This is a genomic window from Streptomyces hiroshimensis (assembly GCF_014650335.1).
Taxonomy (GTDB): Bacteria; Actinomycetota; Actinomycetes; order Streptomycetales; family Streptomycetaceae; genus Streptomyces; species Streptomyces hiroshimensis.
Map to the genome: position 1 here is coordinate 146,299 of NZ_BMUT01000008.1, position 56,864 is coordinate 203,162.

Annotated in this window: 51 protein-coding genes (2 of these 51 only partly in view); 32 read left to right on the forward strand and 19 right to left on the reverse strand. The window is 71.9% G+C overall.

Annotated elements, in window-relative coordinates; all coding sequences use genetic code 11:
- The 6 genes from IE241_RS19345 to IE241_RS19370 all read right to left on the reverse strand — a co-directional run.
- A protein-coding gene (locus tag IE241_RS19345; RefSeq protein ID WP_190023044.1) for an FkbO/Hyg5 family chorismatase crosses the window boundary here: on the reverse strand, positions 1–147 show its 5' end (the start). 885 nt of this gene lie to the left of the window's left edge; 147 of the gene's 1,032 nt are visible here — the first part of the coding sequence; the start codon lies at positions 145–147; its stop codon lies beyond the left edge, outside the window.
- Positions 148–654: 507 nt separating this feature from the next.
- A complete protein-coding gene (locus IE241_RS19350; protein ID WP_308433722.1) occupies positions 655–2,610 on the reverse strand; it encodes a TPM domain-containing protein in 1,956 nt (651 codons plus the stop codon).
- Between the two features lie 90 nt (positions 2,611–2,700).
- A complete protein-coding gene (locus tag IE241_RS19355) occupies positions 2,701–3,465 on the reverse strand; it encodes a succinate dehydrogenase/fumarate reductase iron-sulfur subunit (RefSeq protein ID WP_190023045.1) in 765 nt (254 codons plus the stop codon).
- Complete coding sequence (locus tag IE241_RS19360) at positions 3,462–5,402, reverse strand: fumarate reductase/succinate dehydrogenase flavoprotein subunit (RefSeq protein WP_190023046.1); 1,941 nt, start codon at positions 5,400–5,402, stop codon at positions 3,462–3,464. The genes IE241_RS19355 and IE241_RS19360 overlap by 4 nt, the downstream gene beginning before the upstream one ends.
- A gap of 74 nt (positions 5,403–5,476) precedes the next feature.
- Positions 5,477–6,319 carry a succinate dehydrogenase subunit SdhC gene (sdhC, locus tag IE241_RS19365; protein ID WP_190023047.1) on the reverse strand — a complete coding sequence of 281 codons (843 nt, stop codon included), beginning with the start codon at positions 6,317–6,319 and terminating at the stop codon, positions 5,477–5,479.
- Positions 6,320–6,383: 64 nt separating this feature from the next.
- Positions 6,384–6,668 carry an Rv0250c family protein gene (locus IE241_RS19370; protein ID WP_190023048.1) on the reverse strand — a complete coding sequence of 95 codons (285 nt, stop codon included), beginning with the start codon at positions 6,666–6,668 and terminating at the stop codon, positions 6,384–6,386.
- 341 nt (positions 6,669–7,009) lie between these two features.
- On the opposite strand from IE241_RS19370, the gene IE241_RS19375 reads away from it, so the two are divergent.
- The 12 genes from IE241_RS19375 to IE241_RS19430 all read left to right on the forward strand — a co-directional run bounded on the left by IE241_RS19375 (position 7,010) and on the right by IE241_RS19430 (position 23,315).
- Positions 7,010–9,064, forward strand: a complete 2,055-nt coding sequence (locus tag IE241_RS19375) for an ABC transporter family substrate-binding protein (RefSeq protein WP_229899505.1) — start codon at positions 7,010–7,012, stop codon at positions 9,062–9,064.
- Positions 9,065–9,323: 259 nt separating this feature from the next.
- Entirely contained in the window at positions 9,324–11,228 is a 1,905-nt protein-coding gene (typA, locus tag IE241_RS19380) for a translational GTPase TypA (protein ID WP_190023049.1), read from the forward strand.
- 467 nt (positions 11,229–11,695) lie between these two features.
- Positions 11,696–13,333 (forward strand): peptide ABC transporter substrate-binding protein, encoded by a 1,638-nt coding sequence (locus tag IE241_RS19385; RefSeq protein WP_190023050.1) that lies wholly within the window; start codon positions 11,696–11,698, stop codon positions 13,331–13,333.
- A 177-nt stretch (positions 13,334–13,510) separates the two neighbouring features.
- Positions 13,511–14,434 (forward strand): ABC transporter permease, encoded by a 924-nt coding sequence (locus IE241_RS19390; RefSeq protein WP_229899507.1) that lies wholly within the window; start codon positions 13,511–13,513, stop codon positions 14,432–14,434.
- A 33-nt stretch (positions 14,435–14,467) separates the two neighbouring features.
- Positions 14,468–15,397 carry an ABC transporter permease gene (locus IE241_RS19395; RefSeq protein ID WP_190023051.1) on the forward strand — a complete coding sequence of 310 codons (930 nt, stop codon included), beginning with the start codon at positions 14,468–14,470 and terminating at the stop codon, positions 15,395–15,397.
- 13 nt (positions 15,398–15,410) lie between these two features.
- Positions 15,411–16,472 carry an ABC transporter ATP-binding protein gene (locus IE241_RS19400; RefSeq protein WP_190023052.1) on the forward strand — a complete coding sequence of 354 codons (1,062 nt, stop codon included), beginning with the start codon at positions 15,411–15,413 and terminating at the stop codon, positions 16,470–16,472.
- Positions 16,465–17,547, forward strand: a complete 1,083-nt coding sequence (locus IE241_RS19405) for an ABC transporter ATP-binding protein (RefSeq protein ID WP_190023053.1) — start codon at positions 16,465–16,467, stop codon at positions 17,545–17,547. The genes IE241_RS19400 and IE241_RS19405 overlap by 8 nt, the downstream gene beginning before the upstream one ends.
- A gap of 177 nt (positions 17,548–17,724) precedes the next feature.
- Positions 17,725–19,347, forward strand: coding sequence for a peptide ABC transporter substrate-binding protein (locus tag IE241_RS19410; protein ID WP_190023054.1), 1,623 nt, complete (start codon positions 17,725–17,727; stop codon positions 19,345–19,347).
- 7 nt (positions 19,348–19,354) lie between these two features.
- Positions 19,355–20,278 carry an ABC transporter permease gene (locus tag IE241_RS19415; RefSeq protein ID WP_190023055.1) on the forward strand — a complete coding sequence of 308 codons (924 nt, stop codon included), beginning with the start codon at positions 19,355–19,357 and terminating at the stop codon, positions 20,276–20,278.
- Positions 20,271–21,245, forward strand: coding sequence for an ABC transporter permease (locus IE241_RS19420; protein ID WP_190023056.1), 975 nt, complete (start codon positions 20,271–20,273; stop codon positions 21,243–21,245). The genes IE241_RS19415 and IE241_RS19420 overlap by 8 nt, the downstream gene beginning before the upstream one ends.
- A gap of 11 nt (positions 21,246–21,256) precedes the next feature.
- Positions 21,257–22,273, forward strand: coding sequence for an ABC transporter ATP-binding protein (locus IE241_RS19425; RefSeq protein ID WP_190023057.1), 1,017 nt, complete (start codon positions 21,257–21,259; stop codon positions 22,271–22,273).
- On the forward strand, positions 22,263–23,315 hold the full coding sequence (locus IE241_RS19430) for an ABC transporter ATP-binding protein (protein ID WP_190023058.1): 1,053 nt from the start codon (positions 22,263–22,265) through the stop codon (positions 23,313–23,315). Before IE241_RS19425 ends, IE241_RS19430 begins: the two co-directional genes overlap by 11 nt.
- 166 nt (positions 23,316–23,481) lie before the next feature.
- Here IE241_RS19430 and IE241_RS19435 read toward each other — a convergent pair whose 3' ends face one another.
- The 6 genes from IE241_RS19435 to IE241_RS19460 all read right to left on the reverse strand — a co-directional run bounded on the left by IE241_RS19435 (position 23,482) and on the right by IE241_RS19460 (position 31,816).
- Positions 23,482–24,522, reverse strand: a complete 1,041-nt coding sequence (locus IE241_RS19435; RefSeq protein WP_190023059.1) for an ABC transporter ATP-binding protein — start codon at positions 24,520–24,522, stop codon at positions 23,482–23,484.
- Between the two features lie 12 nt (positions 24,523–24,534).
- Complete coding sequence (locus IE241_RS19440) at positions 24,535–25,551, reverse strand: ABC transporter ATP-binding protein (protein WP_190023060.1); 1,017 nt, start codon at positions 25,549–25,551, stop codon at positions 24,535–24,537.
- A gap of 17 nt (positions 25,552–25,568) precedes the next feature.
- Positions 25,569–26,546: an ABC transporter permease gene (locus tag IE241_RS19445; RefSeq protein WP_190023061.1), complete on the reverse strand. Its 978-nt coding sequence runs from the start codon at positions 26,544–26,546 to the stop codon at positions 25,569–25,571.
- A gap of 21 nt (positions 26,547–26,567) precedes the next feature.
- Complete coding sequence (locus IE241_RS19450; protein ID WP_190023062.1) at positions 26,568–28,400, reverse strand: ABC transporter substrate-binding protein; 1,833 nt, start codon at positions 28,398–28,400, stop codon at positions 26,568–26,570.
- A 50-nt stretch (positions 28,401–28,450) separates the two neighbouring features.
- The gene (locus IE241_RS19455; RefSeq protein ID WP_190023063.1) at positions 28,451–29,428 is read right to left on the reverse strand and encodes an ABC transporter permease; all 978 of its coding nucleotides are present in this window, start codon (positions 29,426–29,428) and stop codon (positions 28,451–28,453) included.
- Between the two features lie 243 nt (positions 29,429–29,671).
- Complete coding sequence (locus IE241_RS19460; RefSeq protein ID WP_190023064.1) at positions 29,672–31,816, reverse strand: S9 family peptidase; 2,145 nt, start codon at positions 31,814–31,816, stop codon at positions 29,672–29,674.
- Between the two features lie 259 nt (positions 31,817–32,075).
- Between IE241_RS19460 and IE241_RS19465 the strand changes: the two genes are divergently transcribed.
- From IE241_RS19465 to IE241_RS19500, 8 genes are all read left to right on the forward strand, one after another.
- Entirely contained in the window at positions 32,076–32,270 is a 195-nt protein-coding gene (locus tag IE241_RS19465; protein ID WP_030366139.1) for a hypothetical protein, read from the forward strand.
- A 64-nt stretch (positions 32,271–32,334) separates the two neighbouring features.
- Positions 32,335–33,228, forward strand: coding sequence for an N-acetyl-1-D-myo-inositol-2-amino-2-deoxy-alpha-D-glucopyranoside deacetylase (gene mshB, locus IE241_RS19470; RefSeq protein WP_190023065.1), 894 nt, complete (start codon positions 32,335–32,337; stop codon positions 33,226–33,228).
- Positions 33,225–33,614 (forward strand): DUF6113 family protein, encoded by a 390-nt coding sequence (locus tag IE241_RS19475; RefSeq protein ID WP_190023066.1) that lies wholly within the window; start codon positions 33,225–33,227, stop codon positions 33,612–33,614. The genes mshB and IE241_RS19475 overlap by 4 nt, the downstream gene beginning before the upstream one ends.
- Positions 33,615–33,845: 231 nt before the next feature.
- Positions 33,846–36,503: a hypothetical protein gene (locus IE241_RS19480; RefSeq protein WP_190023067.1), complete on the forward strand. Its 2,658-nt coding sequence runs from the start codon at positions 33,846–33,848 to the stop codon at positions 36,501–36,503.
- A gap of 105 nt (positions 36,504–36,608) precedes the next feature.
- Positions 36,609–37,562 carry an ABC transporter ATP-binding protein gene (locus IE241_RS19485; protein WP_190023068.1) on the forward strand — a complete coding sequence of 318 codons (954 nt, stop codon included), beginning with the start codon at positions 36,609–36,611 and terminating at the stop codon, positions 37,560–37,562.
- Between the two features lie 88 nt (positions 37,563–37,650).
- The gene (locus IE241_RS19490) at positions 37,651–38,394 is read left to right on the forward strand and encodes an ABC transporter permease (protein ID WP_190023069.1); all 744 of its coding nucleotides are present in this window, start codon (positions 37,651–37,653) and stop codon (positions 38,392–38,394) included.
- A gap of 78 nt (positions 38,395–38,472) precedes the next feature.
- Positions 38,473–39,660, forward strand: coding sequence for a sensor histidine kinase (locus IE241_RS19495; RefSeq protein WP_190023220.1), 1,188 nt, complete (start codon positions 38,473–38,475; stop codon positions 39,658–39,660).
- A gap of 38 nt (positions 39,661–39,698) precedes the next feature.
- Entirely contained in the window at positions 39,699–40,304 is a 606-nt protein-coding gene (locus tag IE241_RS19500) for a response regulator transcription factor (protein WP_190023221.1), read from the forward strand.
- Positions 40,305–40,332: 28 nt separating this feature from the next.
- On the opposite strand, the gene IE241_RS19505 is transcribed toward IE241_RS19500, so the two are convergent.
- Entirely contained in the window at positions 40,333–41,166 is an 834-nt protein-coding gene (locus IE241_RS19505) for a transglutaminase-like and tetratricopeptide repeat-containing protein (RefSeq protein WP_190023070.1), read from the reverse strand.
- Between the two features lie 185 nt (positions 41,167–41,351).
- A complete protein-coding gene (locus tag IE241_RS19510; RefSeq protein ID WP_190023071.1) occupies positions 41,352–42,368 on the reverse strand; it encodes a GNAT family N-acetyltransferase in 1,017 nt (338 codons plus the stop codon).
- Positions 42,369–42,482: 114 nt separating this feature from the next.
- Here IE241_RS19510 and fdxA point away from each other — a divergent pair, with 114 nt between their 5' ends.
- Together fdxA and dapC are read left to right on the forward strand one after the other, a co-directional pair.
- Entirely contained in the window at positions 42,483–42,812 is a 330-nt protein-coding gene (gene fdxA / locus IE241_RS19515) for a ferredoxin (RefSeq protein WP_030366150.1), read from the forward strand.
- A gap of 89 nt (positions 42,813–42,901) precedes the next feature.
- Complete coding sequence (gene dapC / locus IE241_RS19520) at positions 42,902–43,999, forward strand: succinyldiaminopimelate transaminase (RefSeq protein WP_190023072.1); 1,098 nt, start codon at positions 42,902–42,904, stop codon at positions 43,997–43,999.
- Between the two features lie 79 nt (positions 44,000–44,078).
- Here dapC and IE241_RS19525 read toward each other — a convergent pair whose 3' ends face one another.
- Together IE241_RS19525 and IE241_RS19530 are read right to left on the reverse strand one after the other, a co-directional pair.
- Entirely contained in the window at positions 44,079–44,492 is a 414-nt protein-coding gene (locus tag IE241_RS19525; protein ID WP_190023073.1) for an ATP-binding protein, read from the reverse strand.
- Between the two features lie 287 nt (positions 44,493–44,779).
- Positions 44,780–45,760: a VldE C-terminal domain-containing protein gene (locus tag IE241_RS19530; protein WP_190023074.1), complete on the reverse strand. Its 981-nt coding sequence runs from the start codon at positions 45,758–45,760 to the stop codon at positions 44,780–44,782.
- A 90-nt stretch (positions 45,761–45,850) separates the two neighbouring features.
- Between IE241_RS19530 and dapE the strand changes: the two genes are divergently transcribed.
- Both dapE and IE241_RS19540 read left to right on the forward strand, forming a co-directional pair.
- Positions 45,851–46,930, forward strand: a complete 1,080-nt coding sequence (dapE, locus tag IE241_RS19535) for a succinyl-diaminopimelate desuccinylase (protein ID WP_190023075.1) — start codon at positions 45,851–45,853, stop codon at positions 46,928–46,930.
- 77 nt (positions 46,931–47,007) lie between these two features.
- Complete coding sequence (locus IE241_RS19540; protein ID WP_190023076.1) at positions 47,008–47,757, forward strand: LOG family protein; 750 nt, start codon at positions 47,008–47,010, stop codon at positions 47,755–47,757.
- 186 nt (positions 47,758–47,943) lie between these two features.
- Here IE241_RS19540 and folP read toward each other — a convergent pair whose 3' ends face one another.
- A complete protein-coding gene (folP, locus tag IE241_RS19545) occupies positions 47,944–48,804 on the reverse strand; it encodes a dihydropteroate synthase (protein ID WP_190023077.1) in 861 nt (286 codons plus the stop codon).
- 96 nt (positions 48,805–48,900) lie between these two features.
- Here folP and IE241_RS19550 point away from each other — a divergent pair, with 96 nt between their 5' ends.
- The gene (locus tag IE241_RS19550; protein ID WP_229899509.1) at positions 48,901–49,284 is read left to right on the forward strand and encodes a DivIVA domain-containing protein; all 384 of its coding nucleotides are present in this window, start codon (positions 48,901–48,903) and stop codon (positions 49,282–49,284) included.
- Positions 49,281–49,862, forward strand: a complete 582-nt coding sequence (locus tag IE241_RS19555) for a DNA-3-methyladenine glycosylase I (protein WP_190023078.1) — start codon at positions 49,281–49,283, stop codon at positions 49,860–49,862. Before IE241_RS19550 ends, IE241_RS19555 begins: the two co-directional genes overlap by 4 nt.
- A 9-nt stretch (positions 49,863–49,871) precedes the next feature.
- Here IE241_RS19555 and chcB read toward each other — a convergent pair whose 3' ends face one another.
- Positions 49,872–50,672 carry a 2-cyclohexenylcarbonyl CoA isomerase gene (gene chcB, locus IE241_RS19560; protein ID WP_190023079.1) on the reverse strand — a complete coding sequence of 267 codons (801 nt, stop codon included), beginning with the start codon at positions 50,670–50,672 and terminating at the stop codon, positions 49,872–49,874.
- 320 nt (positions 50,673–50,992) lie between these two features.
- On the opposite strand from chcB, the gene IE241_RS19565 reads away from it, so the two are divergent.
- Positions 50,993–51,160, forward strand: coding sequence for a DUF3117 domain-containing protein (locus tag IE241_RS19565; protein WP_009997451.1), 168 nt, complete (start codon positions 50,993–50,995; stop codon positions 51,158–51,160).
- A 210-nt stretch (positions 51,161–51,370) separates the two neighbouring features.
- On the opposite strand, the gene IE241_RS19570 is transcribed toward IE241_RS19565, so the two are convergent.
- Entirely contained in the window at positions 51,371–52,036 is a 666-nt protein-coding gene (locus tag IE241_RS19570) for an O-methyltransferase (RefSeq protein WP_058046100.1), read from the reverse strand.
- Positions 52,037–52,201: 165 nt separating this feature from the next.
- Between IE241_RS19570 and sigE the strand changes: the two genes are divergently transcribed.
- The 5 genes from sigE to IE241_RS19595 all read left to right on the forward strand — a co-directional run.
- A complete protein-coding gene (gene sigE / locus IE241_RS19575; RefSeq protein WP_190023222.1) occupies positions 52,202–52,975 on the forward strand; it encodes an RNA polymerase sigma factor SigE in 774 nt (257 codons plus the stop codon).
- Positions 52,972–53,796, forward strand: a complete 825-nt coding sequence (locus IE241_RS35130) for an anti-sigma factor family protein (RefSeq protein ID WP_190023080.1) — start codon at positions 52,972–52,974, stop codon at positions 53,794–53,796. Before sigE ends, IE241_RS35130 begins: the two co-directional genes overlap by 4 nt.
- A 108-nt stretch (positions 53,797–53,904) precedes the next feature.
- On the forward strand, positions 53,905–55,935 hold the full coding sequence (locus IE241_RS19585; protein WP_190023081.1) for a S1C family serine protease: 2,031 nt from the start codon (positions 53,905–53,907) through the stop codon (positions 55,933–55,935).
- A gap of 163 nt (positions 55,936–56,098) precedes the next feature.
- Positions 56,099–56,566 (forward strand): sec-independent translocase, encoded by a 468-nt coding sequence (locus IE241_RS19590; protein ID WP_190023082.1) that lies wholly within the window; start codon positions 56,099–56,101, stop codon positions 56,564–56,566.
- Between the two features lie 118 nt (positions 56,567–56,684).
- Positions 56,685–56,864, forward strand: the 5' portion of a protein-coding gene (locus IE241_RS19595; RefSeq protein WP_190023083.1) for a hypothetical protein. Its footprint extends 516 nt past the window's final position; 180 of the gene's 696 nt are visible here — the first part of the coding sequence; its start codon is at positions 56,685–56,687; its stop codon lies off the right edge, out of view.

The following is a 56,864-nucleotide window of genomic DNA, read 5'->3' on the forward strand; positions in this document are numbered from 1 at the left end:
GAGTTCCGGGTATCCCTGCCCGGTGAGGGAGAGGGCGGTGCGCTCGCCGAACGCGACCGTACCGAGGACGTGGCGCCCGGGAGCGGGCTGTGGCGCCGTGCCGTCGAGTGGCGTGAAATGGGCTTGCAGAGCGGCGTGTTGAGACATGTCAGCACCCTTCAGTGGGCCGTTGCTCAGACAATGGAGACGAGACGTCATGGCACTGCAGGGGGCAGACGAGTGAGCCCTGCGGTGGCTGTGCGTAAAGGTTCGGTCCTCGGTCGCGCGGAATCGGTCCGGCGCGTCGACAAGGCGCGTTGAAGGCACAGTTGGGCACAGCGCAGCAGAAAGCTGGCGGCCCCGGCTCACTCCCCCCGTGATCGTTTGCCGCTACGACGGTACCCAGAAATGCACGTGTACGGTCAACTTTTATCGGGAGCCTGTATGGGTGAGTTGAGCCACACGGGGAGTGAGGGAGGGGGGGCGAGGGATTCCGAAGTGGCCAGGTAGCACAGGTGAGTTGAAGGGTGCGCGTTAGAGCGGGCTCAATTCGCTCGGATGCGCCTCACCGGGCTCAGCCGCGTCGCGGCAGCGGCCGGCTCCCCCTCGGCGCCCCCGTCCCCGTCCCCCCAACCCCGTTTCCCCCGTAGGCCGTTTCCCCCGTCCCCGTTCCCCTCACCCCGCCGCCAGCCGCCCCCGCGTCGCCCCGCCGCCGAACGTTGCCGGGAGCAGGCCCGCCAGGATGATGCCGCCCAGCAGGGCGCCGCCCAGGGCGCGGGCGGGAGGCGGGGTGCCGGGGTCGTAGCGGGTGCCGTAGGTGCCCACGTCGTGCTCGGCCAGGGCGCGGGCCTGGCGGGCGAGGGAGTCGGCGTGGCCCGTCTCCGAGCGGACGGCGCGCAGGTCGCCGGCGGTGCGGGCGAGGGCCAGGTGGCGCTCGGCCTCGGCGAGGCGGGTACGGGCCCGGCAGCCGACCGCCCCGCGGTGGGTCGTGACGAAGTCCCGGGCGGCCGCCACCTCGCCCCGCACCCGGCGCAGGGCCCGCTCGGCCCGCGCCCGGGCCCGGTCCTCGTGCTCGGCGTCCAGCGCGGCCGCCGTCTCCTCCACGTGCCGCAGCACGGCGCGCGGGTCGTACCGCCCGCTCTCGGCTTCGCGGCGGGCGCAGGCGAGCGCGCGGGCCTGGGGGCTGCCGCGCGGGGCGCGCGCCTCGGCCTCCGCGAGGGCGGCCGGCAGCCGCGCGGTGGCGCCGGTCAGCTCGTGGGCGCGGCGCAGGGCGGCGAGGGTCAGGACGCGCGCCTGGGACAGGGCGGCCTCGCCCGCGCGCAGCGAGATCGCGGCGCCGTCGGTGTCGTCGGCCGCGAGGGCGCGCCGGGCCTCGGTGAGGGCGGTCGTGGCGAAGGACAGCCGGTCGCGGGCCTCTCCGGGGTGGCGGGCCACGGCGGCGAGGGCGGCCTGGGTGCAGTGCCCGGCGAGGGCGGCGAGGGCGGCCTCGGCGGTGGCGACGCGGGGGACGAGGGACTGCGCGGCGGCCTCGGCCCGGTCCAGGATGCCGGCCGCGTTGGCTTTCAGGCCGCGCAGCCGGTCGAAGGACTCGGACTCGGCGTCCAGGCGCCGGTTCGCGCTGGTGCAGTGCGAGCAGATCTCGTCCAAGGTCCGGCGGCGGATCTCCTCGTCCTCGTAGGGGGCGTCGTCCAGGGCCTGCCGCAGCCGGAAGGCCTCGGCGAGCTCCTCCTTGGCGTAGGTCACGGCCTCGGCGAACGGGCGGGCGGCCTCCTCGCCCAACTGGGCGGCGGCGAAGAGGAGTTCCTCGGCACTGGTACGGACCGCGTCGTCCGTCTCGACGAGGGCGCGGGCGGCTTCCGCGTCGAGCTCGGGCAGCGGCGTCAGCGGCTGGGCCATGCGGGCGAGACCGGGCGGGGTGGCCGTCGCGGGGGCGTGCTCCGGCCCCTGCGCCCGCCCCTGCGCCGCGCGCCGTGTGCGGGAGGCGCGCCGGGCGCACAGGTACAGCCCCAGGAGGCACAGCCCGGCGCCCATGGCGACCGGGAGCCAGACCCTGCGGTGGCCGGGGACGAGGCCCTCGCCGCCGGGGTCGCTGTCGCCGGGCGAGATCGCGGGCGGCCGCACCGGCTCGCCCTGGAGGACGGCCCGGTAGCCGTCGGCGGCGCCGATGGCCGCCCCGGCCCAGTCGTGCTGGGCGACGGCGGGTGCGATGGCGGTGTCGGCGACGGCCTTGAGCTGGTCGGCGCGGAAGCCGGAGCGCTTGTCGGCGGAGACGGCGTACTGCTGGCCGTGGGTGGCGACGGCGAGCAGGACCTCGTGCTCGCCGAGGCCGTTGCGATCGGCGGTGGCGTCCGCCCAGGCGCGCGCCGAGCGGCCGGAGAAGTCACGGACGTAGGTGACGTAGAGCTGGACGCGGTGGGTGGTGCGCAGCCGTTCGAGCGCGGTGGTCACCTGTGCGCGGCGCCGGCCGAGCGCGTCGACGGTGTCGGTGATGCGGCCGCCGGCGTCCAGGTCGAGGGGGGTGTCGGCGCGGGTGGCGGGGGCCGGGAGCAGCAGGGCGCACAGCGCGAGGAGGGCGCCGGCGATGGCCCAGCCCGGCGCCCCCGTCCCGTACCGCCTTGAAAGCCGCGTCACACTTGGGAGCGTATGGCGCTAATGCCCGTTCCGCTACTGGGAGCAAGGGGCTGAATACGGAGCGTGTGCACACTCCCGCGTGCGCCCGGCTCACACCCGGCGGCGGATCTTGCTCCCGAGCCAGACCAGCGGATCGTATTTCCGGTCCACGGCCCGCTCCTTCAGCGGGATCAGCGCATTGTCAGTGATCTTGATGTGCTCGGGGCAGACCTCCGTGCAGCACTTGGTGATGTTGCAGTAGCCGAGCCCGTGCTCCTCCTGCGCGGAGCGCTTGCGGTCCAGGCCCGCCTCGGCGGCCCCGTCCAGCGGGTGCATGTCCAGCTCGGCGACGCGCATCAGGAAGCGGGGGCCGGCGAAGACCGGCTTGTTCTCCTCGTGGTCACGCACCACGTGGCAGGTGTTCTGGCACAGGAAGCACTCGATGCACTTGCGGAACTCCTGGGAGCGCTCCACGTCCTCCTGCTGCATCCGGTACTCCCCGGGCCCGAGCCCGTCCGGCGGGACGAAGGAGGGGACCTCGCGCGCCTTGGCGTAGTTGAACGACACGTCCGTCACCAGGTCCCGCACCACGGGGAACGCCCGCATCGGGGTGACCACGACGGGCTCGTCCGGGTCGAGCAGCGACATCCGCGTCATGCACATCAGCCGCGGGCGTCCGTTGATCTCCGCGCTGCACGAACCGCACTTGCCCGCCTTGCAGTTCCAGCGCACGGCGAGATCGGCGGCCTCGGTGGCCTGGAGCCGGTGGATGATGTCGAGGACGACCTCGCCCTCGTTGACGGTCACGGTGTAGTCGACGAGGGAACCGCCGTCCGCGTCGCCCCGCCACACCTTGAAGTGGGCCTCGTAACTCAAGAGGTCAGCTCCTCGTCCGTCAGGTACTTCACCAGCTCCTCCTTGTCGAAGAGCGCGAGCAGGTCGTCACGGATCGGCGGCATGGCGCGCCGCTCCAGGCGCACCCGGCCCAGCAGCGGGTCCGCGCCCGGCTCCGTGCTGTCCCCGTTCAGCCGGCACACGAGGTTCAGCCGGCGCCACCGCCGGTCCATCGCCGGGTGGTCGTCGCGGGTGTGGCCGCCGCGGCTCTCGGTGCGCTCCAGCGCCGCCCGGGCCACGCACTCGCTGACCAGCAGCATGTTCCGCAGGTCGAGCGCGAGGTGCCAGCCGGGGTTGAACTGCCGGTGGCCCTCCACGCCGGCCCGCCGGGAGCGGGCCCGCAGCTCGGTCAGCCGGTGCAGCGCCTCCTCCATCTCGGGGCCCTTGCGGATGATGCCGACCAGGTCGTTCATGGTCTGCTGGAGCTCCTGGTGCAGGGCGTAGGGGTTCTCGGCCGGGCCCTCGGAGACCGCCGGGTCGCCGCCCTCCGCGCTGAACGGGCGCAGGGCCTCCGCCTCGGCCGCCTCGATGTCGGCGTCGGAGACCACGGGCCGGCCGGCGCCGGGGAAGGCGGCGGCGTGCTCGGCCGCGTACAGGCCCGCCCGCCGGCCGAAGACCAGCAGGTCGGACAGCGAGTTGCCGCCCAGCCGGTTGGAGCCGTGCATACCGCCCGCGACCTCGCCCGCGGCGAACAGGCCGGGCACGCCCACCGCCGCCGCCGTGTCGGGGTCGACGTCCACGCCGCCCATCACGTAGTGACAGGTGGGGCCGACCTCCATCGGCTCGGCCGTGATGTCGACGTCCGCCAGCTCCTTGAACTGGTGGTGCATCGAGGGCAGTTTGCGCTTGATGTCCTCGGCGGGGAGGCGCGTCGAGACGTCGAGGAACACCCCGCCGTGCGGGGAGCCGCGGCCGGCCTTGACCTCGGAGTTGATGGCGCGCGCGACCTCGTCGCGCGGGAGCAGCTCGGGCGGGCGGCGGTTGTTGTCCGGGTCCTTGTACCAGCGGTCGCCCTCGGCCTCGGACTCCGCGTACTTCTCCCGGAAGACGTCCGGGATGTAGTCGAACATGAACCGCTTGCCGTCGCTGTTGCGCAGCACCCCGCCGTCGCCGCGGACGGACTCGGTGACGAGGATGCCCTTGACCGACGGCGGCCAGACCATGCCGGTCGGGTGGAACTGCACGAACTCCATGTTGATCAGGGACGCGCCGGCGAGCAGCGCGAGCGCGTGCCCGTCCCCGGTGTACTCCCAGGAGTTGGACGTCACCTTGAAGGACTTGCCGATCCCGCCGGTGGCCAGCACGACCGCCGGGGACTCGATGGCGAAGAAGCGGCCGGACTCGCGGTCGTAGCCGAAGACGCCCGCGACGCGGTCACCGTCTTTGAGGAGGCGGGTGACCGTGCACTCCTGGAAGACCTTCAGCCGGGCCTCGTAGTCGCCGAACTCGCGGTGGTCCTCCTGCTGCAGCGAGACGATCTTCTGCTGGAGGGTGCGGATCAGCTCCAGGCCCGTGCGGTCGCCGACGTGCGCCAGTCGGGGGTACTCGTGGCCGCCGAAGTTGCGCTGCGAGATCTTCCCGTCGCGGGTGCGGTCGAAGACGGCTCCCCAGGTCTCCAGCTCCCAGACCCGGTCGGGGGCCTCGCGGGCGTGCAGCTCGGCCATCCGCCAGTGGTTGAGGAACTTGCCGCCGCGCAGGGTGTCGCGGAAGTGGACCTGCCAGTTGTCGCCCTCGTTGACGTTGCCCATGCTGGCGGCGATGCCGCCCTCCGCCATCACGGTGTGGGCCTTGCCGAAGAGTGACTTGCAGATCACGGCACAGCGCATGCCCCGCTCACGGGCCTCGATGGCGGCGCGCAGCCCGGCGCCCCCCGCACCGACCACGACCACGTCCCAGGCTTGTCGGGCCGTACGCGACATCAGAAAGCACCTCTCCTTTTGACCATGAAGGGCTGGGGTGGGGCCGGGGTGGGACGGACCTGCTCGCCGTCCTGCTAGAACAGGCGCGGGTCGTCGAAGACGCCACTGGCCACCAGGTAGACGTAGAAGTCGGCGACCGCCACGCTGACCAGCGAGGCCCAGGCGAGCTGCATGTGGCGGGCGTTGAGCGCGCTGACCCAGCCCCACATGCGGTAGCGCACGGGGTGCTTGGAGAAGGTGCGGATCCGGCCGCCGACGATGTGCCGGCACGAGTGGCAGGAGAGGGTGTACGCCCAGATCAGGGCGATGTTGGCGAGGAGGACGAGGGTGCCCAGGCCCATGTGGCCCCACTCGCCGCGCGCATTGCGGAAGCCGAGCGCCGCGTCGTAGGTGAGGATGCCCGCGACGATCACCGCGAAGTAGAAGAAGTAGCGGTGGATGTTCTGCAGGACCAGCGGGAAGCGCGTCTCGCCGGTGTACGTGCGGTGCGGCTCGGCGACGGCGCAGGCCGGGGGCGAGGCCCAGAAGCCGCGGTAGTACGCCTTGCGGTAGTAGTAGCAGGTCAGCCGGAAGCCCAGCGGGAAGATCAGGATCAGCAGGGCCGGCGACAGGCTCCACCAGGAGCCGAAGACCTCCCAGTCCGCGCCGCTCTTCATCGGGACGCAGTTCTCCGCGATGCAGGGCGAGTAGAACGGGGAGACGTAGGGCGCCGCGTAGTAGTCGTCGCCCGCGAAGGCCCGCCAGGTCGAGTAGACGACGAAGGCGAACAGCCCGGCGGCGGTGGCGGCGGGCTGCAGCCACCAGCGGTCGGCGCGCAGGTGGCGGGCGGGGATCGTGGCGCGCGAGGGGTGATGGACCCCGCCTTGGGCGGGCACCCCGGCGGAGGTCGCGGATCGGGGGTCGGTACCAGTGGCCAAGAGGGACTCCGGGGAGGAGCGGAAGGGGGTGGGTCGGTCGGAGCTGCCGCGCTGCCCGGCCCGCTCAGGGGGCGTGCCGGTCCCGGGCGCCGAGCCCCTCCTCGTCCGCGTCCTTCCACAGGGAGGCGTCGTACGGGGCGTCGGGGACCGGCACCGTCTCGGGGGGCAGCCGGTCCGCGGGGTGGACGGCGCGCAGGAGGGTGACGCTCTCGCGCAGGTGGGCGGCGTCGGTGCGCACCCGGCGCAGTTCGAGATCCTGGCTGCCCAGGTGCTTCTCCAGCCGCGCGAGCGCCCGGCCGAGATCGTCCAGGCAGCGCTGGACCGCGGTCACTTCGTCTTGCAGGGACATGTCTGACCCTCACTTCCGCTGTCGGCGGTTGCGGGTGGCGACGGTGATGCGACTGAGAGTGTCGCGCGTCACACCCCTCCGGGGGAAGATAGCGATCGCGCCTTCGCCGGAACGGGTGCGGCGCGCGCCGGAGTGCTGCAGAAACGTTCGTCCTCGGTAGGCCGACCGGTGGGCGGGGGTCGCAGAATCGTTCGTCCACGCGGGTGGCGTACACCCGGGCGGCGCCGTGTCGGCGCGCGACCGGACCGACTGTCGCATTCAGTGGTGAGCAGTAGATGCGATCAGCGGCGCATTACGCCGATGGAGTCCGGCGCACGAGTCCGGCGGAGGTGGCACCACCCATGGCCCTTGACCGATCTCTCCGCCCCCTCAGGGCTCGCGGGTCCGGTACGCGCCGCCGCCGGGCCGCCCTGCTCGCCGCCGGGCTGATGCTCCCGCTCCCCCTGCTCGCCGGCTGCGGCCTCGACCAGGACGGCGACGGGGTCGTCACCCCGCAGGACATCGGGGCCGCCCCCCGGGCCAAGGTCGCCGACGGCGGCACCCTCACCTGGGCGGTCGACACCCTGCCCAGCACCCTCAACACCTTCCAGACGGACGCCGACGCCACCACGCAGCGCGTCGCCGGGGCCGTGCTGCCCGCCCTCTTCACCACCGACGGGCGCGGCCGCCCGCAGCGCAACGCCGACTACCTGCGCTCGGCCGAGGTCGTCCAGCGCGAGCCGCACCAGGTCGTCGTCTACAAGCTCAACCCGAAGGCCGTCTGGAGCGACGGCAAGGCGGTCTCCGCCGCCGACTTCGAGGCCCAGTGGAAGGCCCTGCGCGGCAAGGACAGCGCCTACTGGACGGCCCGCAACGCCGGCTACGACCGCATCGACCGGGTCGAGCGGGGCGCCGACGCGCAGGAGGTCAAGGTCACCTTCGCCCGCAGCTGCGCCGACTGGCCCGCCCTGTTCACCCCGCTCTACCCGAAGTCCGTGATGAGCAGCGCGGACGGCTTCAACGACGACGCCCGCAGCGAACTGAAGCTCTCCGCGGGCCCCTTCCGGATCGCCGGGCGCGACGACAAGCAGGGCACCCTCACCCTCGCCCGCGACCCCAGGTGGTGGGGCGAGCCCGCCAAGCTGGACCGGCTCGTGCTGCGGGCGGTGCCGCGCGCGGAGCGGGCCGAGGCGCTGGGGGCCGGCAAGCTTGACCTCGCCGACGTGAGCCCGGCCGACGCCGGCCGCATCAAGGCCGCGAACAAGCCGGCGAAGCAGGACAAGGGCGACAAGCCGCCGGCCGCCGCGGCCCAGCGCTCGCCCGCCCTGCGCGGCGTCGTCGTCCGCAAGTCCCTGGAGCCCGCGTACACCCAGCTCGCCCTCAACGGCGCGAGCGGGCCGCTCGCCGACGAGCGCGTGCGCCGGGCCGTCGCCCGCGCCATCGACCGCCGGGCCCTCGCCAAGTCCGTCCTGGGCCCCCTCGGCCTGCCCGCCGAGCCGCTGGGCAGCCACCTCTTCCTCGCCGGCCAGGAGGGCTACGAGGACAACAGCGACGCCGTCGGCGGCCCCGACCCCAAGGCCGCCCAGGCCCTGCTCGCGGACGCCGGCTGGGAGCAGGGCCGGGCCGAGGGCGGCAACCACAGGACGGCGGCGGGCGCGGACGGGGCCGACGGTCGCTCCGGCACACCCGGCCGCACCACCCTGCTGCGGCCCGGGCTCCCGGCCGGACCCGACCCCTCCGGCGAGGACGACACGGACGACCCGGAGGGCGCCGCCGACGACTCCGCGGACCCGGGCGGCTCCGAGGACGGCGCGGACGATGCCGGCCTGCCCGACGGCAAGCGCACCGCCCGCGACGGCGGGGGCAGGGCGGCCGCCGCCCCGGTCCGCATGAAGAACGGCAAGAAGCTCACCCTCCGCTTCGTCGTCCCGGTGAGCTCCGGGGCCGAGTCCCTGCGGTCCGTCGCCGACCGCATCGCCCGCCGGCTCGACGCGGTCGGCATCGGCACCGAGATGACCAAGGTCGGGGACGCCGGCTTCTTCAAGGACCACGTCGCCGCGGGCAGCTACGACCTGGCCCTGTACTCCTGGCCCGCCACCGCCTACCCCGCGACCGACGCCCGCCCCCTCTTCGCCAAGCCGCAGCCCGCCGCGGACGGCTCCCTGCTGGTGGAGCAGAACTACACCCGGGTCGGCACGGACCGCATCGACCAGCTCTTCGACCAGGCCTCCACCGAGCTCGACGCGGAGGCTTCCCGTGACCTGGCCGGCCGTGCGGACGCCCGCATCTGGGCACTGGCGGGCTCGATCCCCCTCTATCAGCGCCCCCAGCTGGTGGCCGCGCGGAAGACGGTCGTCAACGCGGGCGCCTTCGGCCTGGGCACGCCGCGCTACCAGGACATCGGCTTCCGGCGCTGAGCCCGGGCGCCCAGCCGGGGCGCTCGCTCCGGCACCGGGTCCGGCACCGGCTCCGGCGCCGAAGCAGCCCCCGGAGGCTGTGGCCAAGGGGTTCCGGAAAGGTAAAGTCGCAGGTCGGGGTAGGTGTGAGCGGCCCTGGGGAGCCGAAGTCGGCGCGGGCCCGTACCATGGAAGTGGCCGCGGCGTGATTCTGCCCGGCGGGCGCGCGTGCCGGACCGTACGCGCCGCCATCCACGATTCCGGGAGAAGCGCCGCAAGTATGCCCACCCGCCACGACATTCGTAACGTCGCCATCGTCGCCCACGTCGACCACGGCAAGACGACCATCGTCGACGCCATGCTCAAGCAGGCCGGCGCCTTCGCCGCGCACCAGCTCGAGTCCGTCGACGACCGAGTCATGGACTCGAACGACCTGGAGCGTGAGAAGGGCATCACGATCCTCGCCAAGAACACGGCGGTGAAGTACCACCCCAAGGACGGCGGCGAGCCGATCACCATCAACATCATCGACACCCCCGGCCACGCCGACTTCGGTGGCGAGGTCGAGCGCGGCCTGTCGATGGTGGACGCTGTCGTGCTGCTGGTGGACGCCTCCGAGGGCCCGCTGCCGCAGACCCGCTTCGTGCTCCGCAAGGCGCTCCAGCAGCGGAAGCCGGTCATCCTCTGCATCAACAAGACGGACCGCCCGGACTCCCGCATCGACGAGGTCGTCAACGAGACGTACGACCTCTTCCTGGACCTGGACGCGGACGAGGACCAGATCGAGTTCCCGATCGTCTACGCCTGCGGCCGTGACGGCATCGCGTCGCTGACCAAGCCGGAGGACGGCACCGTCCCCGCGGACAGCACCAACCTGGAGCCGTTCTTCTCCACGATCCTGGAGCACGTCCCGGCTCCGGCGTACGAGGAGGACGCGCCGCTCCAGGCCCACGTCACCAACCTCGACGCCGACAACTTCCTCGGCCGTATCGCGCTGCTCCGCGTCGAGCAGGGCGAGCTGCGCAAGGGCCAGACCGTCGCGTGGATCAAGCGTGACGGCTCGATCTCCAGCGTCCGCATCACCGAGCTGATGATGACCGAGGCGCTCACCCGCAAGCCCGCCGAGGTCGCCGGCCCCGGTGACATCTGCGCGGTCGCCGGTATCCCCGACATCATGATCGGCGAGACCCTGGCCGACCCGGAGAACCCGGTCGCGCTGCCCCTGATCACGGTCGACGAGCCCGCGATCTCCATGACCATCGGCACCAACACCTCGCCGCTGGTCGGCCGCGGCGGCACGGGCAAGGGCGCGGACGCCAAGTCCGCGGTCAAGGACCGCAAGGTCACCGCCCGCCAGGTCAAGGACCGCCTGGACCGCGAGCTGGTCGGTAACGTCTCGCTGCGCGTCCTGGACACCGAGCGCCCCGACGCCTGGGAGGTGCAGGGCCGCGGTGAGCTGGCGCTGGCCATCCTGGTCGAGCAGATGCGCCGCGAGGGCTTCGAGATGACCATCGGCAAGCCCCAGGTCGTCACCAAGGAGGTCGACGGCAAGGTCCACGAGCCCGTCGAGCGCCTCACGGTCGACGTGCCCGAGGAGCACATGGGCGCCGTCACCCAGCTCATGGGCACCCGCAAGGGCCGCATGGACAACATGTCCAACCACGGCTCCGGCTGGGTCCGCATGGAGTTCGTCGTCCCGTCCCGCGGTCTGATCGGCTTCCGCACGGAGTTCCTGACGAACACCCGCGGCACCGGTATCGCCCACTCGATCCACGAGGGCCACGAGCCGTGGTTCGGCGAGCTGAAGACCCGTAACAACGGTTCCCTGGTCGCCGACCGCTCCGGTGCCGTCACCGCCTTCGCGATGACGAACCTCCAGGAGCGCGGCGTGCTCTTCACCGACCCGGGCACCGAGGTGTACGAGGGCATGATCGTCGGCGAGAACTCCCGCGCCGACGACATGGACGTCAACATCACCAAGGAGAAGAAGCTCACCAACATGCGCTCCTCCTCCGCCGACTCCTTCGAGGCGATCGTCCCGCCGCGCAAGCTGTCGCTGGAGCAGTCCCTGGAGTTCTGCCGCGACGACGAGTGCGTCGAGGTGACCCCGGAGGCCGTGCGCATCCGCAAGGTCGTCCTGGACCAGAAGGAGCGCGGCCGCACGGCTTCGCGCGCCAAGCGCTGAGCGTCAAGCGCCAAGGCTGACGCTCCGCTAGGAGCAAGGCCCTGTACGGAGGCCCGGACCCCGCTTTCCCGAGCGGTGGTTCCGGGCCTCCGGCATATCCGGACGTGCCGGAATGAGACAGTCCGCATTGATGCCGGGATGTAGAAGTTGTCCGAATACCGGCCAGCAGGCGCCGGAAGTTGTGTTAACAGTCCGTTTCGCGGTGTCTGTCTGTGCTGACTTTGTCCGCTTTTCGAACCTCGCGGGGCGCTCGATGTGACCAAAGCGAGACCCTTTAAGTGTGGTTTACAAGGCGGACGTACTTAATAGTTGGGTTCATTGAGCTCGGGTCAATGGGTCACGCGCTGTGGGGAGCGCCGACTCACGAGCACACTCGAGGTGCCGGTTCCGTCTCCGCTGTCAGGGGTGTCAGCGTGGGGCCGGCGCCTCTCTCGTAGTGAAAAGTGGACTCTTGAGGAGGCATACCCATGCGCGGTGCCAAGAGCGCCAAGTGGGTCGTGGGCGCGATAGTCGTGGCGATGGCCGCGACCGCCTGTGGCGGCGGCAGCAATGACAGCGGTAAGGGGGGCGGCGCGGTCTTCCGGCTCGGTATCACCGAGCCCACCGCGATCGACCCCGTGAACGCCCAGGAATCCGAGGGCACGCTGGTCGCCCGTCAGCTCTTCACGGGCCTGTACGGCGTGAACGACGACGGCACCCTGAAGCCGCTGCTCGCCACCTCGTCCAAGGCGAACGACAAGGGCGACGAGTGGGAGTTCCAGGTCAAGCCGGGCACCAAGTTCAGCAACGGTGAGCCCGTCAACGCCGAGGCGTTCATCCGCGGTTGGACCCGTGGCGGGGCCAAGGCCTCCGCCTCCGACGTGGGCTACCACCTCGACAACATCGTCGGCTACGAGGACCTGCACGCGGGCAAGAGCGACAAGCTCACCGGCGCCACCGCCGAGGGCGAGAACACCATCAAGGTGAAGCTCTCCAAGCCGGACTTCGAGTTCGACAAGAAGACGGTGCACCCGGTCTACAGCCCCGTCCCGAAGGTCGCGGGCGCCGGTGACAACAAGGCGTTCAACGACGCGCCCATCGGCAACGGCCCCTTCAAGATGGCCGGTTCGTGGGAGCACAACAAGAAGATCTCGCTCGTCCGCAACGACGACTACGCCCTGCAGAAGCCCGCGGTCGAGAAGGTCGAGTTCACGATCCTCAACCCGTCGAACGCCGCGACCCTTGAGTACAAGGGCTTCGAGAAGGGCGAGTTCGACTGGGCCCGTATGCCCACCCCGCAGCTGCCGGTCGCCAAGGCGAAGTACGACCCGCAGGGCGAGTGGATCAAGTTCGACAGCCCGGGCATCAACTACATCCTGACCTTCCAGGAAGACGGCCCGATGAAGTCGGCCGACGCCCGTAAGGCCATCTCCTACGCGATCGACCGCGAGGCCATCGCCAAGGGTGTCTTCCAGGGCCTCCAGGAGCCGGCGACCGCCATCCTGCCGCCGACCTTCAAGGAGGTCTACAAGGCGGACCAGTGCACCTCCTGCATGAAGCAGGACAAGGCGAAGGCCAAGGAGTACGCGGAGAAGGCCGGCCTGAAGCCGGGCGACACCATCGGCTTCGGCTTCAACACCGGTGCGGGCCACGAGGAGTGGGTCCAGGCCGTCGCCAAGCAGGTCGAGGACGTGCTCGGCGTCAAGATCAAGCTGGAGCCCCTGCCGTTCAAGGAGGCGCTCGCCAAGCAGCAGGCGAAGGGCACCACCGGCCTCTGGCGCCAGGCGTGGTCCGCGGACTACCCGACCGCCGACAACTTCCTGACCCCGCTGCTGTCCACGAGCGGCATCAACCCGGACGCCGCCGGCAAGGCCCAGGGCGACAACCGCGGCCGCTACAGCAACCCGAAGTTCGACGAGCTGCTCGTCAAGGCCCGTAACACCAAGGACGCCGCCGAGCGCACCAAGGTGTACCAGGAGGCCGAGAAGCTCGCGATCGACGAGGACCAGGCCGCGATCCCGACGTGGAAGCGCACCCAGTACCGCCTCGCGAACTCCAAGAAGTTCTCCGGCCTGAAGCTGGACTTCTTCGAGGACCCGAACATCGCCGAGATCGGCATCAAGTAACCGTCACCCTCTAGCCAAAGTCCCGTGAAGGTCGTGGTACCCCGAGCTACGGCTTGAGGTGCCACGGCCTTCGCCTGGCGTGCGCGCGGCCCTTCGAGGGCCGCCGCGCCGGCTCGCCTCCCCCTTCCCCGAGGCGACGGGCAGCGCCCCACGGCGGCAGCAAGTCAAGGAGGCAACGTGGGCAAATATGTGATCCGGCGGATCGGGCAGATGGTGATCGTGCTTTTCGGTGCGACGCTCATCCTGTTCGCGTGTCTGTTCGTTCTTCCGGGAGACCCGGTCGGCTCTCTCGGTGGTGACAAGGCGCGCGACCCCGCCGTCATCCAGCAACTGCGCGAGCGTTACGGGCTGGACAAGCCGCTCGTCGAGCAGTACGGCACCTATGTGTCGAACCTGGTCCAGGGCGATCTCGGCGAGGACTACACCCAGCGGCGCGAGGTCACCGAGGTGCTCTCGCCGAAGCTCGGCAACACCGCCAAGCTGGCCGTCGCGGCGATCGTCATCGACGTCGTGCTCGGCATCCTGGCGGGCCTCATCGCGGCCCTGTTCAGATACTCGTTCTGGGACGTGCTGGTCACACTGCTCACGACCATGGCGATCGGCTTCCCCAGCTTCGTCATCGGCATGATCCTGCAGAGCCAGTTCGCGGTGAACCTCGGCTGGTTCCCGCTGATCTCGGACGGGTCGTTCAACTCGCTGATCATGCCGGCCTTCACGCTGGCCATCATCGACGCGGCCCTCGTGGCCCGGCTGATGCGCGGCACCATGCTCGAGGTGCTGCGCGCGGACTACGTCAAGACGGCCATCGCCAAGGGCCTCCCGCGCCGCACGGTGCTCCTCAAGCACGTCATGCGCAACTCGATCATCCCCGTGGTGACCTACATCGGTATCTCCTTCGGCGGTCTGCTCGGCGGCGCCCTCATCACCGAGGCGATCTTCAACTGGGACGGCATCGGCTTCGCGCTGGTCACCGCGATCCAGCAGCAGAACAACCCGATCATCGTCGGTGTCGTCACCTACGGCGTCGCCGTCTTCGTCCTGCTCAACCTGCTGGTCGATCTGCTGTACGCGGTGCTCGACCCGCGGATCCGCCTCAGCTGACCGCCAGGTCATACCCCGTTCTAGGAGTCACCCATGACTGAGCTCACCAAGAGCGACCAGGGGCCGGACGCCGCGACCGCACAGTCAGCAGTTGCGAACAACACCGCCGAGCCCGCACCGGCCCGCATCACCCAGTGGGGCGAGATCCGCCACCGCTTCATGGCCAACCGGCTGGCCGTCGTCGGCCTCGTCCTGGTCGCCCTGCTCTTCGCCATCGCCGCCGCGGCACCGCTGATCGCGACGCACGACCCGTACGCGCAGGATCTGACCAACACCCTGGCGGACCCCAGTGGGGACCACTGGTTCGGCACGGACGCCCTCGGCCGCGACCAGTTCTCCCGGATCATCTACGGCAGCCGCATCGCGGTCGTCGTCGGTCTGGCCTCGATCTTCCTGGCCTGTCTGATCGGCTGCGTCCTCGGTGCCCTGTCCGGCTACTTCGGCAAGGCGATCGACAGCGCCATCATGCGCGTCGCCGACATCTTCTTCGCGTTCCCGCTGCTCATCGGCGCGATCGTGATCATCCTGGTGATGGGCCGCGGCGTGCTGCCCGTCATCATCTCGCTGGGCGTCTTCAGCTGGGCCACCGTCGCCCGGCTGCTGCGCTCCAGCATCCTGTCCGTGCGCGAGATGGACTACGTGACGGCGGCCCGCGCCCTGGGCGCGGGCACCAGCCGCATCATCCTGCGGCACATCATGCCCAACTCCATCGCGGCCGTGATGTCGTACGTGTCCTTCAGCGTCGGCACCGCCGTCGTGGCCGAGGCGTCGCTGTCCTTCCTCGGCATCGGCGTGAGCCCCGAGGTGCCCGAGTGGGGCAACATGATCTCCTCCGCCAGGGACTTCCTCGGTGTCAAGGACTTCCTGTGGGCGTACCCCAGTGCCGCGATCGTGCTGACGGTGCTCGGATTTGTGTTCGTCGGCGACGGGCTGCGCGACGCCCTCGACCCGAAGCTGCGTTGAGGAGAACGTCCCGATGACCACGACCGAAAAGACCGAAGGGGCGCCCGGCGCGGCCCCTCAGGGCGGCAAGAAGACCGGCCCCCTGCTCGAAGTGCGCGACCTGCACGTCGAGTTCAAGACCCGCGACGGCGTCGCCAAGGCCGTCAACGGTGTCAGCTACAGCGTCGACGCCGGCGAGACCCTCGCCGTCCTCGGCGAGTCGGGCTCCGGCAAGTCCGTCACCGCCCAGGCCATCATGGGCATCCTGGACTCCCCTCCCGGCCGTGTGGCCGGCGGTGAGATCCTCTTCCACGGCCAGGACATCCTGAAGCTGCCGGAGAGCGAGCGGCGCAAGCTGCGCGGCCCGAAGATGGCGATGATCTTCCAGGACGCACTGTCCGCCCTCAACCCCGTCTTCTCCGTCGGCAACCAGCTCGGCGAGATGTTCCGGGTGCACCAGGGCCTGTCGAAGAAGGACGCCAAGGCCAAGGCGATCGAGCTGATGGACCGGGTGCGCATCCCGGCCGCCAAGCAGCGCGTGGGCGACTATCCGCACCAGTTCTCGGGCGGTATGCGCCAGCGCATCATGATCGCGATGGCGATGGCCCTGGAGCCGGACCTGATCATCGCCGACGAGCCGACCACGGCCCTCGACGTGACGGTCCAGGCCCAGGTCATGGACCTGCTCGCGGAGCTGCAGCGCGAGTACAACATGGGCCTGATCCTGATCACCCACGACCTGGGCGTGGTGGCGGACGTCGCCGACAAGATCGCCGTGATGTACGCGGGCCGGATCGTGGAGACCGCGCCCGTGCACGAGCTCTACAAGCGCCCCGCGCACCCGTACACCCGCGGCCTGCTGGACTCGATCCCGCGCCTGGACCACAAGGGCCAGGAGCTGTACGCGATCAAGGGCCTGCCGCCCAACCTCCTGCGGATCCCCACCGGCTGCGCCTTCAACCCGCGCTGCCCCAAGGCGCAGAACGTCTGCAGGGAGGACATCCCCGCCCTGCACCCGGTGACGGAGCAGGACGGCACCGAGCTCGACGGCCGCGGCAGCGCGTGCCACTTCTGGAAGGAGACGATCCATGGCTGACGCGACCAAGCAGGCCGAGCAGGCCGGCCAGGCCGGGGCGCCGGGTCAGCGGGAGCCGATCCTCCAGGTCCGTAACCTCGTCAAGCACTTCCCGCTGACGCAGGGCCTGCTGTTCAAGAAGCAGGTCGGTGCGGTCAAGGCCGTCGACGGGATCTCCTTCGACCTCTACCAGGGCGAGACCCTCGGCATCGTCGGCGAGTCCGGCTGCGGCAAGTCCACGGTCGCCAAGCTGCTGATGACGCTGGAGACGGCCACCTCCGGCGAGGTCTTCTACAAGGGCCAGGACATCACCAAGCTGTCCGGGCGCGCGCTGAAGGCGGTCCGCCGCAACATCCAGATGGTGTTCCAGGACCCGTACACCTCGCTCAACCCGCGGATGACGGTCGGCGACATCATCGGCGAGCCCTTCGAGATCCACCCCGAGGTGGCGCCCAAGGGCGACCGGCGCAAGCGGGTCCAGGAGCTGCTCGACGTCGTCGGTCTCAACCCCGAGTACGTCAACCGCTACCCGCACCAGTTCTCCGGCGGTCAGCGCCAGCGCATCGGCATCGCCCGCGGCCTGGCGCTCAACCCCGAGATCATCATCTGCGACGAGCCCGTCTCGGCGCTGGACGTCTCGGTGCAGGCGCAGGTCATCAACCTGATGGAGCGGCTCCAGGACGAGTTCAACCTCTCCTACCTCTTCATCGCGCACGACCTGTCCATCGTCCGGCACATCTCCGACCGCGTCGGCGTGATGTACCTGGGCAAGATGGCCGAGATCGGTACGGACACCCAGATCTACGACTACCCGACGCACCCCTACACCCAGGCGCTGCTGTCGGCCGTCCCCGTGCCGGACCCGGAGGCCCGCGAGGGCCGCGAGCGCATCATCCTCACCGGTGACGTGCCGTCCCCGGCCAACCCGCCGTCCGGCTGCCGCTTCCGCACCCGGTGCTGGAAGGCCGAGGACAAGTGCGCCGAGGAGATGCCGCTGCTGGCCGTGCCCTCGCTCTACGAGGGCGAGGACACCCCGGCGGCGCACGAGTCGGCGTGCCACTTCGCCGAGGTGAAGCAGGTGGTCGGCGCCGCGTAACGGCTGCCGTACGACGGATAAGGGCTCTCCCGGGCCGGCGACCAGTGGCCGCCGGCCGCGCCGGGGGAGCCCTTTCGTGTGGTTCGGCCGGGGAAAGCCGTCACAGAGGTGCATCACACCACCGAATGGGGTGTTATCTGGGCCTAAGCGACACTTGGGACCTGGAGGAGGCACTCGATGCGTGGAGCCACGCGCGCCCGGTGGGCCGTCTGTGCACTGTCGGCGGTGCTGGCCGCCGCGGCGGCCGGGTGCGGGGGAGGCGGGGGCGGCGGGACCGGGGTCGTCCGCTCCTCCTGGGGCGACCCGCAGAACCCGCTGGAGCCGGCCAACACCAACGAGGTCCAGGGCGGCAAGGTGCTCGCCATGATCTTCCGCGGGCTCAAGCGCTACGACCCGCGCAGCGGGGCGGCCGAGAACATGCTGGCCGAAAAGATCGAGACCTCCGACCAGCAGAACTTCACCATCACGCTCAAGGACGGCTGGACCTTCTCCAACGGCGAGAAGGTCACCTCGAAGTCCTTCACGGACGCCTGGAACTACGCGGCCCTCGTCGACAACAAGCAGAAGAACGCCTCCTTCTTCGAATACGTCGACGGCTACGACAAGGTCCACCCGGCGAGCGGGGCCGCCACCGCCAAGACCCTCTCCGGGCTCGTCGTCAAGGACGACCGGACCTTCACGGTCAAGCTGAAGACCAAGTTCTCCACGTGGCCCGACACCCTCGGCTACACCGCCTACGCCCCGCTGCCCCGGGCCTTCTTCGACGACCACGCGGCCTGGTTGAAGAAGCCCGTCGGCAACGGCCCGTACGCCATCGACTCCTACGCCAAGGGCTCGGCGATGAAGCTCACCAAGTGGGACGGCTACCCGGGCGACGACAAGGCGAAGAACAGCGGCGTGGAACTGCGCGTCTACACCGACAACAACACCGCGTACACCGACCTGCAGGCCGGCAACCTCGACCTGGTCGACGACATCCCCAGCGCCCAGCTGAAGAACGTGAAGAACGACCTGGGCGACCGCTACATCAACCAGCCCGCCGGCATCATCCAGACCCTCGCGTTCCCCATGTACGACGCGAACTGGTCCAAGAGCGGGATGGAGAAGGTCCGCCGCGGGCTGTCCATGGCGATCAACCGCGATCAGATCACCGACCAGATCTACCAGAAGACCCGCACCCCGGCGACGGACTGGACCTCACCGGCCCTCGGCGAAAAGGGCGGCTACAAGGCCGGCCTGTGCGGGGACGCGTGCACGTTCGACGCCGCCTCCGCGAAGAAGCTCATCCAGGAGGGCGGCGGGCTGCCGGGCGGCCGGATCACCCTCACCTCGAACGTCGACACCGGCTCGCACCGGGTGTGGATGGACGCCGTCTGCAACAGCATCAACAACGCCCTCGGCAACGACAACGCCTGCATCGTCAACCCGGTCGGCACCTTCGCGGACTTCCGCAACCAGATCTCCGAGCAGCGCCTCAGCAACCCCTTCCGCTCCGGCTGGCAGATGGACTACCCGCTGATCCAGAACTTCCTCCAGCCGCTCTACTACACGGACGCCTCCTCCAACTACGGCAAGTTCAGCGACCCGCAGTTCGACAAGCTCGTCGACGAGGCCAACGCCGAGAGCTCCCAGGGCGCGGCCAACGCCAAGTTCCAGGACGCGGAGCGGATCCTCGCCCGGGAGATGCCCGCCATCCCGCTCTGGTACCAGAACGGCAGCGCCGGCTACTCCGACCGGGTCTCCGACGTCACGCTCAACCCCTTCAGCGTGCCCGTCTACGAGCAGATCAAGGTGGGCTGACGCGTCCATGGGACGGTATGTGATCCGGCGGCTGCTCCAGATGGTCCCGGTGTTCATCGGCAGCACGTTCCTGATCTTCTTCATGGTCTACGCCCTGGGCGACCCCGTGGCCGCCCTCTTCGGCGACAAGGCGCCCGACCCCGCGACCGCCGCCCGCATCCGCCGCGAGCTCTACCTCGACGAGCCCCTGTGGAAGCAGTACGGGCACTACATGGGCCAGATCCTCTCGGGCGACTTCGGGACGGCCTTCAACGGCCAGAAGGTCACCGAGCTGATGGCCGACGCCTTCCCCGTCACCCTCCGGCTGACCCTCGTGGCGATCCTCTTCGAGATCGTCATCGGCATCACCCTCGGCGTCCTCAGCGGCCTGCGGCGCGGCCGCTCCGTCGACACCAGCGTGCTGCTGCTGACCCTGATCGTCGTCTCCATCCCGACCTTCGTCAGCGGCTACGTGCTGCAGTACCTCTTCGGGGTCAAGTGGGGGATCGTCTCACCGTCGGTGTCCCCCGAGGCGCCCTTCGACGAACTGCTGCTGCCCGGCATCGTCCTCGCCCTGACCTCCCTCGCCTACGTCACCCGCCTCTCGCGCACCTCCATCGCCGAGAACTCCCGCGCCGACTACGTCCGCACGGCCGTCGCCAAGGGCCTGCCGCGCCGCCGCGTCGTCACCCGGCACCTGCTGCGCAACTCCCTCATCCCCGTCGTCACCTTCATCGGCACCGACGTCGGCGCGCTGATGGGCGGCGCCATCGTCACCGAGCGGATCTTCAACATCCACGGCGTCGGCTTCCAGCTCTACCAGGGCATCCTGCGGCAGAACTCGCCCACGGTCGTCGGCTTCGTGACCATCCTCGTCATCGTCTTCCTGCTGGCGAACCTGTTCGTCGACCTCCTCTACGCCGTGCTCGACCCGAGGATCCGCTATGCCTGAGCTCGATCCTTCCGACCCCGACGCAGCCGTCATCCCCGCCGACGGCGCCGCGTCGTCGCTGGCCACCAGCGACGCGGCGACCCTCGAAGACGGCCCGCTCCCCGGTGCCCCCGCCAGCGGCAAGGCCCGCAGCCTGTGGTCCGACGCCTGGCACGACCTGCGCCGCAACCCCGTCTTCCTGGTCTCCGCGCTGATCATCGTCTTCCTCGTGCTGATCGCCCTGTGGCCCGGCCTCATCGCCAGCGGGAACCCCCTGCAGTGCGACCTCGCCAAGGCCCAGGAGGGCTCCCAGCCCGGCCACCCCTTCGGCTTCGACACCCAGGGCTGCGACGTCTACACCCGCACCGTTTACGGCGCCCGCGCCTCCATCACCGTCGGCATCTGCGCCACCGCCGGCGCCGCCCTGCTCGGCAGCGTGCTCGGGGGGCTCGCCGGCTTCTTCGGCAGCTGGTGGGACGCGCTGCTCTCCCGGATCGCCGACATCTTCTTCGGCATCCCCATCATCCTGGGCGGCCTGGTCTTCCTCTCGGTGGTCACCAGCGGCTCGCTGTGGCCCGTCGTCGGCTTCATCGTGCTGCTCGGCTGGCCGCAGATCTCCCGCATCGCCCGCGGCTCCGTCGTCACCGCCAAGCAGCACGACTATGTGCAGGCCGCGCGGGCCCTCGGCGCGGGCGACACCCGGCTGCTGCTGCGGCACATCGCGCCGAACGCCGTCGCCCCCGTCATCGTCGTCGCGACCATCGCCCTCGGCACGTACATCGCCCTGGAGGCCACGCTCTCCTTCCTGGGCGTCGGCCTCAAACCGCCCACCGTGTCCTGGGGCATCGACATCTCCAACGCCTCCACCCAGATCCGCAACGCCCCGCACATGCTGCTGTGGCCCGCGGGCGCCCTCAGCATCACGGTGCTGGCGTTCATCATGCTCGGCGACGCGGTCCGCGACGCCCTCGACCCCAAGCTGCGCTGAGGAGCGGGCGGATGACACAGCAGTACGAGAAGGCGGCCGCCGCCGTACCCCTGCTGGACGTGCGCGACCTGCACGTGGAGTTCCGCACCCGGGACGGCGTGGCCAAGGCCGTCAACGGCGTCAGCTACAGCGTCCGCGCCGGGGAGACGCTCGCCGTGCTGGGGGAGTCCGGCTCCGGCAAGTCGGTGACCGCGCAGGCCGTCATGGGCATCCTCGACTCCCCGCCCGGCCGCATCACCGGCGGCGAGGTCCTCTTCCGCGGCCAGGACCTGCTGACCATGGGCGCGGAGGCCCGGCGCCGGATCCGCGGCGCCAAACTGTCGATGATCTTCCAGGACGCGCTCTCCGCCCTCAACCCCGTGATGAGCGTGGGCGCCCAGCTCGGCGAGATGTTCTCCGTCCACGACGGGATGACCCGCAAGGACTCCCGCGACAAGGCCGTCCAGCTGATGGAGCGCGTGCGCATCCCCGCCGCGGCCGAACGCGCCGGCGACTACCCCCACCAGTTCTCCGGCGGCATGCGCCAGCGCATCATGATCGCGATGGCCCTGGCGCTGGAGCCGGACCTCGTCATCGCCGACGAGCCCACCACGGCCCTCGACGTCACCGTCCAGGCCCAGATCATGGACCTGCTCGCCGAACTGCAGCGCGAGTACAACATGGGCCTGATCCTCATCACCCACGACCTGGGCGTCGTGGCGGACGTCGCCGACCGGATCGCCGTCATGTACGCCGGGCGGATCGTCGAGACCGCGTCCGTCCACGAGCTGTACGCCGCGCCCGCCCACCCGTACACGGTCGGCCTCCTCGGCTCCATCCCGCGCCTGGACCACAAGGGCAAGGAGCTCTACGCCATCAAGGGCCTGCCGCCCAGCCTCACCGACATCCCCGCCGGCTGCCCCTTCAACCCGCGCTGCCCGCGCGCCCAGGCGATCTGCCGCACCGACCGGCCGCCGCTCTTCGACGTCGCCCCCGGGCGCGCCAGCGCCTGCCACTTCTGGAAGGAGACCCTCGACGATGCCGGGTAACGGCGAGGCCATTCTGGAGGTGCAGGACCTGGTCAAGCACTACCCGCTCACCCAGGGCATCCTCTTCAAGAAGCAGATCGGGGCCGTGCACGCCGTCGACGGCGTCTCCTTCGGCCTGCGGCGCGGCGAGACGCTGGGCATCGTGGGCGAGTCCGGCTGCGGCAAGTCCACGGTCGCCAAGCTCCTCGTGCACCTGGAGCGGCCCACGTCGGGGCGGATCCTCTACAAGGGCGAGGACATCACGAGGCTGTCCGGGCGCGCCCTGAAGGCCGTCCGGCGCAACATCCAGATGGTCTTCCAGGACCCGTACACCTCGCTCAACCCGCGGATGACCGTCGGCGACATCATCGGCGAGCCCTTCGAGATCCACCCCGAGGTGGCGCCCAAGGGCGACCGGCGCGCCAAGGTCCGCGAACTGCTCGACGTCGTCGGCCTCAACCCCGAGTACATCAACCGCTACCCGCACCAGTTCTCCGGCGGCCAGCGGCAGCGCATCGGCATCGCCCGGGGGCTCGCCCTGCGGCCCGAGGTGATCGTCGCCGACGAGCCGGTCTCGGCGCTGGACGTCTCCGTCCAGGCCCAGGTCGTCAACCTGCTCGAACGGCTCCAGGCCGAGTTCGACCTGTCCTACGTCTTCATCGCCCACGACCTGTCGGTGGTCCGGCACATCTCGGACCGGGTCGCGGTGATGTACCTCGGGCGGTTCGCCGAGGTGGGCACGGACGTCCAGATCTACGAGCACGCCACGCACCCGTACACGCAGGCGCTGCTGTCGGCCGTACCGGTGCCGGACCCGCGGGCGCGGGAGGGACGCGAGCGCATTCTTCTGACCGGGGACGTGCCCTCTCCGGCGCACCCGCCGTCCGGGTGCCGGTTCCGCACCCGGTGCTGGAAGGCGCAGGAGAAGTGCGCGCGGGTGGTGCCGCCGCTGGAGATCCCGGACTGGTTCCTGGAGGGCGGCGGCCCGGAGGCGCACGCGTCGGCGTGCCACTACGCGGAAGAGCGCCCGCTGCCGGGCGACGACCTTCCGCCGCGACGGTGATCAGCCCCCACCGGGGTGTCCGGCGGTGCCGTACGGCCTTGGGCCGGTCCGGCACCGCCGGGATGCGCCGTGGTGGCTGAGCGCCGTTGCGGCGGGATTCTCTTGCCTGGGCAAGACGCACGGGGTGTCACCCCGCGACAAGCCCCCCTGGGCGCGCCGCGCCCCGTCAGGCTTCGGGCCGTGCCGCCGTCGTCGGCGGTTCCGGGAAGTGGCAGGCCGACAAATGCCCTTCCCCCGAGCCGTCCGCCCGCGCCAGCGCAGGCGCCTCCGTCGCGCAGCGGTCCCGCGCCTTCCAGCACCGCGTGCGGAACCGGCACCCGGACGGCGGGGCGACCGGGGAGGGGACGTCCCCGGTGAGGCGGATCCTTTCGCGCCGCGTCGTGCCGTCCGCGTCCGCCGCCTCCGGGACCGCCGACAGCAGCGCGTGCGTGTACGGGTGGCGCGGCCGCCGGTAGATGTCCTCGCGGGAGCCGGTCTCCACGATCCTGCCGAGGTACATCACCGCGACCCGGTGCGAGACGTGCCGCACCACGGCCAGGTCGTGGGCGATGAACAGGAAGGCGATCCCCAGCTCGCGCTGCAGCTGCTGCAGCAGGTTGACGACCTGCGCCTGGATGGAGACGTCCAGCGCGGACACCGGCTCGTCGGCGACGACGACCTTCGGTCCGAGGGCGAGGGCCCGGGCCACCCCGATCCGCTGCCGCTGCCCGCCGGAGAACTCGTGCGGGAAGCGGTTGTAGTGCTCGGGGTTCAGCCCCACGGTCTCCAGGAGCTCGCGCACACGCGCCTCGCGCCCGCCCGGCGGCTCGATGCCGTGGATCTCCATGGGCCCGGAGACGATCCGGCCGACCGTCTGCCGGGGGTTCAGCGAGGCGTACGGGTCCTGGAAGATCATCTGGATCTCGGAGCGGACGGGGGCGAGCTGTCTGCGGCCCGCGTGGGTGATGTCCTCGCCCCGGTAGAGGATCCGCCCGGCCGACGGTTCCAGCAGCCGGGTGAGCAGCCGGCCCGTCGTGGACTTTCCGCAGCCGGACTCGCCGACCAGGCCGAAGCTCTCCCCGGCCCGTACGGTCAGGTCGATGCCGTCGACGGCCTGCACGGCGCCGACGGTCCGCCGGATGGGGAATCCGCCCCGCACGGGGAAGTGCTTGGTGAGGTTCTCGGCGACGAGCAGCGGCTCGCCGACCCGGGGGCTCTTCTCGTCCATGGTCGGTACTCCTCAGCCGAGCCGGGGTCGGATCCGCTCAGCGAACACGCTCCGCTGCCGCTCCTCCCCGAGGTGGCAGGCGGCGCCCCGGCCGGGCGGCAGGGACGGCCGTTCCGTGCGGCAGCGGTCCTCCGCCACGGACGCGGCGTACGCGCAGCGCGGGTGGAAGGGGCAGCCGGGCGGCGGGGCCAGCAGGCTGGGCGGGGTGCCGGGGATGGGGGTGAGCGGTTGCCCGACGTCGGAGGAGAGCCGGGGCATGGAGCCCAGCAGCCCCCAGGTGTACGGGTGCCGGGGCGCCCGCAGTACCTCCCGCACGGGCCCCTGTTCGACGGCCCGCCCGGCGTACATCACCAGCAGGTCGTCCACGGTGCCGGCGACGACGCCCAGGTCGTGGGTGACGAGGACGATGGCCGCGCCGGTCTGCTGCTGGAGCTCCTTGAGCAGGTCGAGGATCTGGGCCTGCACGGTGACGTCGAGCGCGGTCGTCGGCTCGTCGGCGATGAGCAGCTCGGGGTCGCAGACCAGCGCCATCGCGATCATCGCGCGCTGCCGCATCCCGCCGGAGAACTGGTGCGGGTAGTCGTCCACGCGCAGCGCCGGATCGGTGATGCCGACCCGGCGCAGCATCTCGACCGCCCGCAGCCGGGCCTCCCGGCGCGAGGCGCCGGTGTGCTTGCGGTACGGCTCGGCGATCTGCCGGCCGACGGTGTAGTACGGGGAGAGCGCGGTGAGCGAGTCCTGGAAGACCATCGCCACCTTGTTCCCGCGCAGCTTCTCCAGGACGGACTCCGGCGCCCCGGTCAGCTCCTGCCCGTCGAGCAGGACCTCGCCGCGGATCTCGGTGGTGCGCGGGTCGTGCAGCCCGAGCACGGCGAGGTTGGTGACGGACTTCCCGGAGCCGGACTCGCCGACGATGCCGAGCGTGCGGCCGCGCTCCAGGGTGAAGGACAGGCCGTCGACGGCCCGGACGGTGCCGTCCTCGGTGGCGAAGCGCACGTACAGGTCGCGTACGGAGAGGAAGGGGGTCACTTGCGTTCTCCTGACCGCTAGGCGAGCCGCACGCGCGGGTCGATGACGGCGTAGGCGGCGTCCACCACGATGTTGGCGACGACGATCGCCGTGCAGCCGACGAGCATCACCGCCATCAGGGTGGGCAGGTCGGTCTCGCTCACCGAGGACACCGCGAGCCGGCCCAGGCCGTGCAGGCTGAAGGTGAACTCGGTGATGATCGCGCCGCCGAAGAGCGATCCGAGGTCGATGCCGAAGATGGTGACGATGGGCGCGAGGGCGCCCCGCCAGGCGTAGCGGAAGAAGACCGCGCGCCGCCCGAGCCCCTTGGCGCGGGCCGCGCGCACATGGTCCTCGCCGAGCTGCTCGATCATCTGGGAGCGCGTCATCCGGCTGTAGTTGGCGATGAAGATGATGGACAGCACCAGCCAGGGGATGAGCATGCCGGTGAACCACTTCACGGGGTCCTCGGTGATCGGGTGGTAGGCCGGGTTGTCCATCCAGTGCAGCCCGCTGACGAGCACGGCCAGGGCGATGACGCCGACGAAGTAGATCTGCAGGGCGTTGCCGACGAGGGACAGGGAGCTGAAGAACTTGTCGATCCAGGTCCCCCGGAAGGCGGCGGCGATCATGCCGATGCCGACGCCGACGACGAGGAAGACGGCGGCCCCGCCGAGCGTGATGGACAAGGTCGTGGGGAAGCGGTCCACGATGGTGCCCCACACCGGCTGCTGGTTGGAGAAGGAGTAGCCGAAGCAGGGCGCCGGGCAGTGGCCGACGGTGAAGTCGCGGCCGGTGAAGATGCCCGCCATGTAGTGCCAGTACTGCACGGGCACCGGCTCGTCCAGGCCGAGGTTCTTGTTGATCAGGGCGATGGCGTCCGGGGTGCAGTTCTTGCCGCAGGACATCAGGGCCGGCTGGGAGGGCAGGGCGAAGAACAGGGCGAAGGTGATCGCGCTGATCAGCACGATGATGACGAGGGCGCCGAGCGAGCGGCGCGCGAGGAAGCGCAGCATGGTCCGCCGTCCGGGGAGCCGTTACTTGACGTAGACGCCGGTCGGGTCGACGGTTCCGTAGACCGGCTGGTAGCGGACCCCGCCCAGGTTCGAGCCCCACAGGGAGAACTGGGTGTTGTAGAAGGTCGGCACGCCCGGCACGTCGTCGGCGAGGATCTTGTCGGCGAGCTTCTGCCACTCGGGCGCGGCCTGCTTCACGTCCGGGATCGCGTTGATCCGGTCGACCTCCTTGTTGACGGCCGGGTTGTCGAGGTGGCCGTAGTTCTGGGAGCCGTCGGCGATCTGCCGGCCGTCGAAGAGGGGCGGTACGACGGTCGAGGCGACGGGCCAGTCCGCGCCCCAGGAGGTGCGGTAGATGTCGAACTTGTTCTTCACCTCGGCGATCGCGGTCCGCCAGGTGTTGGAGTCGATCTCCTTCTTCTGCACCTTGAAGCCCGCCCGTTCCAGGGCCTGGGCGACGACCACGGAGACCTTCTGCTGGATGTCGGTGTTGGCGTAGGCGTAGACGATCTCCTGGCCCTCCTTGCCGGCCGCCTTGAGCAGTTCGCGGGCCTTGTCCGGGTCGCCGGCCGGCTTGTCCTTCTTCCCGAAGGGGTCGGTCGGCCGGTAGCCGTCCATGGCGGGGGAGAGGAAGTTCGTGGCGAGCACCCCGGCGGTCTTGCCGCCCACCTGCTGGAGGATCTGCCCGTTGGGCATCGCGTACGCGAGCGCCTTGCGGACGTTCACGTCCTTGAGCCGGTCCATGTTGAAGCTGATGTAGTCCACGTACGGCTGGATCTCCACGAACCGGCGCGCCTTGGTGTCGGCCTGGCCGAGGACCTTCTCGGTCATCTCCGGGGCGACGGCGTTGGAGAACGACAGGGTGTTCTTGTCGCCGCCCTGGTCGGCGAGGTAGCGCCGGGTGGAGTCCGCGTACTGGTGGCCGAAGCTGATCTCGAACCGGTCGGCGTACTGGTGGCGGACGGGGTCGGTCTTCGCGTCCCAGTGCTCGTTGCGGACGAGAGTGAGCGACTTGCCGACCTTGTAGTCGCCGACCTTGTAGGGGCCGGAGGAGAAGGGGGCGTTGTCGTACTTGCGCTGGGTGTCCTTCTCCGCCTTGACGGGGCCGATGTTCGGCATGGCGGTGGCGAAGGGGGTGTCCGCGTGCGCTTGGCGGAAGTGGAAGACGATCGTCTTGTCGTCCGGGGTGTCCAGCACGGACGACGGCAGGTGCGCGCCCTTGTACGGGCCGTCGGGCAGCGCCTTGCGGAAGGCCGTGCCGTCGCCGGAGAGCCACTGCGGGACGTACTGCGGGCCGTCGGTCTCGAAGTCGGCGTAGAGCCGTTCGACGCCCCAGCGCACGTCCTTGGAGGTGATGGGCGAGCCGTCCTCGAACTTCAGCCCGTCCTTGAGGGTGAACTTCCAGGTCTTCCCGCCGTCGGAGGACGTGCCCGCGTCGGTCGCCAGATCGCCGACGATCTTCACCTTGCCCTTGTCGTCCACCTTGTACGAGGTGAGCGTGCGGTTGTAGAGCATCTGGTTGGCGAGCATGTCGCTGTAGTAGATCTGCCCGGGGTCCAGGTGGAGGAAGGCGTCGCGCTGCAGGACGCCGACGGTGCCGCCCTTCTTCGCGCCGGGCACCTCGGGGGCCGGGCCCGCCGAGTCCTCTTTGGTGCCGATCGAGTAGTTGGCGGAGGCGTTCTTGTCCGTGCCGGGTCCCGCGCTCTTGTCACCGCCGCCCCCGCCGCCTCCGCTGCTGCACGCGCAAAGCACGAGGGCTCCGGAGGCCAGGGCGGCCGCGGCGGCGGCGAGCCGGCCTCTGGAGCGCAGCGTTCCCGTGGTGGGCTTCGGTACGGGCTTCGTCGTGAGCGTCATGGGTCGATGCACCTGCCTGTCCGTCGTCGGCGGTTTCTGTGTGCACGTCCTCAGCGTCCGGTCCGCGGGTCGAAGGCGTCCCGGACCGAGTCCCCGAGCAGGTTGAAGGCGACCACGAAAACGATCATCGCGAGGCCGGGGAAGAAGATGTAGGTGATGTCGCTCTCGTAGTAGTGGGCGCCGTTGGCGAACATCCGGCCCCAGTCCGGCGTGGGCTCCACGATGCCGACGCCGATGAAGGACAGCCCGGCCTCGATGGTCACGAAGCTGGGCAGCATCAGCGTGGACTGCACCAGGATCGGCGTCCAGAGATTGGGCAGCAGCTCCTTGCTGATGATCCGCCAGGGCGATGCGCCGGTGACCCTCGCCGCCTCGACGAACTCGCGCTCCCGCAGGCTCAGCACCTGCCCGCGCAGCAGCCGCGCCAGCCCCATCCAGCCCAGCACCCACAGCACCAGAATCAGCGTCAACACGCGCAGATAGGTCGGGGTCTCCTTCTCCGGGCTCACGAAGAGCGAGTAGACGACCGGAGTGAAAGCGATGAACGACAGCTGGCTCGGGAAGGCCAGCAGCAAGTCGATGAAACGGCCCAGCAGATAATCAGTCCGGCCGCCCAGATATCCGGCCGTCACCCCGATGAGCACGCCGGTCAGGACGCACAGGACCGTGGCCGCCGCGGCGATGAGCAGGGACGTACGGATTCCGTAGAGCAGCTGGGTCAGGACGTCCCGGCCGAGGGTGGGTTCGAGGCCGAACCAGAAGCTCCCCGAAATTCCCCCGTTGGGCTTCACCGGATAGCCGTATTCGTTGAGCAGACCCGGCTCGTTCAGCCCGTAGGTCTCCGTCGGGTTCTTGCCGTAGAGCTTCGAGATCAGCGGTGCCGCCGGCGCGACGAGGAAGAAGAACGTCACCACGTAGGCCGAGATGACACCCGGACGGTCGCGTTTGAAGCGCCGCCACATCAGCTGTCCGGGTGATCTGCCGACCGGTTCCGGATGCGTCACCGGGGCCGGGGAAGGACTCGTCATCGCGTAAATCCCCCGCACTGTCGTCTTGTCGAACCCGCCGCGGACGCACGGCGCGCGCAGTGGGTTGAGCGGACTTTCGCAACGGATTCACAGCGCAGTCAAGGGGCCTGCCCACCAAGAGGGGGCAGGCCGCTCTTCTTGAGCGAACGTTGAGCGGATCGACGACGCGGCGTGCTTGACAGGGTGCCGGGCACGCCGCGCGCAGCCCTCGCAGGGCGGAGGAGGAGGAAGGGTGAGGAAGGGTCAGGCCATGCCCAGGGACCGCTTGAGGAAGTCCACTTGGAGCAGCAGGAGGTTCTCCGCGACCTGCTCCTGCGGGGTCATGTGCGTCACGCCGGACAGCGGCAGCACCTCGTGCGGACGGCCCGCCGCGAGCAGCGCCGAGGACAGCCGCAGGGTGTGCGCCGCGACCACGTTGTCGTCGGCCAGCCCGTGGACGATCATCAGCGGCCGGACCTGCCCGGCCGCCTCCGCCAGCCCGTCGTCGGTGACCAGCGAGTTGTGGGCGTACACCTTCGGCTTGTCGTCCGGGAGGCCGAGATAGCGCTCGGTGTAGTGCGTGTCGTACAGCCGCCAGTCGGTCACCGGCGCGCCCGCGACGGCCGCGTGGAAGACGTCCGGGCGGCGCAGCACGGCCAGCGCCGCGAGATAGCCGCCGTAGGACCAGCCGCGGATGCCGACCCGGCCCAGGTCCAGCGGGAAGTCCGCGGCCAGCGCCTGCAGGGCCTCGACCTGGTCGTCCAGGGTGACGCCGGCGAAGTCCTCGTGGATCGCCTTCTCCCAGGCGGGGGAGCGGTGCGGGGTGCCCCGGCCGTCGGCGACCACCACGGCGAAGCCCTGGTCGGCGAACCACTGCGAGGTCAGGTGGGCGTTGTGCCCCGCGACCACGCGCGGGCCGTGCGGACCGCCGTAGGGGTCCATGAGGACCGGCAGCGGCCCGTCGCCCTCGGCGTAGCCCGTCGGCAGGAGGACGGCGCACGGGATCCGGCGCGCGCCCGCCTCGGTGAGCCGTGCGCGCGAGGTGAGCACCGGCGCTTCGGCATACGAGGTCACGCCGGTCACCTCCGCGCCGTCGCGCAGGACCCGGGCGGTGGCCCCGGCGCGCTCCGGTACCGCCGACACCAGGACGGTGACCGCCCCCGAGCGCACGGCCGAGTGCCAGCCGCGCTCCTGCGAGACGCGCTCCACGCCCTGCTCGCTCACCCGGTAGACGTGCGTCTCTCCCGTCTCGGGCTCCTCCGCATCCGGCCCGGCGGACGCGGAGACGAGGACGTCGTCGTCGCCGATGTCGAGCACGGCGCGCAGGTGCAGCCCGCTTCCGGTCAGCGTGCGGTCGCCCACCACCAGGGCCCGCGCACCGCCCTCGTCGGAGATGCGCACCAGACGCCCGTCGGGCGACCAGGCGGGAACACCGGGGAACAATTCAAGCCACTTTGCGTCCTGCTCTTCGTGGAGCACGCTCGTGGCGCCCGTCCCGGTGTCCACGGTGAGATACGCCTGGTGGCGCTGGTCGCGGCTCTGCACCAGCAGCAGCGGAGGGCCGCCCGCGGACCAGTGCACGCGCGCGAGGTACGGATGGCGCGCGCGGTCCCACCGGACGTCCGTGCGAGTGCCGTCCAGACCCAGCAGCGAGAGCGTGACCTCGGCGTTCGGCGTGCCCGCCGCGGGATAGCCCACCTCGGCGGGACGGCTGCCGGGGTGGGCCGGGTCGGCGATCCACCAGCGCTGCACGGGGGAGTCGTCCACCCGCGCGGCCAGCAGGGACTCCCCGTCCGGGGCCCACCAGAAGCCGCGGTGGCGGTCCATCTCCTCGGCCGCCACGAACTCCGCGAGCCCCCAGGTCACCGAGGGGCCGTCCGGCTCGGCCAGGGCCCGGTCCGCGCCGCCGCCGGGCGCTGCTCCCGCGGCCGGCTCCACGTCCACGACGCGCAGCGCGCCGCCCGCGACATAGGCGACGCGGCGGCCGTCCGGGGAGGGGCGCGGGTCGGCGACCGGACCGGGAACGGCCAGTTCACGGGCGGTGCCGCCGCGCAGCTCCGCCACGAACAGCCGTCCCGACAGGGCGAACGCCGCCAACTCCGCCGCGCTGTCCACGGCGTAGGCGACGACGCCCGCCGACCCCTCGCGCAGCCGTTCCCGCCGGGCCTTCTCCTCGGCCGAGAGCTCCTCGCCGGCCCCGGCCAGCAGGACGGCCGGATCGGCCGCCGGGAACTCCCGTCCGCCGGCGGGGTCGAGGACCCACAACACGCCCGTGCGGTCGGTGCCGGAACGCGAGCGGATGAAGACGACACGCGAGCCGTCGGGTGACACCGTGAACGCGCGCGGCGCGCCGAGCGAGAAGCGTTGCGTGCGGGCGTACTGTCGCGGGAACGAGACTTGTCCGGTCATGCCGCCGAGCCTACGGCGAGGCGGCGAGATTCCGCCGTGCGCCCCGGAATTGCCCCCATGCACCCAGTGCTGGTCACGCTCTGGAAAGTTATGATCACGGACGCATAGCCGTTAAGTCTCGCGTGACAACCGCTCCACCCCGCTCGTGCTGTCAGTTCAGCGTTTCATCGTTTTTGTCCTGCGCTTGTTCGTCTGCTTGTTCGTCTGCTTGTTGTCGTGTGTCATCCGTCCAACCGCGCGTATCTGGAGGTGAACCGCCGTGGCACTCTCGATTTCGGCGGTGGTGCTGCTGGCGATCGTCGTCTTCATGCTGTGCCGGAAGTCCGGGCTGAAGGCCGGTCATGCAGCGGTCTGCGTCCTGCTGGGCTTTTATCTGGCGAGCTCGTCCCTCGGGCCGACGATCCACCAGGTGACCAAGAGCGCCACCGACGTGATCAGCAACATCAAGTTCTGAGGGCGTGCGCCCCGGGTCCGCGGGCGGGGCTCCGCCGGGCCCGCGGGACTCGTAGGCTGGTCCCATGACCGACAGCTCCTTCCTGCCGGGCCGCCGGCTCCTCCTGGTGCACGCGCACCCGGACGACGAATCCATCAACAACGGCGCGACCATGGCCAAGTACGCGGCCGAAGGGGCCCACGTCACCCTCGTGACCTGCACACTCGGCGAAGAGGGCGAGGTGATCCCGGCGGAGCTGGCCCACCTCGCCGCCGACCGGGACGACACCCTCGGCCCGTTCCGCGCCGGTGAGCTCGCCGCCGCCATGAAGGAGCTCGGCGTCACCGACCACCGCCTCCTCGGCGGCCGCGGGCGCTACCGGGACTCGGGGATGATGGGCGCGCCGCAGAACGAGCACCCCGGGTGCTTCTGGCGCGCGGATGTGGACGAGGCCGCCGCGTCCCTCGTTGAGGTGATTCGCGAGGTCCGTCCGCAGGTGCTCGTCACCTACGACCCTGAAGGCGGCTACGGCCACCCCGACCACATCCAGGCGCACCGCGTCGCGATGCGCGCCGCGGAGCTCGCCGGAGAGCCCGCCTTCCGCCGCGACCTCGGCGACCCCCACGAGATCGCGAAGGTCTACTGGAACTGCGTGCCGCTGTCCGTGGTGGAGGAGGGCTTCGCCCGGCTGCGCGCCGCGGGCCGCGAGATCCCCTTCCCGGGCATCGCCGCCCCGGCCGACGTCCCCGGCGTCGTTCCCGACGACGAGGTGACGGCCGCGATCGCGACCGCCGGTCATGTGGAGGCCAAGGCCGCGGCGATGCGTGCCCATGCCACCCAGATCGCCGTGGACGGCCCGTTCTTCGCCCTCTCCAACGACCTGGGCCAGCCGATCTTCGCCGACGAGTACTACAAGCTCGTCCGCGGCCGGGCCGCGGGCCCCCGCGAGGACGACCTGTTCGCCGGGGTGGACGCATGACCGGGATGATGGCCCCCCTGAGCGCCGGGCGCATCGCCGCGTTCCTCGGCCTGTTCGTCCTCGGCGCCGCGACCGGCTTCGCCGGCGCGCTCACCCAGGGCGGCTGGTTCCCCGGCGGCCTGTCGCTGGCCCTGCTCGCCGTCGCGGGCCTCAGCTACGGCGCGGTGACGGCGACGGGCACCCGCGCGGGCGGTGCGGCGGCCGGCGGCGGCTGGCTCGTCGCGGTGCTCCTGATGACCTCCTCCCGCCCCGAAGGAGACTTCTTCTTCGGCGCCGGAATCGGTGCGTACGTCTTCCTGCTGGGCGGGATGGCGCTGGCTGTGATGTGCGCCACTGTCCCGAAACTGCCGCAACCGGACGGACCTTCGGTCCGACTTGGGAAGTGACGTGACGATTTCCGCCTGAGTGTCGTTCGGCTCCCGAGCAGGTCATCCGGTATCTGCCGGACTTGTCCCGTGACGGGCCGACGGCGCGCGGCCACGCAGCGCGCTCCCGCCCGACGGCGTGAACCGGCGGTCGTCAAGTGCGCGTGCGCGGTGCCCAGTATGGTGGTGCGCGCCGCCGAGCCGCCCGAGCGAGGTCATGACGGGCGGCGGAGCTAACCGGGAGAACCTGCTTTGAGCCGTGAATCTGACAGTTCGTCCTCCGGGCCCCAGGGGCGCGGTGGCGCCGCCTACCCGTCCGGAAACCCTCCGTTCGGCAGTGAGGAACAGGCCCGCGCGGCCGCGGCCTCCAGGCCGGAAGAGCCCAAGACCGAGACCACGCTGACGACGCGGATCCGTATCAACATCCCGGGCTCGCGGCCCATCCCGCCGGTCATCATGCGCACGCCCGTCGACGGTGACGCGGCGCCCGCGAGCGCGCCCGCCAAGCCGGCCGCCCCGGCCGCCGGCAGTGGCCCGGCCGGCGGCAACGGCCCGGCCGGTGGCAGCGGCAGCGCCCCGGCGGGCGAGCGCAAGGCCGAACTGCCGCGCCGCCCCGCTCCGGCGATGCCTCCCGGCCGCAAGCCGCAGGACCGCCCCGGTGACAAGGACCAGGGCGCCAAGGGCGAGAAGGCCAGCGACTGGTTCGCTCCGCGCAAGTCCGGCGGCGGCCCCGCACCCGCGGGCGGCCCGTCCGCCCGTCGTCCCGCGGCGCAGGGCGGCACTCCCGGCACGGGCGCCCCGCAGGGCGGTGCCCCGGTGTCCGGTGCCCCGCAGCACTCCGGCCCGCGCAATACCCCTCCGGCTCCTTCCGGCGCGGGCCCGGCCATGGGCGGTACGCCGTGGCCGGGTGACGCCCAGGCGACCGGTTCGATGCCGCAGCCGCCCGCCCCGGGCAACGGCTGGCAGCGCGACACCACGCAGGGCGGCGCTCCCCGTGCGGGCGGCGCGGCGCAGCGGCGCGCCGCCGCGGACGACTGGCCCGGCGGTTCCCCGGCCACGGGTGCGACGGCGTGGGATGCGGGTATGAACCCGGGCATGAGCCCGGGGACGAACGCGGGAATGAACGACATTCCGGGTGCAGGTGTGCCCGGTGGTGGCGCGCCCAACGGCGGCGCGGCGCAGCGGCGCGGTGCGCAGGACGACTGGCCGGGCGGCCCGTCGGCCTCCTCCGCTCCCTCTGCTCCTTCCGCCCCCTCCGCGCCCGTGGACGACTGGCCGGGCGGTCCCTCCACCACGGCCTCGACGCCGTGGCCGGGTGACGCCCAGACGACGGGTTCGATGCCGCAGCCGCCCGCCCCGGGCAACGGCTCGCCCTGGCCGGACGACCCCGTGAGCACCACCAGCTCCATGAGCATCATGCAGGCCCCGGGCACGCCTCCGACCAGCGTCCCGCAGTGGACCGAGCCGGAGAGCACGCAGCAGTTCCCCGCGCCCGCCATGGGCCAGGGCGCTGCGGCGCCGTACGCCCCCGCCGGGGGCGGGATCGGGCTCACGGACACGCCGCACGAGGGCGTGCCCCGCGTGCCCGCGCCCGGTGCGCAGTCCGCCGTGGGGGCTCCCCCGGCGGCGCCCGGCAAGGCCTCCCAGGCGCCCAAGGGCGGCAAGGGAGCCAAGGGCAAGGGCGGCAAGAAGGGCGGCCCCCAGGCCCCCACGGCCGGTGGCCAGGCCGCCGGTCAGGCCGGCGGCGGGACGCTCGTCGGCGGTGTGCCCGCAGTGCCGCCGCCCGGCCCGGGCGGTGCCGCGCAGCCCAAGAAGCCCGTGGACAGCGGTGCGCCGCGCATCGCCGTGCCCAAGCCCAAGGTGCCGGGGCCCGGCGCCGGACCGGCCGTCCCGCCGCCTCCGGGCAAGGGCGCGGCGGCCCCCAAGCCCGCCGCGAAGAGCACCCCTGCGAAGTCCAAGCCCAAGAAGAAGGGCCGCTCCAAGCTCGTGCTGCTCGGCGGCGCGGTCGTCGGCCTGGTCGGTGTCGCCTACGGCGCCGGTCTGCTGCTCGACCACGCGGACGTCCCGAACGGCACCACCGTGCTCGGCGTGAACATCGGCGGCTCCTCCAAGGAGCAGGCCGTCCAGAAGCTCGACTCCGCGCTCGGCGACCGGGCGACGAAGCCGCTCAAGGTCTCCATCGGCGGCAAGGAGGCGCAGCTCAAGCCGTCCGTGGCCGGGCTGTCCATCGACACCCAGGCCACGGTGCGCGCGGCGGCCGGCCGGGACTACAACCCGCTGACCGTCATCCCCTCGCTCATCGGCGGCACCCGCAAGGCCGAGCCCGTGATCGTCGCCGACGAGGAGAAGATCGCGGACGCCCTCAAGACCCTCGCGGGCGAGTCGGGCGCGGCCAAGGACGGCACGATCAAGTTCGAGGCGGGCAAGGCCGTGCCGGTCTACGGCAAGCCGTACCAGGGCATCGACGGCGACAAGGGCGTCGACGCCGTCGCCAAGGCGTACAAGGACCGCGCCGCCACCGGCCAGGAGGCCACGGTGGAGCTGCCGAGCGCGAGCCAGCAGCCGAAGGTGAGCAACGCCGAGGTCGACCGGATGATGACGGAGTTCGCGAAGCCCGCGATGTCCGGCCTGGTCACGGTGCGCACGGATCTCGCGCACAGCATCCAGTTCGGCCCGGAGCACTCCCTGCCGAAGATCCTTTCGGTCAAGGAGGTCAACGGCAAGCTCGTCGAGAGCTACGACCTCGAAGCGCTCAAGGAGCTGTACGGCACCAAGTTCAAGGGTGTCCTCATCGAGCGCGGCAACGGCAGCAAGACGGAGGTCACCCCGCAGGACGTGGTGGGTGCGCTGCGTAAGGCGCTCATGGGCAAGACGCCCACCGAGCGCATCGGCGTGATCCCGCTCGGCTGACGGCCGTACTGACGGCCGTACGGTCCTGACCATGACATCTGTCATGGTCAGGACCGTACGCCTGACACTGCCGCGGACCCCCTGCCGGCGGTCACCATGGTGGACATGACCACCACAGCAGTTACGTACACGGGGGACGGGCGCCGCACCGGCGCCCCCGTGGTCAGTTTTGAGAACGTCAGCAAGAGCTACGGCGCGGTGCGTGCCGTGGCCGATCTGGACCTGCAGCTGTACCCGGGCGAGACCGTCGCCCTGCTCGGCCCCAACGGCGCCGGCAAGTCCTCCACCCTCGACCTCCTCCTCGGCCTGAGGAACCCCGACGCGGGCCGGGTCGAGCTGTTCGGCACCAGCCCGCAGCAGGCCATCGCCCAGGGCAAGGTCGGCGCCATGCTGCAGTCCGGCGGCCTGATGGAGGACGTCACCGTCCGCGAGATCGTGAAGCTGGGCTGCGATCTGCACCCGCGTCGCTACCCCGTCGACCAGGTGCTCGCCGCGGCCGATCTCACGGAGATAGCCGACCGCCAGGTCAACAAGCTCTCCGGCGGCCAGGAGCAGCGGGTGCGGTTCGCGCTCGCGACGGCCGGCGCCAATGAGCTCATCGTGCTGGACGAGCCCACCACCGGCATGGACGTCTCCGCCCGCCAGGCCTTCTGGGGCGTCATGCGCGAGCAGGCGAAGGCCGGCCGCGCCATCCTCTTCGCCACGCACTACCTCGAAGAGGCCGACGCCATCGCCGACCGCGTGATCGTGCTGCACCGCGGGCGGGTGCTCGCGGACGGCTCGGCCGCCGAGATCAAGGCGAAGGCCGGGGCCCGCCGCATCGTCTTCGACCTGGACGGGCACATCGGCGAGGCCGCCCTGCGCGAGCTGCCGTTCCTCGCCTCCCTGGAGATATCCGGCCGCACGGTGCGCATCCAGTCGCACGACGCCGACGCCACGGTCCACGCCGTCTACGGCCTCGGCCTCTACCCGCGCAACCTGGAGGTCGCGGGCCTCGGCCTGGAGCAGGCCTTCATCGCCATCACCGACGCTGCCACCGCCGAGGAGGCGGCCCTGTGACGATCTTCCCGGGGGACAACCCCCGGACCCCCGGCCGCAACCACAGCCCCACCGCAGTGCTCGGATCCGTTTCGCGAGGCGCAGTCTGATGAACACCCTGATCAAGCTTGAGATCGCGCGCACCCTGCGCAACAAGAAGTTCATGTTCTTCTCGGTGATCTACCCCGCCGGCCTCTATCTGATGATCGCGGGCGGCGCGAGCACCACCGAGATCGTCCAGGGCACCGGGCTGACCCTGCCGCTGCTGATGATGGTCTCCATGGCCTCCTTCGGCGCGATCACCGCCGTCCTCGTGGGCAACAGCGAGCGGATCGCCAAGGAGCGCGAGAAGGGCTGGGTGCGCCAGCTGCGCCTCACCGCCCTGCCGGGCCGCGGCTACGTGACGGCCAAGGTCGCCTCCGCCGCCGTGGTCTCGCTCCCCTCGATCCTCGTGGTCTTCCTGGTCGCCGTGCTCGTCAAGGACGTCCGGATGGGCGCCGCCTGGCAGTGGTTCGCGCTCGTGGGCGCCATCTGGGCGGGCAGCATCGTCTTCGCCGCGCTCGGCGTGGCCGTCGGCTACCTCGCCACGGGCGACGCCGTCCGCCCCATCACGATGATCATCTACTTCGCGCTGTCGATGCTCGGCGGCCTGTGGATGCCGACCACCACCTTCCCGACGTGGCTGCAGAAGGTCGCGGAGTGGACGCCCACGTACGCCTACGCCGGCCTCGGCCGGTCGATCGAGCAGGCCAACGCGCCCGAGATGAAGCACGTGGCGCTCCTCGCGGTCTACCTCCTGGTGTTCGCCGGCATGGCAGCCTGGCTGTACCGCAAGGACACCCGCAAGTCCTGAGCGAGCTCCGGAAAGACCAGGAAGACAGGGCAGGACATGGCAGCACGACCGTGGCGCCGGAATCCATGGCGCGCCGTCATGGAGGTCCATGACGACCCGTCGTACACCATCGGCATCGGCATGGAGCCCGAGAACCGCCGCCAGGTGACCGTCAAGCTCATCTGGATCGCCATCTGGTTCGCCTACATGGCGGCGCCCGTCGAGGACGTCCTCGGCGACCACCACACCCTGACCGGCGACGTCCTCGGCGGCCTGGGCCTCGTGGCCTTCGTCGCCGGCTATCTCGGCCTGGTCTTCCGGCACACGTCCCGCCCCCTGGAGCGCGGCCGCGTGCTCGGCGCGCTCGCCGCGCTGATGTCGCTCGCGACCGTGCTGACCCTGACCCTCGGGGGCGCCTGGCTCGTCCTCTTCGTCTACGTCTGCGTCGCCACCGGCGCGGTCCTGCCGACGAAGCTGTCCCGCATCGTGATTCCGCTGGCCACGGGGGTGCTGGCGGGACTCGGTGCGATGACGCCCGGCGCCCCCGAGTACCTGGCGGCCCTCATCATCCCGGCGCTGCTCGGCGGCTTCGCGATGGTGGGGGTGCGTCAGATGGCCATGACGGCCCGCGCGCTGCGCGAGGCCCGCGCCACGGTCGCCCACCTCGCCGCCAACGAGGAGCGCCTGCGCCTCGCCCGCGACCTGCACGACCTCCTCGGGCACTCCCTGTCGCTCATCACGCTCAAGAGCGAGCTGGCCGGGCGGATGCTCCCCGGCCGGCCCGAGCAGGCGGCCCAGCAGGTCGCCGACATCGAACGGGTCAGCCGCCAGGCCCTGGTGGACGTCCGGGAGGCGGTGAGCGGCTTCCGCCGCCCCACGCTGGAGGCCGAGCTGGCCGGTGCCCGCACGGCCCTGGCCGCGGCCGGCATCGCCGCCGACCTCGCCCGCGCCGCCACCGGCCATCCCGACCTGCCGCCCGACGAGGAGGGCGCGCTGGCCTGGGCGCTGCGGGAGGCCGTGACCAACGTGGTGCGGCACAGCGCCGCACAGCGCTGCGAGATCACGCTGACCGAGGAGGGCGACGAGCTCTGCCTGACCGTCAGCGACAACGGCCGCGGCCCGCAGGGCGGACCTCCCGGCAACGGCCTGACGGGCCTGTGCGAGCGGCTGGCGCTCGCCGACGGCCGCCTGGAGACCGGCCCGGGACCGAGAGGCGGCTTCCGCTTGCGTGCATTCGTCCCTCTCTCACGCAGCCTCGCCCCGGAGCGGCCTACCCTGTCGTCGTGACAGACCAGCACCACCCCGCCGATCCGGCCGGCCGACGCATCATCAGGGTCCTCCTCGCGGAGGACCAGTCCATGGTCCGGGAGGCGCTGGCCGCCCTGCTCGGGCTGGAGGACGACATCGAAGTCGTCGCCCAGGTCTCCCGGGGCGACGAAGTGCTGGGCGCCGCCCGTGCCCACGACCTGGACGTGGTCCTGCTCGACATCGAGATGCCCGGGATGACGGGGCTCGACGCGGCGGCCCTGGTCCGCCGCGAGCTGCCGGCCCTCAAGGTCGTGATCCTCACGACCTTCGGGCGCCCGGGCTATATGCGCCGGGCGATGGAGTCCGGCGCGGAGGCCTTCCTGGTCAAGGACGCCCCCGCGGCCCAGCTCGCGGACGCCCTGCGCAGGGTGCTGCGCGGCGAGCGCGTCATCGACCCCGGTCTCGCGGCGGCGGCGCTCGCGGAGGGCGCCAATCCGCTGACCGACCGCGAGCGGTCGGTGCTGCGGGCCTCCGCCGACGGATCGACCAACGCTGAGCTGGCCAGAGCGCTGCACCTGTCGAACGGGACCGTCCGCAACTACCTCTCGACGGCCATCCAGAAGACGGGCGCCCGCAACCGCGCCGAGGCGGTGCGGATCGCGCGGGACAAGGGCTGGCTGTGACGGCGCCGGGCGCCGGGCCCGGCGCGCGTCAGTTGAGCATCGCCCGGGCCGCCCGGGCCTGCCGGCGCACCGTCTCTGCGACCGTCGGCTCCAGGGCGTCGATGACCTGCGCGTACTCCTCCATCGCGTGCGCGCCCGCCACGAAGTCGCCGCGCTCCACGAGCAGCTCCGCGCGCTCGTAGCGCAGCCTGGCCGGGTGGCTGGGCAGCAGCAGGGACAGCTCGACGGCCCACAGCTGGACGTCGCTGCGCTCGGGGCGGGCCGCGGCCCAGGCGCGGATGTTGTTCAGCACGCGCAGCACGATCTCCGCCGGCTCCGCGGGGGAGAACATCGCGGGCGCGATCGGGGTGCCCGTCGCCCCCGCGACCAGCAGGCCCGCCTCCTCCTCGGACAGGATCCGGCCGCCGTCGAAGGGGTCGGCCAGCACGTGCCCGCCGAGGGGCTCGCCGAAGCCGACGACGAAGTGACCCGGCAGCGCCACCCCGTACACCGGCGCCCCGGCCCGCCGCGCGACCTCCATCCACACCACGGACAGCAGGATCGGCAGCCCGCGCCGCCGCCGGAGCACCTCGGTCAGCAGGGAGGACTCCAGGCGCCGGTAGTCGGCCGGGGAGCCGTGGAAGCCGCACCGCTCGCCGAGGAGCTCCGCGAGCGCCTCCGCCCACCGGCGCGGGGCGGCCGGCCGGCCCAGCGCGGGCAGCAGCCCGGCGAGCCGGTCCAGCTCTATCTGCGCGGCGTCGATCGCTTCCTCGCCCGGCTCCGGGTCGGCCTCGGCGGCGATCAGCAGGCACAGCAGCGCGAGGTCGGGCCGCGTCTCGCGCGCCGCCTCCGCGAACCGCTGCCGTCCGGTGGTGTCGTTCATGGTGCCTCCGCCTCCGCCTTCCATGGTGCGCGCCGGTTGCGCTGACCGTGCATTCCGCCGGACTCCCGCCACGGCGGCCGGACGCCGTCGCGGCGGGAGTCAGAGGCCAGGCCTCTCTACCGTGTGCCTTGCCGCTCTACCGTGTGCCTTGCCCGCCGGGCAAGGAAAGCCCGCCGGGACGGATGCTAGGGGCGGCCCGCACAGCGGTAGTGGTACGCGTGGTGCGTGGTGAAGCCCAGCTCGTCATAGAGGGCTGCGGCGGCCCCGTTGTCCGTCTCCACCTGCAGGTACGCCGCCGAGGCCCCCTCGCTCAGCGCCTGCTCCGCGAGGCGGGCCATGACCTGCGTGGCCAGCCCCCGCCTGCGGTGCTCCGGGCTGACGGCCACCGCCGAGAAGCCCGCCCACCGGCCGTCCACCACGCACCGCCCGACGGCCACCGGGCCCTCGCCCGGCGCGCCGGGCACCGTCGCGAACCACACCGAGGGCCCGCCGCCCAGCACGGCCAGGGCGTCCCCGGTCTCCCCGCCCGTACGCCCGTAGGCGCGCAGCCACGCCTCGTCGGGGGTGCGTGAGAGCCGCACGTGCTCCGTAGGGGCCTCCGTGTCGGCCATCGGCGCCAGCGCCGCCGTCCGCATGAGGGCGTGGCGCTCCGCCGTCCAGCCGCGCCCGGCCAGCTCCGCGTCCAGCAGGGCGTCCTGCTCCGGGTCACCGGTCGTGACCTGGATCGCCGCAGGCAGGGAGCGCTCGGCGTACCAGGCGGTCACCCGGTCCACGGCCTCCGGCAGCGGCAGCCCGCAAGCGCCGAGCGGCAGGACCGAGTTGGCGCGGGCGGTGAAGCCGCCCGCCGCGCGCAGCGTCCAGGCGCCGAGCCGCGCGGTCTCCCGGGCCGGCCAGCCGCGGGCCGCGACCTCCTGGAGCTCGCGCACGGTCGCCGCGGGGCCGCGCCGGCGCGGTGGCGGGCCGGGGACGACCTTGCCCGCCACCAGCGAGGCCTCGTCGAAGGTGACAATCTCTCCGGTCCGCCGTGTGATCCGCAGCACTCCGCCCTCCCAGGAGGTGAGGGTGCCCACGGTGTCCGTGAACCGCTCGGCAGATCCCCCCGGAGACCCTCCGGAAGGGTTCAGACGGCGTACGGATACCCTTTTTCCCACATCAGCGGTACTGATCCTGATTTCCAGCCGTCCGCCCGTGGTGAATTCCACAGCTCTCCTCGCCCCTCTTGTTCGTCAAGTGCCCGGGAACGGAGATACTAGGTGTGGGCATCGACGACGCCGCGCTCCCGCGCGAGATGAGCCCTACCGAGGAGGAACGACAGCGTGACTTACGTCATCGCGCAGCCTTGTGTCGACGTGAAGGACAAGGCGTGCATCGAGGAGTGCCCCGTCGACTGCATCTACGAGGGTTCCCGGTCCTTGTACATCCACCCGGACGAATGTGTCGACTGTGGTGCCTGTGAGCCGGTCTGCCCCGTCGAGGCGATCTTCTACGAGGATGACACTCCCGAGGAGTGGAAGGACTACTACAAGGCGAACGTCGAGTTCTTCGACGAGCTCGGTTCGCCCGGTGGCGCCTCGAAGCTCGGCCTGATCGAGCGCGACCACCCCTTCATCGCCGCGCTGCCCGCGGACATCAACCCGGAGCACTGACCCGAGCGGCCACCCCGGCCCCGTACGGCCGCCGCCGTGCGGGGCCGCGGCGTATCGCCGGTCACCCCCAGAGCAAGAGAGCGAACACCGTGAGCGCAGTCTCCTCCCGCCTCCCCGTCTTCCCCTGGGACCGGCTCGCCCCTTACAAGGCGAAAGCTGCAGCCCACCCCGGCGGAATAGTGGACCTCTCGGTCGGCACGCCCGTCGACCCGGTGCCCGCCCTGATCCAGCGGGCGCTCACCGACGCCGCCGACAGCCCCGGCTATCCCACGGTGTGGGGCACGCCCGCGCTGCGCGACGCACTGACCGGCTGGGCGGAGCGCCGGCTGGGCGCCCGGGACCTGGCGCACACCAACGTGCTGCCGATCGTCGGCTCCAAGGAGCTGGTGGCCTGGCTGCCGACGCAGCTCGGCCTCGGCGCGGGCGACAAGGTCGCCTACCCCCGCCTGGCCTACCCGACCTACGAGGTCGGCGCGCGCCTCGCGGGCGCCGAGCCCGTCGTCTACGACGACCCCACGGAGCTCGACCCCACGGGCCTCAAGCTGCTCTGGCTCAACTCCCCGTCCAACCCCACCGGCCGCGTGCTCTCCGCCGACGAGATGCGCCGCACCGTCGCATGGGCCCGCGAGCACGGCGTGCTGCTCTTCAGCGACGAGTGCTACGTGGAGCTGGGCTGGGAGGCCGATCCGGTCTCCGTCCTGCACCCGGACGTCTGCGGCGGTTCGTACGAGGGCATCGTCGCGGTGCACTCGCTCTCCAAGCGCTCGAACCTGGCGGGCTACCGCGCGGCCTTCCTCGCGGGCGACCCCGCCGTCCTCGGTGAGCTCCTGCAGATCCGCAAGCACGGCGGGATGATGGTCTCCGCCCCGGTCCAGGCCGCCACGGTCGCGGCCCTGGGCGACACCGCGCACGTGACCGAGCAGCGGGCGCGCTACGCCCGCCGGCGCGACGCCCTGCGGGCCGCCTTCGAGGCCGCGGGCTTCCGCATCGAGCACAGCGAGGCCTCGCTCTACCTGTGGGCCACGCGCGACGAGCCCTGCTGGGACACCGTCGCCGCCCTGGCCGAGCTCGGCATCCTGGTGGCGCCCGGCGTCTTCTACGGGGAGGCCGGGGAGCAGTTCGTGCGGATCGCCTTCACCGCGACCGACGAGCGGGTGGAGGCGGCGGTCCGCCGCCTGGCGCAGTAGCCGCCCGCGGAGATGAGCATGCGAGAGGGCCCGGGAGAAGATCTCCCGGGCCCTCTCGCGTACGCGTGCGTGCGCTGTGTCAGCCGCCGATCGGGAGCCCGCCGCCACCGAGGGGCAGGCCCTGGGCGTTCAGGCCGCCGGCGGCCTTGGTGGCCTGGCCCGCGAGCCCGGAGGTGGCGCCCGCGGCCTCGCCGGCGACCTTCTGGACGGCGGGGGTGGCGGTCTTGGCGGCCTTGCCGGTGGCGTCGGCCGCACCCGGCACGGTGGTCTTGATGGCGCTGGTGCCGACGCCCGTCACGGTGTCCCCGGCCTTGTGGGCCGCCGAGTCGACGTTGGTGCCGAGGTTCGCGCCGTCCACCGCGGTCAGGCCGCTCGTCAGATCGGGGGCCTGCGGCGCGGCGCTCGCCGCTCCGGCCGCGCCGATGACGGGTGCCGCACCGGCGGCTACCAGCAGGGCGGCCCGGGCGATCCGACGCGTCAGGGGGAGGGACATGATGCTCCTTTGGCGGAGTTGAGGACGTTGGCTGTCCGGCGAGCGGACGCAGTGACTACCGCGTGAATGCGTCGAAGGTTGCGGTGCGCCACGGTAAAGAGTTGGTAATGCGTCGCATTATCTGCCCCCCTAAAAGCGGGGCAAAACGGGCGCGTGGTATGCAGGTCGGGAAGGCTGACAAGCCTTTAGTCACAAGGAATTCCCGGGAAAGCCCGACGCCTGGGGCGGGCGGTGCCCATTAAGCGCGCGGGGCTGTTGTGCCTACCTCCGGCGGGGGGACGGTCGCACTACTGAGCGGTCAAGATCCGTACCTCGGCCGCGGCGTTCTCCGGGGAATTCCCGGACCCCGCGGCGCCCTCGCCGCCCTTGCCGTCCTTGCGCCAGCCGTCCCGCGAATCCGCCGCCGTCCACACCCGGCCGCCGAAGGAGACCCGCTCGATCCGCAGCTCGGTCGCATGGGCCACCGCCCACGAGGCCAGCTGCCAGCCGCGCCGCTCCCGGCCGCCCACGGCCGGCTCGCCCGGCCCGGGCGCCTTCTCCGGCACCGGCACCACCAGCGTCCGCGCGGCGGCACCCCCCGCCGCGCCCGTACCGCCGCTCCCCGGGCTCGCCAGGGTGCCGGGCGCCGGGACCGCCGCCGCGCCGAACTCCCGGCGCAGCTTGGCCCGTACCGCCGCGGCGTCCCCCTTCTTGCCGTCGCTCGGGCTCGTCGTGCAGCTGAAGGCCGCCTCCACCCGGCCCGTGAGCGCGGACGACAGCAGCGAGGCGTCCGGCTCGTGCTTGGCGTACGCCTGCGGGAAGCCGCTGCGCTGCACCTTCTGCGCGGCCACCGTCAGCGGCAGCCGCGAATAGCCCGGCACCTCCACCAGGTGGTCGTAGAACTTCCCCGCCGCGTACACGGGATCGGTGATCTGCTGCGCGGAGCCCCAGCCCTGCGTGGGGCGCTGCTGGAACAGCCCCAGCGAGTCCCGGTCGCCGTGGTGGATGTTGCGCAGCCCCGACTCCTGCATGGCCGTGGCCAGAGCGATCGTCACCGCCCGCTCCGGAAGCCCGCGCTCGGACCCCACGGCCGAGATCGTCGCCGCGTTCACCGCCTGCTCGGGCGCGAGGGAGTACGAGGCGCCGTCGGCCGCCACGGTGCAGCGCGGCGCTCCCGGGCCGCCCGTCACCAGCTGGGCGATCCCGTAGCCGATCAGCGCCAGCAGCACGGCGCAGGCGGCCACGATGCGCAACAGGCGGCCACGTCGGGTGACGAAGATCCGGGACATGCGGCCCACGTTACTGGAGAGGACAGGAGACGGCCCGGGGCCGCCCACCGGCCCGGCCGCGCCCGTACCGCCCGGGCTAGAGTCGCACGCATGGATGACGCCGCACTCGACCTGTCCCTCGACGCCGCCGCCCTCACCGCCCAGCTCGTCGACGTCCCCTCCGAGAGCGGGGGCGAGAAGACGCTGGCCGACGCCGTCGAAAACGCCCTGCGCGCGCTGCCGCACCTGACGGTGGACCGCTACGGCAACAACGTCGTGGCCCGCACGAACCTGGGCCGCGCCGAGCGCGTCGTGCTCGCCGGCCACATCGACACCGTCCCCATCGCCGGTAACGTCCCCTCCCGGCTGGACGAGGACGGCTTCCTGTGGGGCTGCGGCACCAGCGACATGAAGTCCGGCGTCGCGGTGCAGCTGCGCATCGCCGCCACCGTGCCCGAGCCCAACCGCGACCTGACCCTCGTCTTCTACGACAACGAGGAGGTCGCCTCCCACCTCAACGGCCTCGGCCGTATCGCGGACGCCCACCCCGACTGGCTCGCGGCCGACTTCGCCGTCCTCCTGGAGCCCTCCGACGCCCAGGTCGAGGGCGGCTGCCAGGGCACCCTCCGGGTCCACCTGCACACCGCGGGGGAGCGGGCCCACTCCGCGCGCAGCTGGATGGGCAGCAACGCCATCCACGCGGCCGCGCCGATCCTGGCCAGGCTCGCGGCCTACGAGCCGCGCCGCCCCGTCATCGACGGCCTGGAGTACCACGAGGGCCTCAACGCCGTCCGCACCGAGGGCGGCGTCGCCGGCAACGTCATCCCCGACGCGTGCACCGTCACCGTCAACTACCGCTACGCACCCGACCGCAGCCCCGCGCAGGCCCTGGCGCACGTCCGCGAGGTCTTCGCGGACTGCGGCGTCGCCGAGCTCGTCGTGGACGACGAGTCGCCCGGCGCGCTGCCCGGGCTGTCCCACCCGGCCGCCGCCGCGTTCATCGAGGCCGTCGGCGGGACGCCCAAGCCCAAGTTCGGCTGGACCGACGTCTCCCGCTTCAGCGCGCTCGGCGTCCCCGCCGTCAACTACGGCCCCGGCGACCCCACGCTCGCCCACAAGCGGGACGAGCGCGTCCGGGCCTCGCTGATCAACGACTGCGAGGAGCGGCTGCGCACCTGGCTGACCGGCTGACCTTCGCCGACCCTTCGGGACGCCGTGCCCGTGGGCCTACGCTGAACAGCAACGATCTGCAGCGGAGGGAGCACGGCATGGCACATCCCGAAGGATCGCGCGCGCGGCGGGAGCAGCGCCGGGGGCCGGTGGTACGCCGGTACGGCCAGATGCAGGCGGGCACCACGGACCAGCACCTGCTGGACACGAGAGGGGCCGCGGACTGGGTCCACGAGGACCCCTTCCGGGTGATGCGCATCCAGTCCGAGTTCGTCGAGGGCTTCGGGGCCCTCGCCGAACTCCCGCCCGCCATCAGCGTCTTCGGCTCCGCCCGTACGCCCCGGGACTCGCCGGAGTACGAGGCCGGCATCGCGATCGGGCGCGGCCTGGTCGAGTCGGGCTTCGCGGTCATCACGGGCGGCGGGCCCGGCGCGATGGAGGCCGCCAACAAGGGGGCGACGGAGGCGGGCGGCATCTCCGTTGGCCTCGGCATCGAACTGCCCTTCGAGCAGGGGCTCAACCAGTACGTCAACCTCGGCGTCGACTTCCGCTACTTCTTCGTGCGGAAGACGATGTTCGTGAAGTACGCGAGCGGATTCGTCGTCCTGCCCGGCGGACTCGGCACGCTCGACGAGCTGTTCGAGGCGCTCACCCTCGTCCAGACGAAGAAGGTCACGCGCTTCCCGATCGTGCTCTTCGGCTCGGCCTACTGGAGCGGCCTGGTCGACTGGTTCCGGGACACGCTCATCGCCGGAGGCAAGGCCGGCCCGAACGACCTGCACCTCTTCCACGTCACGGACGACGTGGAGGAGACGGTGCGCCTGGTCACGAAGGAAGCGGGGATGTAGCCCCCCGCCTACGCGAGTCCTCGCCGGGCCACCGCAGGTGCGCGGTGGCCGGCGATGGACGCCACCATGTCCAGCACCTGCTTCGGCTGCGCCTCTTGACGCCCCCCTCGCGAGGCTCGGCGCCGGGGGCGCCTCACCGGCTTCGGGTGGCTGCGCCGGACTCCGTCCGTCGGTGGTGGGCTGCCGTCAGGCGAGTCCGCGACGGGCGACGGCCGGGGCGCGGTGGCCGGCGATGGACGCCACCATGTCCAGGATCTGCTTGGTCTCCGCCACCTCGTGCACGCGGTAGACCTGTGCGCCCAGCCACGCCGAGACGGCCGTCGTCGCGAGCGTGCCCAGGACGCGCTCCTTGACCGGCTTGTCGAGCGTCTCGCCGACGAAGTCCTTGTTCGACAGCGAGACCAGCACCGGCCAGCCCGTGTCCGCCATCTCGCCCAGCCGCCGGGTCGCCTCCAGCGAGTGCCGGGTGTTCTTCCCGAAGTCGTGCCCGGGGTCGATCATGATGCCGTCGCGCCGGACGCCCAGCGCCACCGCGCGCTCGGCCAGCCCCAGCGTGACCCGCAGGATGTCCGCCATCACGTCCTCGTACTCCACCCGGTGCGGGCGCGTGCGCGGCTCCGCGCCGCCCGCGTGCGTGCACACCAGGCCCACGCCGTAACGGGCCGCGACCTCGGCCAGCTTGGGATCGACGCCGCCCCACGCGTCGTTGAGGAGGTCGGCGCCGGCCTCGCACACCGCCTCGCCCACGTCGTGCCGCCAGGTGTCGACGCTGATCACCACGTCCGGGTGGCGCCTGCGGACCTCGGCCACGAAGCCGACCGTCCGCCGGGCCTCCTCCTCGGCGGTCACCTCCTCGCCGGGGCCGGCCTTCACCCCGCCGATGTCGATGATGGCGGCGCCCTCCGCGACGGCCTGCTCCACCCTGGCCAGGGCGGGCTCGTCGCTGAACGTCGCACCCTGGTCGTAGAAGGAGTCCGGCGTCCGGTTGACGATCGCCATGATCACCGGCTCGTGCGCATCGAACTCGCGTCGTCCCAGCCGCAGCATGTCCCTACTCCCTCTCGGTGGTCCGCAGCGACCTTAACTGTCAGTGCGGCATGGCACGATCGGGGTGGACGGAATCGCAGTCCGTGTTCCTGGGAGATGGTCGTGTTCTGGTTCCTGCTCATCGCGCTGGTCGTGGTGGTCGCCGCGGTCGCGCTCTTCGTCGCCGGAGGCGGGAGCGGCGCGGCGCTGCCCGAGGCCGCGGCCGACCGGACCGTCTGGCCGCTCCCGGCGGACCGCCCCATGGCCCGCTCCGACGTCGAGACGCTGCGCCTGCCCGTGGCCCTGCGCGGCTACCGCATGGCGGAGACGGACGAGGCCCTGGACCGCCTCGGCGCCGAGCTCGCCGAGCGCGACGCCCGCATCGCCGAGCTGGAGGCCGCCCTCGCGGGCGCGCAGGCGGCGGCCATGGGCGGCGGCGGCGCGAAGGCCGCGGGCAGGACCGAAGGCGGCGACGGCGAAGAGGGGGAGAAGAAGGAATGAGCGGCGCAACGGTCACCGGCCCGGACGGGCTGCAGCGCTGTCCGTGGGGCCTGGAAGCGGATTCCATGGCGGACTACCGCGTCTACCACGACACCGAGTGGGGCCGCCCCGTGCACGGCGACGACGCCCTCTACGAACGGATATGCCTGGAGGCGTTCCAGTCGGGGCTGTCGTGGCTGACGATCCTGCGGCGCCGCGAGGGCTTCCGGGACGCCTTCGCCGGCTTCTCCATCGCCAAGGTGGCGGCCTTCACGGACGCCGACGCGGAGCGGCTGCTGGCCGACCCCGGCATCATCCGCAACCGCGCCAAGATCACGGCCGCGATCGCCAACGCGCGCGTGGCGGCCGAGTGGGCGCCCGGCGAGCTGGACGCCCTGATCTGGTCCTACGCCCCGGAGCTGGCCGCCGCCGCGCCGCGCACGGCCGCCGACGTCCCGGCGACCACGCCGGAGTCGACGGCCCTGGCCAAGGAGCTCAAGAAGCGGGGCTTCCGCTTCATCGGGCCGACGACGGCGTACGCGCTGATGCAGGCGTGCGGGCTGGTCAACGACCACCTGGCGGGGTGTCACGCACGCTGACCCCCGGGGTCAGCGGCCGACGAACTTCGGCTTCTGCTTCTTCAGGAAGGCGTCCACGGCGATCCCGTGGTCCTCGGAGGCCCCGGCCCGGGTCTGCAGCTCGTCCTCCTTGGCCAGGGCCTCGGCCAGAGGCCGCCCCGCCCCGTAGGCGAGGGACTCCTTGATCGCGGCGTACGCACCCGTGGGTCCCTCGGCGAGCCTTCGTGCGACGGCGAGGGCCTCCGCGGCCAGCTCCGCCGCCGGCACGACCTTGTTGGCGATGCCCAGCTCGTACGCCTCCTGCGCCGGCACGTTGCGCGGGAACAGCAGCAGGTCCGAGGCCCGGCTGTGGCCGACGAGGCGCGGCAGCGTCCAGGAGACCCCCGAGTCGGCGGTCAGGGCGACCCCCGCGAAGGAGGTGTTGAAGGCGGCGGTGTCCGCCACCACGCGGTAGTCCGCCGCGAAGGCGAACCCCGCACCCGCGCCGGCGGCGACCCCGTTCACGCCCGCCACGACCGGCTTCGGCATGCCGGCGATGGCCGTGACGATGGGGTTGTAGTGCTCCTTGACCGTCGTCATGGTGAGCCCCGAGCCGCTCTTACGGTCCGCGGCCAGCGACTCGACGTGCTCCTTGAGGTCCTGCCCGACGCAGAAGGCGCGCCCCGTGCCGATGAGCAGCACCGCCCGTACGGCGGCGTCCTCCCCGGCCCGCTGCAGGGCGTCGCGCAGGGCGGCCTTGGTGTCGGTGTTCAGCGCGTTCATCGCGTCGGGACGGTTCAGCGTGATCGTCGCGAGCCCGTCCGTCACCTCGTACAGCACGGAGTCGGCCATGTGCCGGTCCCTCCCTCGTCGCACGCCCCGTCGGCGTCGTTCCGGGCCCAGCATGCCGGAGATCACCGGACACCGATATGTGACCTGCGTCAAAGAAACCGGCCACAGATGCGTGGTCGAAGCGGCGCAGTATCGCAGTCCGATCGCCGAATTGAGTGGTTTTGCGCGATCGCGTTGCCGAAGGGATACGGACCGATGTTGTTCATTGGGTCACGCGATGCGAGATAATGGCCTGGAAGCAATGTGTTCGATGCCGGTGACGCGGGCCTGTCGTAGGGCCGTCGGCTGACGATGAGCTGGTTTCAGGAAGGGGAACGAGCATGGCGGCCATGAAGCCGCGGACGGGCGATGGCCCGCTCGAGGTGACCAAGGAGGGGCGGGGCATCGTCATGCGGGTTCCGCTCGAAGGCGGCGGTCGGCTCGTCGTCGAGCTGACCCCGGATGAGGCCGAGGCCCTCGGAGACGCCCTGAAGAAGGTTGTCGGCTGACGCACGCCGAACCACCGTTCTTACGCTGCCCCGGCAGCCGGTCCGCACCGGCTGCCGGGGCAGTGGTGCGTCCGGGGCCGGTGCGTCCGGGGCCGGTGCGTCCGAGATCGGTGCGTCCGAGGAGGGCGCGTCCGGGGCCGGGCGCGCGGCGGGGAGCCGGGCGGCGCCGGTCCGGGCCGCCGGTGCGCGGGCGCGGCGCCCGCGCGCAGGTCAGCCGCGCCGCGCCGCGCACAGCAGGCCGTCGCCCACCGGCAGCAGCGACGGCACCAGCACCCGCGACTCGCGCACGGCCCGCAGCAGCTCGCGCAGCCGCTGCACCTCGGCGGGCTGGGCGGCGGAGTCGACCGTGCGGCCGTCGGCGAAGACGCCCTCGAAGCAGACGAGGCCGCCCGGCCGCAGCAGGCGCAACGATTCGGCTAGATAGTCCAGGCACTCCAGCCGGTCGCCGTCGCAGAAGACCAGGTCGTACCCGCCGTCGGCGAGGCGCGGCAGCACCTCCAGGGCGCGGCCGGGGATGAAGCGCGCGCGGTTGCCCGCGAAGCCCGCCGCGCGGAAGGCCTGCCGGGCGAACTGCTGGCACTCGGGGTCGCTGTCCACCGTCGTGAGCACGCCGTCGGGCCGCATGCCGTGCAGGAGGTGGATGCCGGAGACGCCGGTGCCCGTGCCGATCTCGGCCACCGCCTTGGCGTCCACCGCCGCGGCGAGCAGGCGCAGCGCGGCGCCGGTGCCGGACGACACCGAGCGCAGGCCTGCCTCCAGGGCCCGGTCCCGGGCCCAGCGCAGCGCCTCGTCCTCGGCGACGAACGCATCGGCGAACGCCCAGCTCGTCTGCCGGTTGCCGGTAATGGCCCTCTCCTGTCCCCGTAGTCGACGCAACCGTGACTGTATCCGCTGACCACGGGAACCCGCAGATGGGACCGTGCGTTGACGAGGAAGGGGACGGGGCGGGACGGCAAACGGAGGGGACGGCCGGGAGGGCGGGGGAAGCAAGACCAAATGCAGGTCAAAATTCCTTATCCGGAGCTAACGGGCAGGATGGATATGGTAGGGGCTCTACTGGACACCACCAGAGCCGACAGGGGAGGTGCGGCTGCGGCCTACGACCGTCGGGGAGTGCCGAGGCGCTTTCGCAGGTCCGCCGGCGAGCCGAAATCCGTGACCAAGACTGCTGACCGTTCGCGCACCAACGACTCCGCACAGACCGCGACCTTCGCCACCGATGCGGACTCGCAGGCGTGGACCCCTCCCACCTGGGAGGAGATCGTCAGCACGCACAGTGCCCGCGTCTACCGCCTCGCCTACCGCCTCACCGGCAACCAGCACGACGCCGAGGACCTCACCCAGGAGGTCTTCGTCCGGGTCTTCCGGTCGCTGTCCACGTACACCCCCGGCACGTTCGAGGGGTGGCTGCACCGCATCACCACCAACCTCTTCCTGGACATGGTCCGGCGACGCCAGCGCATCCGCTTCGACGCGCTCGGCGAGGATGCCGCCGAGCGGCTTCCCAGCCGCGAGCCCTCCCCCCAGCAGCACTTCAACGACACGCACTTCGACGCCGACGTCCAGCAGGCGCTGGACACGCTCGCCCCGGAGTTCCGCGCCGCCGTCGTCCTGTGCGACATCGAGGGCCTGTCGTACGAGGAGATCGCCGCGACGCTCGGCGTGAAGCTCGGCACGGTCCGCAGCCGTATCCACCGCGGCCGCTCCCACCTGCGCAAGGCGCTCCAGCACCGCTCGCCCGCCGCCCGGGCCGAGCAGCGGGCCGTCGCGGGCGTGGCCCCCGGCGTTCTCGGTGGGGAGGTAGGGATCGCGTGACCGGTTCAGGCGGTCAGTCCCCCGCCGAGCACCATCTCGGCGACCGCCTCGCGGCCCTGGTCGACGGGGAGTTGGGACACGATTCTCGGGAGCGGGTGCTCGCGCACCTGGCCACCTGTTGGAAGTGCAAAGCGGAAGCCGATGCCCAGCGTCGGCTCAAAAACGTATTCGCGGAAGCGGCGCTCCCGCCGCTCTCGGAGAACTTCCTGGCACGGCTCCAGGGCCTGGCCGGCGGCGATCCCCGAGGCCCCCACGGGGCCGATCGCGACGGCTGGGCCGACCGGGACCGCCCGGAGGCCCGGGAGGGCCACGAGGGCCCCGGAGGGCCGGGAAAAGCCGGCCTCGGCGCCCGGGCTGACGCCCTCGCGCCCCTCGGTCTGCTGCCGGGTGCCGCCGCGCGGCCCCGCGAAGGCGGCTTCCGGATCCATGAGATGCCCGAGCCGCCCCGCGGTGGCATACGGGGGCGGCGGATCGCCTTCGCCGCCGCCGGAGCCGTCTCGCTGGCCGCGTTCGCCCTCGGCGGGGCGTCGCCGCTGGCCTCGGTCGCGGGCCCCCAGGGCCCCCGCGCCGAGAACCCGCGCACCGCGACCACCCCGCTGTCGGCCTCGTCGGCCGCGCCGGCCTCCGGGCGCGACCGGCGGCTCGCCCGCTCCGCCTCGCAGGGCGGCGCCGGCGGAGCCGGAGGGTCCGCCCCGTCGGCCGCCGTGCCGGTGCGGGAGGTGTCCCTGCTGCGCCCGTCCGCGGCGCCCTTGCTGCCCCCGCTGATACGTACGGGGCATCCGGCACCGGGCGCGCCGCCGGGGGACACCGCCCGGCGCTGATCCCCGCCCGGGCCCCCTGCGCACCTTTGTGCAGACCTGGTTGAATTCCTGTGGGCCGCGCATCCCTCGGGCGATGCCGTGTGCCCTCCGGCGATCGGTGGGGAGAACATGGACGAGGGGAAGGCGCGCACGTCCGCGCCGCAGTGGTGGAGCCGCCCGCGCCCGTCCGGCGAGGCGCCGGCCGCCGCCGGCCGCACGGACCAGCACGAGAGCCCGCAGTTCCTGGACGCGCCCCCGTCCCCGGCGGACGAGGCGCCCCCCTCGGAGGCGGAAACGCGATCCCTGCCGCCTTATGGCGCGGATGCCGCCACGGCGGAGACCACCCCGCTGCCCGTAGACGGCGGCCGGGAACCGGGCTGGGGCGACGCACCGGCACCCGTGTCCGGCCCGGATGCAGGAGGGGGCAACCCGCCCGCGCCCGTACCGTCCGACCAGTCGACGACGCGTCCGCTGCCCGCGTACGGGCCGGATGCGGATTCCGGTGGCACGTCGGGGGCCGGGCGGTCCGTCCAGGACGTCGCGCATGCCTCCGGTGCCGTACCCGGTTACGAGGCCGGGCCGGGGGGCCGGGGCGCCGCGCCCGGGTCGTCCGGCGAGTCGGCGACCACTCCGCTGCCCCCGTACCGCCCGGACGCGGCTTCCGGTGTCGTCCCGGCCTACGGGGCCGACGGCTCTTCCGGCGGCGGCGCCGTTCCTCTGCACGCCCCCGATCCCTACGGCACACCTCCCTACGGGCGGCCCGGGCCGTGGGCGCCTGCGCCGCCTGTCCAGCGGCCGGTCACGCCGCCGCAGGGCACGCTGCTGCCGCCCGCGGCGCCGGTTGCAGGGCCACCCGCAGCGCCGCCCGCAGGGCCAGTCGCAGGGCCGCCCCCGGCGCAAGGGGCCTCCTTCCCGCCGCCCGGCGTGACGCCGCCGCACGGCACCCCCGTCCCTCCCGCAGGGATGACGCCCGCCCACGGCACCCCGGGGCCGTGGCAGTACGACCCCTGGGCCGCGTCCGCGGCCCGTGCCGGGGAGCCCGTCCCGGCGAAGCGCGGCCGTGGGCGCCTGCTCGCCGGGGCGCTGCTCGTGGCGCTGGTCGCGGGCGGCATCGGCGGCGGAGTCGGGGCGTACCTGGAGCGGGACGGCGGCATCGGCCGCCACGTCAGCCTGCCCCAGGCCACCGCGGACCGCTCGGCCCGCGCGCCGGGCAGTATCGCGGGCATCGCGGCCCGCGCCCTGCCGGGCGTGGTGACGATCCACGTCCGCGGCGGCAGCGACCAGGGCACCGGCACCGGCTTCGTCCTGGACAAGGAAGGCCGCATCCTCACCAACAACCACGTCGTGGAGCCCGCCGGATCCGCCGGTGACATATCGGTGACGTTCAACAGCGGCCAGACCGCCAAGGCCACCGTCGTCGGCCGGGACAGCAGTTACGACCTCGCCGTGATCAAGGTCTCGGGCGTGTCCGGCCTGACCCCGCTCGCCCTCGGCAACTCCGACTCCGTCCGCGTCGGCGACTCCGTGATCGCGATCGGCGCCCCGTACGACCTCGCGGGCACGGTCACGACGGGGATCATCAGCGCCAAGGAGCGCCCGATCACCGCCGGCGGCCAGAAGGGTGACGGCAGCGACGTCAGCTATGTCGACGCCCTGCAGACCGACGCCCCGATAAACCCGGGCAATTCGGGTGGCCCGCTGGTGGACTCGGAGGCCCGCGTCATCGGCATCAACAGCGCGATCCGCTCCGCGGGCGACAGCGGCGAGCTCGGCGGCGGCCAGGGCGGCAGCATCGGCCTGGGCTTCGCCATACCGATCAACCAGGCCAAGCGGGTCGCCGAGGAGCTCATCAACACCGGCAAGGCCACTCACCCGGTCATCGGCGTCACGCTGGACATGGGGTATTCGGGCGACGGCGCCCGGGTGAACACCAAGAACGGCGACAACCCGGCCGTCACCCCCGGCGGCCCGGGCGACAAGGCCGGCCTCCAGCCGCACGACGTGATCAAAAAGGTCGACGGAGTGGCCGTGCACAGCGGCCAGGAGCTTATCGTCAAGATCCGCAGTCATCGTCCGGGCGACCGGCTCACGCTGACCGTGGAGCGGGAGGGCCGCGAGCGGCCGGTCGAGCTGACCCTCGGCTCCGCGGGCGCCCGCTGAGGCCCGCCGGCCTCCCCGCCCGGCCCGGTGCCGGCACCGGCACCACCGCCGGCGTCGGTTTTGGCCTGATGTTGTCCCAGGTGTATCCCTTCGACCAGGTCGGGCCAGGTACCGTGATAGGTGGCCTGAACCGTCGGCCATTGACGCATCAAGGAGCTTCAACGTGCTCGACATAGGACCCCTCGAGCTGGTCGCGCTCGTGGTGCTCGCTGTGCTCATCTTCGGACCGGACAAGCTGCCGAAGATGATCCAGGACGTGTCGCGCACACTGCGCAAGATCCGGCAGTTCTCGGAGAGCGCCAAGGAGGACATCCGCTCCGAGCTCGGCCCCGAGTTCAAGGACTTCGAGTTCGAGGACCTCAACCCCAAGGCGTTCGTCCGCAAGCACGTGCTGGACAAGGACGAGCTGGGGCTGAAGGAGATCCGCAACGGCTTCGACCTCAAGGCGGAGATGAACGACGTCGCCGACGCCGTCCACGGCCGCAGCGGCGACACGACGGCGGACCCGGCCTCCGGCGCCGCCCCGGCGGCCCCCTCGAACGGCGGTTCCCCGGCCCGTCCGGACCTGCTCAAGAAGCAGGACAAGCCGGACGCGGGCGAGCGCCCTCCGTTCGACTCCGACGCCACCTGAGTTCCGCGCATCCCGTGCGCCATTGACGGGGGTGGCTATCCTCCCTGTGTTTGGGGTGAAGTCGTCCGAGGGGGGCGGGCTCGCCCAGGACATCGGGCAACAAGGAGGCGCCGCGCAGATGGAGACGACGAGTCGGGTTGGGGCTCAAGGTGCCGGCACGGCCGGCGCGCCCGCCGTGGACGCCGCAGCGCAGGACGCACCGGGCGGGCTCGCCGACCGGCGGACGGTCGACGGCTATCTGATGGCCTCGTTCCCCTGGTACGGCCTGGACGAGGCCTACACCGGGCCGCGCTGGCTG

Bases quoted from the DNA above. Each gene is read 5' to 3' on its own strand.
- IE241_RS19360 (WP_190023046.1), bottom strand. From the start codon at position 5,402: ATGTCGCGTACGGCCCGACAAGCCTGGGACGTGGTCGTGGTCGGTGCG.
- IE241_RS19370 (WP_190023048.1), bottom strand. From the start codon at position 6,668: ATGTCCCTGCAAGACGAAGTGACCGCGGTCCAGCGCTGCCTGGACGAT.
- IE241_RS19375 (WP_229899505.1), top strand. From the start codon at position 7,010: ATGGCCCTTGACCGATCTCTCCGCCCCCTCAGGGCTCGCGGGTCCGGT.
- typA (WP_190023049.1), top strand. From the start codon at position 9,324: ATGCCCACCCGCCACGACATTCGTAACGTCGCCATCGTCGCCCACGTC.
- IE241_RS19385 (WP_190023050.1), top strand. From the start codon at position 11,696: ATGCGCGGTGCCAAGAGCGCCAAGTGGGTCGTGGGCGCGATAGTCGTG.
- IE241_RS19395 (WP_190023051.1), top strand. From the start codon at position 14,468: ATGACTGAGCTCACCAAGAGCGACCAGGGGCCGGACGCCGCGACCGCA.
- IE241_RS19400 (WP_190023052.1), top strand. From the start codon at position 15,411: ATGACCACGACCGAAAAGACCGAAGGGGCGCCCGGCGCGGCCCCTCAG.
- IE241_RS19405 (WP_190023053.1), top strand. From the start codon at position 16,465: ATGGCTGACGCGACCAAGCAGGCCGAGCAGGCCGGCCAGGCCGGGGCG.
- IE241_RS19410 (WP_190023054.1), top strand. From the start codon at position 17,725: ATGCGTGGAGCCACGCGCGCCCGGTGGGCCGTCTGTGCACTGTCGGCG.
- IE241_RS19415 (WP_190023055.1), top strand. From the start codon at position 19,355: ATGGGACGGTATGTGATCCGGCGGCTGCTCCAGATGGTCCCGGTGTTC.
- IE241_RS19420 (WP_190023056.1), top strand. From the start codon at position 20,271: ATGCCTGAGCTCGATCCTTCCGACCCCGACGCAGCCGTCATCCCCGCC.
- IE241_RS19425 (WP_190023057.1), top strand. From the start codon at position 21,257: ATGACACAGCAGTACGAGAAGGCGGCCGCCGCCGTACCCCTGCTGGAC.
- IE241_RS19430 (WP_190023058.1), top strand. From the start codon at position 22,263: ATGCCGGGTAACGGCGAGGCCATTCTGGAGGTGCAGGACCTGGTCAAG.
- IE241_RS19435 (WP_190023059.1), bottom strand. From the start codon at position 24,522: ATGGACGAGAAGAGCCCCCGGGTCGGCGAGCCGCTGCTCGTCGCCGAG.
- IE241_RS19445 (WP_190023061.1), bottom strand. From the start codon at position 26,546: ATGCTGCGCTTCCTCGCGCGCCGCTCGCTCGGCGCCCTCGTCATCATC.
- IE241_RS19450 (WP_190023062.1), bottom strand. From the start codon at position 28,400: ATGACGCTCACGACGAAGCCCGTACCGAAGCCCACCACGGGAACGCTG.
- IE241_RS19455 (WP_190023063.1), bottom strand. From the start codon at position 29,428: ATGACGAGTCCTTCCCCGGCCCCGGTGACGCATCCGGAACCGGTCGGC.
- IE241_RS19460 (WP_190023064.1), bottom strand. From the start codon at position 31,816: ATGACCGGACAAGTCTCGTTCCCGCGACAGTACGCCCGCACGCAACGC.
- mshB (WP_190023065.1), top strand. From the start codon at position 32,335: ATGACCGACAGCTCCTTCCTGCCGGGCCGCCGGCTCCTCCTGGTGCAC.
- IE241_RS19475 (WP_190023066.1), top strand. From the start codon at position 33,225: ATGACCGGGATGATGGCCCCCCTGAGCGCCGGGCGCATCGCCGCGTTC.
- IE241_RS19485 (WP_190023068.1), top strand. From the start codon at position 36,609: ATGACCACCACAGCAGTTACGTACACGGGGGACGGGCGCCGCACCGGC.
- IE241_RS19490 (WP_190023069.1), top strand. From the start codon at position 37,651: ATGAACACCCTGATCAAGCTTGAGATCGCGCGCACCCTGCGCAACAAG.
- IE241_RS19495 (WP_190023220.1), top strand. From the start codon at position 38,473: ATGGAGGTCCATGACGACCCGTCGTACACCATCGGCATCGGCATGGAG.
- IE241_RS19505 (WP_190023070.1), bottom strand. From the start codon at position 41,166: ATGAACGACACCACCGGACGGCAGCGGTTCGCGGAGGCGGCGCGCGAG.
- IE241_RS19525 (WP_190023073.1), bottom strand. From the start codon at position 44,492: ATGTCCCTCCCCCTGACGCGTCGGATCGCCCGGGCCGCCCTGCTGGTA.
- IE241_RS19530 (WP_190023074.1), bottom strand. From the start codon at position 45,760: ATGTCCCGGATCTTCGTCACCCGACGTGGCCGCCTGTTGCGCATCGTG.
- dapE (WP_190023075.1), top strand. From the start codon at position 45,851: ATGGATGACGCCGCACTCGACCTGTCCCTCGACGCCGCCGCCCTCACC.
- IE241_RS19540 (WP_190023076.1), top strand. From the start codon at position 47,008: ATGGCACATCCCGAAGGATCGCGCGCGCGGCGGGAGCAGCGCCGGGGG.
- folP (WP_190023077.1), bottom strand. From the start codon at position 48,804: ATGCTGCGGCTGGGACGACGCGAGTTCGATGCGCACGAGCCGGTGATC.
- IE241_RS19550 (WP_229899509.1), top strand. From the start codon at position 48,901: ATGGTCGTGTTCTGGTTCCTGCTCATCGCGCTGGTCGTGGTGGTCGCC.
- IE241_RS19555 (WP_190023078.1), top strand. From the start codon at position 49,281: ATGAGCGGCGCAACGGTCACCGGCCCGGACGGGCTGCAGCGCTGTCCG.
- chcB (WP_190023079.1), bottom strand. From the start codon at position 50,672: ATGGCCGACTCCGTGCTGTACGAGGTGACGGACGGGCTCGCGACGATC.
- IE241_RS19565 (WP_009997451.1), top strand. From the start codon at position 50,993: ATGGCGGCCATGAAGCCGCGGACGGGCGATGGCCCGCTCGAGGTGACC.
- sigE (WP_190023222.1), top strand. From the start codon at position 52,202: ATGGTAGGGGCTCTACTGGACACCACCAGAGCCGACAGGGGAGGTGCG.
- IE241_RS19585 (WP_190023081.1), top strand. From the start codon at position 53,905: ATGGACGAGGGGAAGGCGCGCACGTCCGCGCCGCAGTGGTGGAGCCGC.